This is a genomic window from Aquabacterium sp., assembly GCF_050725395.1.
Taxonomy (GTDB): Bacteria; Pseudomonadota; Gammaproteobacteria; order Burkholderiales; family Burkholderiaceae_C; genus Aquabacterium.
In genome coordinates, this window is record NZ_JBOHHL010000018.1 from 1 (window position 1) to 56,582 (window position 56,582).

The 56,582-nt window shown below is 64.2% G+C and carries 52 protein-coding genes (1 of these 52 running past the window's edge); 42 read left to right on the plus strand and 10 right to left on the minus strand.

Annotated features, from left to right (window positions below):
- Positions 1 to 21: 21 nt before the first annotated feature.
- The 9 genes from lepA to nagZ all read left to right on the plus strand — a co-directional run bounded on the left by lepA (position 22) and on the right by nagZ (position 8,216).
- On the plus strand, positions 22 to 1,830 hold the full coding sequence (lepA, locus tag ACREB4_RS12380; protein WP_431588531.1) for a translation elongation factor 4: 1,809 nt from the start codon (positions 22 to 24) through the stop codon (positions 1,828 to 1,830).
- Positions 1,830 to 2,801: a signal peptidase I gene (lepB, locus tag ACREB4_RS12385; RefSeq protein ID WP_431588532.1), complete on the plus strand. Its 972-nt coding sequence runs from the start codon at positions 1,830 to 1,832 to the stop codon at positions 2,799 to 2,801. Before lepA ends, lepB begins: the two co-directional genes overlap by 1 nt.
- A gap of 17 nt (positions 2,802 to 2,818) precedes the next feature.
- Positions 2,819 to 3,166 (plus strand): DUF4845 domain-containing protein, encoded by a 348-nt coding sequence (locus tag ACREB4_RS12390; RefSeq protein WP_431588533.1) that lies wholly within the window; start codon positions 2,819 to 2,821, stop codon positions 3,164 to 3,166.
- 31 nt (positions 3,167 to 3,197) lie between these two features.
- On the plus strand, positions 3,198 to 3,989 hold the full coding sequence (gene rnc, locus ACREB4_RS12395) for a ribonuclease III (RefSeq protein ID WP_431588534.1): 792 nt from the start codon (positions 3,198 to 3,200) through the stop codon (positions 3,987 to 3,989).
- Positions 3,990 to 4,128: 139 nt separating this feature from the next.
- On the plus strand, positions 4,129 to 5,088 hold the full coding sequence (gene era, locus ACREB4_RS12400; protein ID WP_431588601.1) for a GTPase Era: 960 nt from the start codon (positions 4,129 to 4,131) through the stop codon (positions 5,086 to 5,088).
- 41 nt (positions 5,089 to 5,129) lie between these two features.
- The gene (gene recO / locus ACREB4_RS12405) at positions 5,130 to 5,879 is read left to right on the plus strand and encodes a DNA repair protein RecO (protein ID WP_431588535.1); all 750 of its coding nucleotides are present in this window, start codon (positions 5,130 to 5,132) and stop codon (positions 5,877 to 5,879) included.
- Positions 5,876 to 6,703, plus strand: coding sequence for a pyridoxine 5'-phosphate synthase (locus tag ACREB4_RS12410; RefSeq protein ID WP_431588536.1), 828 nt, complete (start codon positions 5,876 to 5,878; stop codon positions 6,701 to 6,703). The genes recO and ACREB4_RS12410 overlap by 4 nt, the downstream gene beginning before the upstream one ends.
- A complete protein-coding gene (gene acpS / locus ACREB4_RS12415; RefSeq protein WP_431588537.1) occupies positions 6,700 to 7,104 on the plus strand; it encodes a holo-ACP synthase in 405 nt (134 codons plus the stop codon). The genes ACREB4_RS12410 and acpS overlap by 4 nt, the downstream gene beginning before the upstream one ends.
- The gene (nagZ, locus tag ACREB4_RS12420) at positions 7,101 to 8,216 is read left to right on the plus strand and encodes a beta-N-acetylhexosaminidase (RefSeq protein WP_431588538.1); all 1,116 of its coding nucleotides are present in this window, start codon (positions 7,101 to 7,103) and stop codon (positions 8,214 to 8,216) included. Before acpS ends, nagZ begins: the two co-directional genes overlap by 4 nt.
- Positions 8,217 to 8,307: 91 nt before the next feature.
- Here nagZ and ACREB4_RS12425 read toward each other — a convergent pair whose 3' ends face one another.
- Positions 8,308 to 11,358 carry an Rne/Rng family ribonuclease gene (locus ACREB4_RS12425; protein ID WP_431588539.1) on the minus strand — a complete coding sequence of 1,017 codons (3,051 nt, stop codon included), beginning with the start codon at positions 11,356 to 11,358 and terminating at the stop codon, positions 8,308 to 8,310.
- Between the two features lie 746 nt (positions 11,359 to 12,104).
- On the opposite strand from ACREB4_RS12425, the gene ACREB4_RS12430 reads away from it, so the two are divergent.
- The 4 genes from ACREB4_RS12430 to ACREB4_RS12445 are packed head-to-tail and all read left to right on the plus strand — an operon-like array spanning position 12,105 to position 15,094.
- A complete protein-coding gene (locus tag ACREB4_RS12430; protein WP_431588602.1) occupies positions 12,105 to 13,058 on the plus strand; it encodes an RluA family pseudouridine synthase in 954 nt (317 codons plus the stop codon).
- 10 nt (positions 13,059 to 13,068) lie between these two features.
- The gene (locus ACREB4_RS12435) at positions 13,069 to 13,752 is read left to right on the plus strand and encodes an HAD-IA family hydrolase (protein WP_431588540.1); all 684 of its coding nucleotides are present in this window, start codon (positions 13,069 to 13,071) and stop codon (positions 13,750 to 13,752) included.
- Complete coding sequence (locus ACREB4_RS12440) at positions 13,745 to 14,122, plus strand: Rieske (2Fe-2S) protein (RefSeq protein WP_431588541.1); 378 nt, start codon at positions 13,745 to 13,747, stop codon at positions 14,120 to 14,122. Before ACREB4_RS12435 ends, ACREB4_RS12440 begins: the two co-directional genes overlap by 8 nt.
- A gap of 15 nt (positions 14,123 to 14,137) precedes the next feature.
- A complete protein-coding gene (locus ACREB4_RS12445) occupies positions 14,138 to 15,094 on the plus strand; it encodes a S49 family peptidase (protein WP_431588542.1) in 957 nt (318 codons plus the stop codon).
- Between the two features lie 16 nt (positions 15,095 to 15,110).
- Here the strand turns inward: ACREB4_RS12445 and ACREB4_RS12450 are convergent, their stop codons facing one another.
- Both ACREB4_RS12450 and ACREB4_RS12455 read right to left on the minus strand, forming a co-directional pair.
- A complete protein-coding gene (locus ACREB4_RS12450; RefSeq protein WP_431588543.1) occupies positions 15,111 to 15,953 on the minus strand; it encodes an HDOD domain-containing protein in 843 nt (280 codons plus the stop codon).
- A 71-nt stretch (positions 15,954 to 16,024) separates the two neighbouring features.
- Positions 16,025 to 16,606, minus strand: a complete 582-nt coding sequence (locus tag ACREB4_RS12455; protein WP_431588544.1) for a chalcone isomerase family protein — start codon at positions 16,604 to 16,606, stop codon at positions 16,025 to 16,027.
- 204 nt (positions 16,607 to 16,810) lie between these two features.
- Here ACREB4_RS12455 and ACREB4_RS12460 point away from each other — a divergent pair, with 204 nt between their 5' ends.
- Complete coding sequence (locus ACREB4_RS12460; protein WP_431588545.1) at positions 16,811 to 17,575, plus strand: type III pantothenate kinase; 765 nt, start codon at positions 16,811 to 16,813, stop codon at positions 17,573 to 17,575.
- A gap of 20 nt (positions 17,576 to 17,595) precedes the next feature.
- On the opposite strand, the gene hslU is transcribed toward ACREB4_RS12460, so the two are convergent.
- From hslU to ACREB4_RS12485, 5 genes are all read right to left on the minus strand, one after another.
- Positions 17,596 to 18,927 (minus strand): ATP-dependent protease ATPase subunit HslU, encoded by a 1,332-nt coding sequence (hslU, locus tag ACREB4_RS12465; RefSeq protein WP_431588546.1) that lies wholly within the window; start codon positions 18,925 to 18,927, stop codon positions 17,596 to 17,598.
- 4 nt (positions 18,928 to 18,931) lie between these two features.
- Positions 18,932 to 19,480 carry an ATP-dependent protease subunit HslV gene (hslV, locus tag ACREB4_RS12470; protein ID WP_431588547.1) on the minus strand — a complete coding sequence of 183 codons (549 nt, stop codon included), beginning with the start codon at positions 19,478 to 19,480 and terminating at the stop codon, positions 18,932 to 18,934.
- Positions 19,481 to 19,524: 44 nt separating this feature from the next.
- Entirely contained in the window at positions 19,525 to 21,333 is a 1,809-nt protein-coding gene (locus tag ACREB4_RS12475) for an STAS domain-containing protein (RefSeq protein WP_431588548.1), read from the minus strand.
- 48 nt (positions 21,334 to 21,381) lie between these two features.
- A complete protein-coding gene (gene dksA / locus ACREB4_RS12480; RefSeq protein WP_431588549.1) occupies positions 21,382 to 21,855 on the minus strand; it encodes an RNA polymerase-binding protein DksA in 474 nt (157 codons plus the stop codon).
- Between the two features lie 435 nt (positions 21,856 to 22,290).
- Positions 22,291 to 23,328: a CobW family GTP-binding protein gene (locus tag ACREB4_RS12485; RefSeq protein ID WP_431588550.1), complete on the minus strand. Its 1,038-nt coding sequence runs from the start codon at positions 23,326 to 23,328 to the stop codon at positions 22,291 to 22,293.
- Positions 23,329 to 23,432: 104 nt separating this feature from the next.
- Between ACREB4_RS12485 and ACREB4_RS12490 the strand changes: the two genes are divergently transcribed.
- The 7 genes from ACREB4_RS12490 (at position 23,433) to ACREB4_RS12520 (ending at position 31,972) form a co-directional block, all read left to right on the plus strand.
- On the plus strand, positions 23,433 to 24,335 hold the full coding sequence (locus ACREB4_RS12490; protein ID WP_431588551.1) for an HlyC/CorC family transporter: 903 nt from the start codon (positions 23,433 to 23,435) through the stop codon (positions 24,333 to 24,335).
- A 2-nt stretch (positions 24,336 to 24,337) separates the two neighbouring features.
- Positions 24,338 to 25,939 (plus strand): apolipoprotein N-acyltransferase, encoded by a 1,602-nt coding sequence (lnt, locus tag ACREB4_RS12495; protein WP_431588552.1) that lies wholly within the window; start codon positions 24,338 to 24,340, stop codon positions 25,937 to 25,939.
- 55 nt (positions 25,940 to 25,994) lie between these two features.
- Entirely contained in the window at positions 25,995 to 26,951 is a 957-nt protein-coding gene (gene glyQ, locus ACREB4_RS12500; protein ID WP_431588553.1) for a glycine--tRNA ligase subunit alpha, read from the plus strand.
- A gap of 2 nt (positions 26,952 to 26,953) precedes the next feature.
- Positions 26,954 to 29,086 (plus strand): glycine--tRNA ligase subunit beta, encoded by a 2,133-nt coding sequence (gene glyS, locus ACREB4_RS12505; RefSeq protein WP_431588554.1) that lies wholly within the window; start codon positions 26,954 to 26,956, stop codon positions 29,084 to 29,086.
- Positions 29,087 to 29,103: 17 nt separating this feature from the next.
- Entirely contained in the window at positions 29,104 to 29,712 is a 609-nt protein-coding gene (gene gmhB / locus ACREB4_RS12510) for a D-glycero-beta-D-manno-heptose 1,7-bisphosphate 7-phosphatase (protein ID WP_431588555.1), read from the plus strand.
- A gap of 21 nt (positions 29,713 to 29,733) precedes the next feature.
- Positions 29,734 to 30,645, plus strand: coding sequence for a M48 family metallopeptidase (locus ACREB4_RS12515; RefSeq protein WP_431588556.1), 912 nt, complete (start codon positions 29,734 to 29,736; stop codon positions 30,643 to 30,645).
- A gap of 79 nt (positions 30,646 to 30,724) precedes the next feature.
- Positions 30,725 to 31,972 (plus strand): PQQ-dependent sugar dehydrogenase, encoded by a 1,248-nt coding sequence (locus ACREB4_RS12520; RefSeq protein WP_431588557.1) that lies wholly within the window; start codon positions 30,725 to 30,727, stop codon positions 31,970 to 31,972.
- A gap of 17 nt (positions 31,973 to 31,989) precedes the next feature.
- On the opposite strand, the gene ACREB4_RS12525 is transcribed toward ACREB4_RS12520, so the two are convergent.
- A complete protein-coding gene (locus ACREB4_RS12525) occupies positions 31,990 to 33,060 on the minus strand; it encodes an MBL fold metallo-hydrolase (RefSeq protein WP_431588558.1) in 1,071 nt (356 codons plus the stop codon).
- 41 nt (positions 33,061 to 33,101) lie between these two features.
- On the opposite strand from ACREB4_RS12525, the gene can reads away from it, so the two are divergent.
- Positions 33,102 to 33,788: a carbonate dehydratase gene (gene can / locus ACREB4_RS12530; RefSeq protein ID WP_431588559.1), complete on the plus strand. Its 687-nt coding sequence runs from the start codon at positions 33,102 to 33,104 to the stop codon at positions 33,786 to 33,788.
- 15 nt (positions 33,789 to 33,803) lie between these two features.
- Positions 33,804 to 35,693 carry a bifunctional isocitrate dehydrogenase kinase/phosphatase gene (gene aceK / locus ACREB4_RS12535; RefSeq protein ID WP_431588560.1) on the plus strand — a complete coding sequence of 630 codons (1,890 nt, stop codon included), beginning with the start codon at positions 33,804 to 33,806 and terminating at the stop codon, positions 35,691 to 35,693.
- A 57-nt stretch (positions 35,694 to 35,750) separates the two neighbouring features.
- Here aceK and ACREB4_RS12540 read toward each other — a convergent pair whose 3' ends face one another.
- Positions 35,751 to 36,548, minus strand: coding sequence for an outer membrane protein assembly factor BamD (locus ACREB4_RS12540; RefSeq protein ID WP_431588603.1), 798 nt, complete (start codon positions 36,546 to 36,548; stop codon positions 35,751 to 35,753).
- Between the two features lie 155 nt (positions 36,549 to 36,703).
- Here ACREB4_RS12540 and ACREB4_RS12545 point away from each other — a divergent pair, with 155 nt between their 5' ends.
- The 19 genes from ACREB4_RS12545 to ACREB4_RS12635 all read left to right on the plus strand — a co-directional run.
- Positions 36,704 to 37,768, plus strand: a complete 1,065-nt coding sequence (locus ACREB4_RS12545) for an RluA family pseudouridine synthase (RefSeq protein WP_431588561.1) — start codon at positions 36,704 to 36,706, stop codon at positions 37,766 to 37,768.
- A 362-nt stretch (positions 37,769 to 38,130) separates the two neighbouring features.
- The gene (scpB, locus tag ACREB4_RS12550) at positions 38,131 to 38,766 is read left to right on the plus strand and encodes an SMC-Scp complex subunit ScpB (RefSeq protein WP_431588562.1); all 636 of its coding nucleotides are present in this window, start codon (positions 38,131 to 38,133) and stop codon (positions 38,764 to 38,766) included.
- Positions 38,763 to 40,898, plus strand: coding sequence for a 23S rRNA pseudouridine(2605) synthase RluB (rluB, locus tag ACREB4_RS12555; protein WP_431588563.1), 2,136 nt, complete (start codon positions 38,763 to 38,765; stop codon positions 40,896 to 40,898). The genes scpB and rluB overlap by 4 nt, the downstream gene beginning before the upstream one ends.
- 128 nt (positions 40,899 to 41,026) lie before the next feature.
- Positions 41,027 to 41,452 (plus strand): nucleoside-diphosphate kinase, encoded by a 426-nt coding sequence (ndk, locus tag ACREB4_RS12560; RefSeq protein ID WP_431588564.1) that lies wholly within the window; start codon positions 41,027 to 41,029, stop codon positions 41,450 to 41,452.
- Positions 41,453 to 41,460: 8 nt separating this feature from the next.
- A complete protein-coding gene (gene rlmN, locus ACREB4_RS12565) occupies positions 41,461 to 42,603 on the plus strand; it encodes a 23S rRNA (adenine(2503)-C(2))-methyltransferase RlmN (RefSeq protein WP_431588565.1) in 1,143 nt (380 codons plus the stop codon).
- Positions 42,604 to 42,641: 38 nt separating this feature from the next.
- Positions 42,642 to 43,508: a type IV pilus biogenesis/stability protein PilW gene (gene pilW / locus ACREB4_RS12570; protein ID WP_431588566.1), complete on the plus strand. Its 867-nt coding sequence runs from the start codon at positions 42,642 to 42,644 to the stop codon at positions 43,506 to 43,508.
- Positions 43,501 to 44,400: a helix-turn-helix domain-containing protein gene (locus ACREB4_RS12575; RefSeq protein ID WP_431588567.1), complete on the plus strand. Its 900-nt coding sequence runs from the start codon at positions 43,501 to 43,503 to the stop codon at positions 44,398 to 44,400. Before pilW ends, ACREB4_RS12575 begins: the two co-directional genes overlap by 8 nt.
- Positions 44,397 to 45,686, plus strand: a complete 1,290-nt coding sequence (gene ispG, locus ACREB4_RS12580) for a flavodoxin-dependent (E)-4-hydroxy-3-methylbut-2-enyl-diphosphate synthase (protein WP_431588568.1) — start codon at positions 44,397 to 44,399, stop codon at positions 45,684 to 45,686. The genes ACREB4_RS12575 and ispG overlap by 4 nt, the downstream gene beginning before the upstream one ends.
- Positions 45,687 to 45,753: 67 nt before the next feature.
- On the plus strand, positions 45,754 to 47,055 hold the full coding sequence (hisS, locus tag ACREB4_RS12585) for a histidine--tRNA ligase (RefSeq protein ID WP_431588569.1): 1,302 nt from the start codon (positions 45,754 to 45,756) through the stop codon (positions 47,053 to 47,055).
- Positions 47,056 to 47,089: 34 nt separating this feature from the next.
- On the plus strand, positions 47,090 to 47,806 hold the full coding sequence (locus ACREB4_RS12590; protein ID WP_431588570.1) for a YfgM family protein: 717 nt from the start codon (positions 47,090 to 47,092) through the stop codon (positions 47,804 to 47,806).
- A 40-nt stretch (positions 47,807 to 47,846) separates the two neighbouring features.
- Positions 47,847 to 48,971 (plus strand): outer membrane protein assembly factor BamB, encoded by a 1,125-nt coding sequence (gene bamB / locus ACREB4_RS12595; RefSeq protein WP_431588571.1) that lies wholly within the window; start codon positions 47,847 to 47,849, stop codon positions 48,969 to 48,971.
- An 18-nt stretch (positions 48,972 to 48,989) separates the two neighbouring features.
- The gene (gene der / locus ACREB4_RS12600; protein WP_431588572.1) at positions 48,990 to 50,330 is read left to right on the plus strand and encodes a ribosome biogenesis GTPase Der; all 1,341 of its coding nucleotides are present in this window, start codon (positions 48,990 to 48,992) and stop codon (positions 50,328 to 50,330) included.
- A gap of 96 nt (positions 50,331 to 50,426) precedes the next feature.
- Positions 50,427 to 50,672 carry an RNA chaperone Hfq gene (gene hfq, locus ACREB4_RS12605; RefSeq protein WP_230181491.1) on the plus strand — a complete coding sequence of 82 codons (246 nt, stop codon included), beginning with the start codon at positions 50,427 to 50,429 and terminating at the stop codon, positions 50,670 to 50,672.
- 63 nt (positions 50,673 to 50,735) lie between these two features.
- Positions 50,736 to 51,998: a GTPase HflX gene (gene hflX / locus ACREB4_RS12610; RefSeq protein WP_431588573.1), complete on the plus strand. Its 1,263-nt coding sequence runs from the start codon at positions 50,736 to 50,738 to the stop codon at positions 51,996 to 51,998.
- Positions 51,995 to 53,392 carry an FtsH protease activity modulator HflK gene (hflK, locus tag ACREB4_RS12615; protein ID WP_431588574.1) on the plus strand — a complete coding sequence of 466 codons (1,398 nt, stop codon included), beginning with the start codon at positions 51,995 to 51,997 and terminating at the stop codon, positions 53,390 to 53,392. Before hflX ends, hflK begins: the two co-directional genes overlap by 4 nt.
- A gap of 23 nt (positions 53,393 to 53,415) precedes the next feature.
- Complete coding sequence (gene hflC / locus ACREB4_RS12620) at positions 53,416 to 54,315, plus strand: protease modulator HflC (protein WP_431588575.1); 900 nt, start codon at positions 53,416 to 53,418, stop codon at positions 54,313 to 54,315.
- A gap of 33 nt (positions 54,316 to 54,348) precedes the next feature.
- Positions 54,349 to 54,534: a DUF2065 domain-containing protein gene (locus ACREB4_RS12625; RefSeq protein ID WP_431588576.1), complete on the plus strand. Its 186-nt coding sequence runs from the start codon at positions 54,349 to 54,351 to the stop codon at positions 54,532 to 54,534.
- A 129-nt stretch (positions 54,535 to 54,663) separates the two neighbouring features.
- Complete coding sequence (locus ACREB4_RS12630) at positions 54,664 to 55,848, plus strand: ATP phosphoribosyltransferase regulatory subunit (protein ID WP_431588577.1); 1,185 nt, start codon at positions 54,664 to 54,666, stop codon at positions 55,846 to 55,848.
- A 54-nt stretch (positions 55,849 to 55,902) separates the two neighbouring features.
- Positions 55,903 to 56,582, plus strand: the 5' end (the start) of a protein-coding gene (locus tag ACREB4_RS12635; protein WP_431588578.1) for an adenylosuccinate synthase. It continues 688 nt past the right edge of the window; 680 of the gene's 1,368 nt are visible here — the first part of the coding sequence; the start codon lies at positions 55,903 to 55,905; the stop codon falls past the right edge of the window.

The window sequence follows — 56,582 nt, forward strand, 5'->3', positions numbered from 1 at the left end:
ATTTCGACGTGCCTTTTTTTTATGAACCACATCCGTAATTTCTCCATCATTGCCCACATCGACCATGGCAAATCCACCCTGGCCGATCGCATCATTCAGCTGTGTGGAGGACTGAGCGACCGTGAGATGGAAGCCCAGGTGCTCGACTCGATGGACATCGAGAAAGAGCGTGGCATCACCATCAAGGCGCAGACCGCCGCCTTGTCTTACAAGGCCCGCGATGGCAAGGTCTACAACCTCAACCTGATCGACACGCCCGGCCATGTCGACTTCTCTTACGAGGTCAGCCGCTCGCTGTCGGCCTGCGAAGGCGCGCTGCTGGTGGTCGATGCCAGCCAGGGTGTCGAGGCGCAAACGGTGGCCAACTGCTACACCGCGCTCGACCTGGGCGTCACCGTCATCCCGGTCCTCAACAAGATGGACCTGCCGCAATCGGATCCCGACCGCGCCAAGGAAGAGATCGAGGACGTCATCGGCATCGATGCCACCGACGCCATCCCTTGCTCGGCCAAGACGGGCATGGGCGTTGAAGACATCCTCGAGTCCGTGGTCGCCCGCATGCCGCCGCCGCAAGGCAACGCCGATGGCCCGCTGCGCGCCATGATCGTCGACTCGTGGTTCGACAACTATGTGGGCGTGGTCATGCTGGTGCGCGTGGTCGACGGCGAGTTGCGCAAGAACGAACGCATTCGCCTGATGGCGGCCAATGCCGTGTACCCCGCCGAACACCTGGGCGTCTTCACGCCCAAGTCCGTTGACCGCGCCTCGCTCAAGGCCGGCGAAGTGGGCTTCGTGATCTGCGGCATCAAGGAACTGCAAAACGCCAAGGTGGGCGACACCATCACGGTGGAAAAGAAGCTGCCCAACAATGCGGGCCCGGCCACCGAAGCGCTGCCTGGCTTCAAAGAGATCCAGCCGCAGGTGTTCGCCGGGCTCTACCCGACCGAGGCCAGCGAGTACGACCAGTTGCGTGATGCGCTCGAAAAGCTCAAGCTCAACGATTCGTCGCTGCGCTACGAGCCCGAGGTGTCGCAAGCGCTGGGCTTTGGCTTCCGCTGCGGCTTCCTGGGCTTGCTGCACATGGAGATCGTGCAGGAGCGCCTGGAGCGCGAGTTCGACCAGGACCTGATCACGACCGCGCCCAGCGTGGTCTACGAGGTGGAGCTGAACGACGGCACCATCGTCGAGGTCGAGAACCCCTCCAAGATGCCCGAACTGGGCCGCATCAAGGAGATCCGCGAGCCCATCGTCACGATGCATCTGTACATGCCGCAAGACTACGTCGGCGTGGTGATGACCTTGGCCAACCAAAAACGCGGCGTGCAACTCAACATGGCCTACCACGGCCGCCAGGTCATGCTCACGTATGAGATGCCGCTGGCCGAGATCGTGCTCGACTTCTTCGACAAGCTCAAGAGCGTGTCGCGCGGCTATGCCTCGATGGACTACGACTTCAAGGAGTACCGCGCTTCCGACGTGGTCAAGGTCGACATCCTGATCAACGGCGACCGGGTCGATGCCCTGTCGATCATCGTGCACCGCGCGCAAAGCCAGTTCCGCGGACGCGGCGTGGCCGCCAAGATGCGCGAACAGATTCCCCGCCAGATGTACGACGTGGCCATCCAGGCGGCCATCGGCGCCAACATCATTGCGCGGGAGAACATCAAGGCATTGCGCAAGAACGTGCTGGCAAAATGCTACGGCGGCGACATCAGCCGCAAGCGCAAGCTGCTCGAAAAACAAAAGGCCGGTAAAAAACGCATGAAGCAGATCGGCTCCGTCGAAGTGCCTCAAGAAGCGTTCCTGGCCATCCTTCAAGTGGACGATTGATGAGTTTTCTCACCGGTATTCTCTATGGCGCCCTGGCCATCTACCTGGGCGGTTGGTACGTCGGGCAGTGGCAGGGCAATTTCTCCTTCCTGCTGTTCGTGATGTCGGTCGTGACCTTGCTGTACTGGCTGGCCGAACGCTTCAAGTTCCAGCCCGAGCGAGAAGCCGCCGCCGCCAACCTGGTCACGCAAGACGAAACCCGCCGGGCCGAACTGGCGCGGCAGGGCATTGCCCAGGTCGATGGCAACGTCACCGAGGCCAAGGAGCGCCTGTTGATGCAGCCCTGGTGGCTGGACTGGACGGCGGGCCTGTTCCCGGTGATCGTGGTCGTGTTCCTGATGCGCTCTTTCCTGTTCGAGCCCTTCAAGATCCCCTCGGGTTCCATGGTGCCGACTTTGCTGGTGGGCGACCTGATCCTGGTCAACAAGTTCCACTACGGCATCCGCCTGCCGGTGATCAACAAGAAGATCATCGCGAACCATGAGCCACAGCGTGGCGATGTCATGGTCTTCCGCTACCCCGTCAATCCGCGCCTGGACTACATCAAGCGCGTGGTGGGCCTGCCGGGTGACACCATCGCCTACGTCAACAAGCGCCTGACCATCAATGGCACGCCCATCGAGCAGACGCCCCTGGCCGAGTTCTATGACCAGGACAGCCTGCGGTATTCGCTGCAATACTCCGAGAACCTGAGTGGCGTGAGTCACCGGATCCTGGTGGACAAGGACCGTCCCCCCTATATTCCGCCACAGGCCATTGAAGACCATCCGTTCAAGGAAAACTGCAGCTACAGTGGCGAAGGCGTGGTCTGCAAGGTACCGCCCGGCCACTATTTCATGATGGGCGACAACCGCGACAATTCGCAGGATTCCCGCTTCTGGGGCTTCGTGCCCGACGAAAACATCGTCGGCAAGGCCTTCGTGGTGTGGATGAATTTCAGCAGTTTGAAGCGCATCGGCTTTTTCCAATGATTCGTGTGGGGGACAACATGAAACGTTCGCAGTCGGGCATCACGCTGATCGGCTTGCTGTTTTGGGCGGTGATTCTTTGCAGCATCGCCTTGGTCGTCATGAAGGTGGTTCCCGCTGTCATGGAGTACCAGACCATCCAGAAGATGGTGACCACGGCGGCAGGTGCGGGCACCACGGTCCCTGAAATCCGCGCGGCTTTCGACCGTGACAAGGCCGTTCAGTACAACGTCGAGTCCATCAGCTCCCGGGACCTTGAAATCACCAAGGAAAACGACAAGGTGGTGGTCAAGTTCGCCTACGACAAGGAAATCGAGCTGATCGAGCCTGTCTACCTGCTGATCAAGTTCAGCGGCCGATCCAAGTGATGGTGATCGGGTTCGATCGTTTGGAACGCTGATGTCCCGACCCACGATGCCCACGGCGGCGGCCGCGCCGCTGAAGGCTTTGCAGCAGCGCCTCGGGCATGAATTCAAGGATCCGGGACTGTTGGCGCGGGCCTTGACCCACAAAAGTCTCGGCCAGGATCATTACGAACGCCTTGAGTTCCTGGGCGATGCAGTCCTGAACCTGGCGGTCTCCAGCATGTTGTACGCCCGCTTCGACCGAAGCGATGAAGGCGACCTGACCCGCGTTCGCGCCCACCTGGTCCGCCAGGACATGCTGCACAAATTGGCCTTGGGCCTGGACTTGCCCGCCGTCATGCGGATGAGCGAAGGCGAGTCCCGGGGCGGCGGCGCCTTGAGGCCCTCTATCCTGGCCGACGCGCTCGAGGCCGTGATCGGGGCCGTCTACCTGGACGCTGGATTCGAAGCGGCCTGCGCCTGGGTGCTTCGCCTGTTCGAACCCGTGATGGCCGAGACCACCTTGGAAGTCTGGAGCAAGGACGCCAAAACGGCCTTGCAGGAATGGCTTCAAGGTCGCAAGATGGCCGTGCCTGTCTACCGTGTGGAGGCCACGCGGGGCAAGGCGCACGAGCAGGTGTTCGTGGTGGCCTGCGATCTGCAGGACCTGGGGCTGTCTGTGCAAGGTGAAGGCTTGTCCAAGCGTGCCGCCGAGCAGGTGGCCGCCCAGCTGGCCTTGTTGAAGGTGCAGCAGCTGCCCCAGGCCGCATCGCAGGGCGCTGAACCGCCATCTTCTCTGTCCAAAGTCCCATCGAAAAAGCGCACGGTGGGCGCCAAACGTTCTTGATTGATTGCTTCAAACCATGCCCGATACCCCTTCGTCACCAGATGACACCTCGCCTGAGGCACCCGCCCAGGCCCCAACAACCGCCCCCGTGGTGGATGCGTTGAACCCGTCACTGGACGACATGCTGGCTGGATTGGCCATGGCCAAGACCGGCGGCAGCAAGGCGGGCGTGTCCGCGGCCAACCAGCGCTGCGGCCTCATCGCCATCATCGGCCGGCCCAATGTGGGCAAGTCGACCTTGCTCAATGCACTCGTCGGGCAGAAGGTGTCGATCACTTCCCGCAAGGCGCAGACCACGCGCCACCGCATCACCGGCATCCACACGGACGACACCACCCAGTTCGTGTTCGTGGACACGCCGGGCTTTCAGACCCGCCACACCGTCAAGGGCACGGCCGCGCTGAACCGCAACCTGAACAAGACCGTGCAGGCCACCTTGGCCGACGTGGACGTGGTGCTGTTCCTGGTCGAGGCCGGCCGTTTCGGGCTGGACGATGCCAAGGTGCTGGCCTTGTGCCCGAAGGACAAGCCCGTCTTCCTGGTGGCCAACAAGCTCGACCTGGTGCACCGCCGCGCCGATGTCCTGCCCTGGCTGCAGACCATGCAAGAGCGCCACCCTTTTGCCGAGTTCGTGCCGCTGTCGGCGCAAAGCCAGGACGACACGCGTCGCTTGATGAACATCGTCAGGCCCTATTTGCCGCAACAACCCTGGTGGTACGACCAGGATGCCCTGACCGACCGCACCGACCGTTTCCTGGCCAGCGAGATCGTGCGCGAAAAGCTGTTCCGCCTGACCGGCGACGAGCTGCCGTACACCTCCACGGTGGTGATCGACACTTACACCGACGAACCGCCGCTGGCCAACCACCCCCGGGCCACCGGGATCATCCGGATCGCCGCCACCATCGTGGTCGAGCGCGAGACCCACAAGGGCATCGTCATCGGCGACAAGGGCGAGCGCCTCAAGCGCATCGGCATGGAAGCGCGCACCGAGCTGGAGCACCTGCTGGGCCGCAAGGTCTTCCTCGAGATTTGGGTGAAAGTCCGCTCTGGCTGGGCCGACGATGACGCCCGTTTGCGCACCTACGGCTACGAGTAAGTGTGGCCCGCGCGGCATCCCGACCACCCAGTGCGGCGTTCGTGCTGCACACCCACGACTGGAGCGAGTCCAGCCTGATCCTGGACTTGTTCACGCGCGACCAGGGGCGGGTGGTGGCCGTGGCCAAGGGGGCCAAGCGGCCTTATTCCCAGTTGCGCCCGGTGCTGATGCCTTTTCAGCGCCTGCATGTCAGCTTCGGGGCCAAGCGTTCCGAGGAAACCGAGGTCTGGCTTTTGCGCCAGGCGGAATGGGCGGGTGGTCCGGCTTGGCCGGGCGGCGCGGCCCTGCTGCCGGGCTTCTACCTGAACGAGTTGCTGATGCGGCTGCTGGCCCGCCACGACCCGCACCCCGGGGTGTTCGACGCCTATGCGCAGACACTCCTCGCGCTGGCCGATCCCCAGCTCTTGCAGGCCGCCTTGCGCGGTTTCGAGTTGGCGTTGTTGCGCCAGTTGGGGCACTTGCCCGACCTGGCTCAAGTGACGGTCGATGGGCGGCCCGTGGAGCCTGGCCAGGCGTATGAATTGCACCCGGAGTGGGGTGTGTCGCGCGCCCGGTCGCACGACGACGTCGTGGGGGTGGATGGTGGTGTCTTGCGTCAGCTGGAAGCGGCCTTGTCGGGCGAAGGCGAGGGCGGGCGTACGATCGGGGTGCCGGCCATGGCGCCCTTGATGGCCGCCTGCATCCCTGCCTTGAGTGAGCTCAAATCGGTGTTGCGCGCCGCGCTTCACTATCATCTCGGATCCCACCTGCTGCGCACCCGCCAGCTCATGATGGAGCTTCAACAGGCATGACTTTTTCCGCCTCGCACCTGACCACGCACGATGCGCCCTTGCTGGGCGTGAACATCGACCATGTCGCCACGGTTCGCAATGCCCGTGGCGGTCGTTTCCCGGACCCGGTGGCCGCGGCGCAATGGGCGGTCGAGGGCGGGGCCGACATCATCACCTTCCACCTTCGCGAAGACCGCCGCCACATCCGTGACGAAGACGTCGTGCGCCTGAAGGCCAGCATCGGGGCGCCCCTGAATTTCGAAGCGGCGGTGACTGAGGAGATGCTGGGCATCATCGAGCGCACCCGCCCCGAGCACGTTTGCCTCGTGCCTGAGCGGCGCCAGGAGGTCACCACGGAAGGCGGTCTGGACGTGCTGGGACAGCTGCCCCGTGTGACGGACGCCTGCGTCCGCCTGGCGGCCATTGGTGCGCGGGTGTCCCTGTTCATCGGCGCCGATCCCGCGCAAATCGAAGCGGTGGCGCAAGCGGGGGCGCCTTGCGTGGAACTTCACACCGGTGCCCTGGCCAACGCCTGGTGGGCGGGTGATCGGCTGGCCATGCAGGCCGAGTTGCAGCGCCTGCAAGCAGGCTTGAAGCTGGCACGCAGCCTGGGCTTGCGCACGCATGCGGGCCATGGCCTGGCCTTGAGCGAAAGCTGGGTGGCCATCCCCGACGTCATGCAGCCCGCGTCGAGCAGCACGGCCCTGGTGGCCGCCTTGCCCGACATCACCGAACTGCACATCGGCCATGCCTTGATCGGCCAGGCGGTCTTTGTCGGGTTGAAGCAGGCCATCGCCGATTTCAAGGCGGAGGCGGTGCGGGCACGCCAGGCGGTCGCGGCATGATCGTCGGCATTGGCACCGACCTGTGCGACATCCGCCGCATCCAGGAGGCGCTTCAGCGGCGCGGCGAACGCTTTGCCGAGAAAGTGCTGGGCCCGCAAGAAATCGTCGTCTACCGCCAGCGCCAGGCGCGCGTGGCGGTGCGCGGCCTGCGTTACCTGGCCACCCGCTTCGCCGCCAAAGAGGCCTTTTCCAAGGCCATTGGCCTGGGCATCCACTGGCCCATGACCTGGCGCTCCTGCGAGATCCTCAACCAGTCCAGCGGCCGCCCCCACATCGTGCTCAATGGCGAACTGGCCGACTGGTTCGCCCAGAAAAAATGGCAGGCCCATGTCACGGTCACCGATGAGGTGGACCATGCCTTGGCCTTCGTTGTCATCGAAACCCAACCCGACCACCCATGAGCCCAACGCCCCATTCCGTCCAGGCCAATGCCGACTCCGACATCATCCATGCACCCGTGGTGCTGGACATCGAAGGCCTGAGCCTCAATGCCGATGACCGGCGCCGCCTGCAGCATCCGCTCACTGGCGGCCTGATCCTGTTTGCCCGCAACTGGGCCAGCCGCGTGCAGCTCACGGCCTTGTGCGCCGAGATCAAGGAGTTGCGCCCCGACGTGCTGATCTGCGTGGACCACGAAGGCGGGCGCGTGCAGCGCTTCAAGACCGATGGCTTCACACATGTGCCGCCCATGCGCCGCCTGGGTGACCTGTGGCTGAACGATGGCAAGGGCGGCGAGGGCAGTGGCGCCATGGCCGCCACCGATGCAGCGACGGCCTGCGGCTATGTGCTGGCCAGCGAGTTGCGAGCTTGTGGCGTTGACCTGACCTTCACGCCCGTGCTGGACCTGGACTTCGGCGAAAGCAGCGTGATCGGCGACCGGGCTTTCCACCGCGACCCGCGCGTGGTGTCGGTGCTGGCCAAGAGTGTGATGCACGGCCTGCTGCTGGCGGGCATGGCCAACTGCGGCAAGCACTTCCCGGGGCACGGCTTTGTCAAGGCCGATTCGCACGTGGACGTGCCGGTGGATCGCCGCAGCCTCAAAGCCATCCTGGCCGACGATGCCAAGCCCTATGAGTGGCTGAGCACCTCGCTGACCAGCGTGATGCCGGCCCATGTGATCTACCCCAAGGTGGACGAGATGCCGGCTGGTTTTTCCCAACGCTGGTTGCAGGACATCCTGCGCGAGAAGCTGGGCTTCACGGGCGCGATTTTCAGCGATGACCTCAGCATGGAGGGCGCCACCGTGGCCGGCAACCACACCCAGGGTGCCGTGGCTGCGCTCAACGCCGGTTGCGATCTGGTGCTGCTGTGCAACCAGTCGCTCCAGGGCGGACGGGCCGTCGATGACCTGCTGGATGGCTTGCAACTGGCGCATGCGCACGAGCTCTGGCAGCCCAGCGCCGACAGTGAAGCCCGTCGTCTGGACCTCTTGCCCCAGACCGCGCCCTTGACCTGGGATGAATTGATGCACCACGCGCCATATCACCAGGCGCTGGCCCGTTTGCCGGGCTAGTCCCGGATCGTTGTTTCGCCGAGGCATGAAAAAGGCGCCATCCCCGTTCGGGGATGGCGCCTTTCAGTTGATGCCGGTGATCAGTGCTTGATCAGCGGGCCGCCGACTCGAAGGGCAGCTTGATCTGGCTGAGGTCCTTGCGGGTCTCGACCAGCACCAGCGGGCCTTCGTCGGCGATCACCACGGGGGGGCGCTCACGCGGCACATGCACGGGCTTGGGTTCGCGTGCAATGGCTTCGCGGATGGCGTTCACCTTGTCGACGTCCGAGTTCACCCACTGCAGACCGGCGCCTTGCGCGATCGCATTGAGGTCGCTCAGGGGCAAGACAAAGGCCTCGGCCACCGGGGCAGCGGTCGGCGCCACAAAGGCAACCTGGGCTGCCGCCACAGCGGGCGCTGCCGCAGGCTCAGGCGTGTGGATGGCCTCCACCGGGGCCACGGCCAGTGCCGTGGGAGGCGTTTCCTCCACAGGCTCGAAAGCGGTGACTTCGGGAGTTGCTGCCACATTGCTTGGCGCCAGGCTGAACGGCCCCACGTCGGCGGATGGCGAAGGCAGGCTCAAGGTCAAGCCCGGCTGAGGTGCGGGTTCGATGGCCGTGGTGGGGGCCTCGTCCTCACCGGCGGGGCGGTCACGACGTTCACCACGGCGACCGCGGTCACGGCCACGGCCACGGCGGCGGCCATCGGCGTTTTCACCCTCGGCACCTTCGCGTTCGCCCTCAGGGCTTTCTGCGCGGGCGGACTCGTCTTGTAGGCGAGGAGCTTCCGTGTCGCCGGCCTCGACGGCCTGTTCGGCGGTCTGGCCTTCGGTGTTCAGCGCGGCGTCGTCGCGCTCGCCACGGCCACGGCCTCCACGGCGACGGCGGCGTGCGCCTTCGCGCTCGCCCGTGCCTTCGGCCGGTGCGTCGGTACCGACGGGGATGGTGTCGACAAAGGCGTTCTCTGGCACATCGACCGCCACGGCGTCGCGGGCAGGGCGATCTTGACGATCACCGCGGCCACGGCCACCACGGCCTCCACGACCACCAGCACCTTCAGGACGGGCTTCGTCGGAAGGGCGGGCAGCTTCACCGCGGGCGTTCAGCTCGCTGGTGATTTCAGTGGCGGCGACGCGGTCTTCGCGTGAACCACGGCCACGGCCACCACGGCCACCTTCGCGAGGCTCGCGGCTTTCAGCCGCGGGACGGTCCTCACGCGGGGGGCGCTCGCCGCGGTCGGCGCGTTCACCACGGCCACCACGCTCGGCACGTTCGCCGGTGCGCTCACCGCCACGGCCTTGGCCATCGCGACGGCCGCCACGGCCCTTGTTGCCACCGCGGGCACCCTTGCCATCGTCCTTGGCGGTGTCCTTCGGGGCTTCCACGGTGGGCTTGACCTCGGGCGCAGGCGTGAAGGCCGGGGCGCTCGAGAACAGGCTCTTGAGCCAGCCGAAGAACCCACCCGTGGACGGCACAGGTGCCGCCACGGGCTTGGGCGCGGCCACCACGGGGGCGGCGGCTGCTTCCAGCGCGGGTTCGTTCTTGGGCGGGGCCACGGGCGCAGGCTGATCGGGCAACACGCCCTTGATGATCGGCTCCTGCTTGGGCTTGCTCTTTTCACGGCGAGTGATGCCGACTTCGTCCTCGGGCTCCTCGATCATCGAGTAGCTGGTCTGGATGTTTTCCAGGCGTGGGTCGTCGTGGCGCAGGCGCTCCAGCTTGTAGTTCGGCGTTTCGATGTGCTTGTTGGGGATCAACAGCACGGTCACGCGTTGCTTCAGCTCGATCTTGGTGATCTCGGTGCGCTTTTCGTTCAACAGGAACGAGGTCACTTCGACCGGCACTTGCACGTGCACGGCGGACGTGCCGTCCTTCATCGATTCTTCTTGGATGATGCGCAAGATCTGCAGCGCCGACGATTCGGTGTCGCGGATGTGGCCGGTGCCGTTGCAACGTGGGCAGGTGATGTGCGAGCCTTCGCTCAAGGCGGGGCGCAGGCGTTGGCGCGACATTTCCAGCAGGCCGAACTTGCTGATGGCGGCCAGCTGCACGCGGGCGCGGTCGAAGCGCAGGGCGTCGCGCAGTCGGGTCTCGACTTCGCGGCGGTTTTTCGACTCTTCCATGTCGATGAAGTCGACGACGATCAGGCCACCCAGGTCGCGCAAGCGCATCTGGCGGGCGATTTCATCGGCGGCTTCCAGGTTGGTGCGGAAGGCGGTTTCCTCGATGTCGCTGCCACGGGTGGCGCGCGCCGAGTTCACGTCCACCGACACCAGCGCTTCGGTGTGGTCGATCACGATGGCGCCGCCGGAAGGCAGGTTCACCGTGCGGCTGAAGGCCGTTTCGATCTGGTGTTCGATCTGGAAACGCGAGAACAGCGGGGCATCGTCACGGTAGCGCTTCACGCGGTTGGCCGTGTCGGGCATGACGTGCAGCATGAACTGCTTGGCCTGCTCGTAGATGTCGTCCGTGTCGATCAGGATTTCGCCGATGTCGGAGGTGAAGTAATCGCGGATGGCGCGGATCACCAGCGACGATTCCTGGTAAATCAGGAAGGCGCCCTTGCCCGTGCCGGAGGCCTCGTCGATGGCCGTCCACAGCTTGAGCATGTAGTTCAGGTCCCACTGCAGCTCGGCGGCTGAGCGGCCGATGCCGGCGGTGCGGGCGATCAGGCTCATACCCTTGGGGTATTCGAGCTGGTCCATCGCCTCTTTGAGCTCTTCGCGGTCATCGCCCTCGATGCGGCGGCTGACGCCACCACCACGCGGGTTGTTGGGCATCAGCACCAGGTAGCGGCCGGCCAGCGACACGAAAGTGGTCAGGGCCGCGCCCTTGTTGCCGCGTTCTTCTTTTTCGACCTGGACGAGCAACTCTTGCCCTTCCTTGATCGCGTCTTGAATTCGGGCGGAACGGACGTCGACGCCCTCGCGGAAATATTGGCGTGAGATTTCCTTGAAGGGCAGGAAACCGTGGCGCTCTTCGCCGTAATCGACGAAACAGGCTTCGAGCGAAGGCTCGACGCGGGTCACAACGGCCTTGTAGATGTTGCCCTTGCGCTGCTCGCGACCCTCGATTTCGGTTTCAAAGTCGAGGAGTTTTTGTCCGTCGACGATGGCCAGGCGGCGCTCTTCAGGCTGCGTGGCATTGATCAGCATGCGTTTCATGTGAACTCCAGTCCAAGCGAGGCCGGCCCTGGATGGCACCAGGCAGACCTCGATTCACCACCGACCAGGGTCGGCGGCAACCTTCATGCACGAGTCAACGCAGAAAGAACCGAGAAGGAATTGCCGTGGCTGGTGACCTGGAAAGGTCAGTGCAGCAGGGGCGCATGCGCGGGTGACATGGCACGAGCCCCTGGCGAACATCCCGGGTTGTCGGGACCGCTGTACAGCAAGTCCTCGTCAATCCAGGGCATCGGGCAGGGGGAGGGCGAATCGGGCCGTATTGTCCAAAGGCGCGCACAAACACCCGCGCCACATTCCGTTGTGCGGAACATGGCCAGGTGTGGGGCGGCAATGGAAACGTGCAGGATAGGCCGGGACATTCGTGCGGTCACTCGACGCGGACACCAGCGATGAGTCTGGCGTCCAAAAAAACCTTGAGTCGTGGTTCGTTCGACATTGGCTCTGACACACGCGGCGACCCGGCAAGACCACACCTTGGGTGGTTTTCTCCGGGACGCAGCACGAGTTGCATCACCATCAAATTGGCGGGACTCCCCGCCGGGCCACGTCTGGGTGAATGCAAAGCGGTCTCAAAAGGTAAACTCTCGCTTGGCTTCACCAAAGCGTGCGACTGCCAATTAACAATCACAACACTTCATCACGTGGCTCAGCCCATTATAGGTGCGAAATCCGCATCTCACAGTCCAAAAAAGCCAGTGAATTCAAGCACTTCGACCCCTGCTGCGGTGCAGCGCTTGACCATCGATGAAGGCGGCGCCGGGCAGCGCCTCGACAATTTCCTGATCAAGGTGCTCAAAGGTGCACCCAAAACCCTGGTGTACAGAATCATCCGCAGTGGCGAGGTGCGGGTGAACAAAGGCCGGGCCTCGGCCGACACGCGTCTGAACCTGGGCGACGAAGTGCGCGTCCCGCCGCTGCGCCTGTCCGAGAAATCAGAGGAAACGGCCGCGGCCATACCCGCCAAGGAATTCCCCATATTGTTTGAGGACGAGCACGTGCTGGCCATCAACAAACCCGCCGGCGTGGCCGTGCACGGGGGCAGCGGGGTGAGTTTCGGCGTGATTGAACAATTGCGCCGCGCACGCCCCCAATCCAAGTTTCTGGAATTGGTCCACCGGCTGGACAAGGAAACCTCCGGCATATTGCTGATCGCCAAAAAGCGCAGCGCTTTGACCACACTTCAAGACCATTTCCGGGAACGCAGGGTTCAAAAAACCTATGCAGCATTGGTGATCGGCGCCTGGCCGGATCAGAAAAAGGTCATCGACGTGGCCTTGCACAAATTCTTGACGGCCGACGGCGAGCGCCGTGTCAAGGCCGTGGCCGACGACAACGACGATGGTCGACGCTCCATTTCGCTGGTCAAGGTGGTGAAGCATTACGCCGCCTTCAGCCTGCTGGACGTCACCATCAAAACCGGGCGGACGCACCAGATCCGCGTTCACCTGCTCAGCGAAGGCCACCCCATCGTGGGCGACGACAAATACGGCGATTTCGCCCTGAACAAATCCATCGCCAGGGGATCTGCGGTGCAGGGCGTGCGTTTCGAGCGCATGTTCTTGCACGCCCGCTATCTGCGCTTGCCGCACCCGTCCACCGGCGAGGACCTGACCTTGCAGGCGCCTTTGCCGGACGACTGCGAATCCCTGTTGACCGCGTTGACGACAGCGCCCAAATAAAGTGCCACACATGGATTCATCCGACGCTTCTTCCTTCCGTCCACGCCAGTTCGACCTGATCGTTTTCGACTGGGATGGCACGCTCTACGATTCGACGGCGCTGATCGTCCGCTGCATCCAGGCGGCCTGCGCCGACCTGCAGCTGCCCATCCCGTCGCGGGTGGACGCGGCCTACGTGATCGGCCTCGGACTGCACGATGCCCTGGCACACGTGGCGCCCACCTTGCCCAAAGAGCGGGTGCCCGAATTGGGCATGCGTTATCGCCATCATTACTTCCAGCGCTCGCACGAGCTCAGCCTGTTCGAAGGTTCACTGGACTTGTTGTCGGCGCTCAAATCCCGCCACCACTGGTTGGCCGTGGCCACGGGCAAAACGCGCGCGGGCCTCAACGAAGCGCTGGAAAACGTCGCCCTTCGTGGCGTGTTCGATGCCACCCGCACCGCCGACGAGACCCAGTCCAAACCGCATCCCCTGATGCTGCAGGAGCTGATGGCCGAGTTCGGCATCAGCCCCGAGCGCACCTTGATGATCGGCGACACCACGCACGATCTGCAATTGGCGGTCAACGCGGGCACCCATTCCGTGGCCGTGAGCTATGGCGCGCATGAACCTGCCGCTTTCGCGAACTACCCGACCCGTTTCGTGGCCCACTCCGTGGCCGAGTTGCGGCAGTGGTTGACGCAACATGCCTGAGTTGACCAAAGAGCCCCAGTTCCTGTGCGGGTCATCAGCGCTTGAGGAAGTCGGCGATGCCGTGGTTTTCGAGGTGCTGGAGTGGGGGCGCAGCGCCTCGGCCTTCGCCGTGCGCTACGACAACGAGGTGGTGGCCTACCTGAACCAATGTGCCCACGTGCCCACGCAAATGGACTGGCAGCCCGGCAAGTTCTGGGACCAGGACAAGCGCTTCATCATCTGCGCCATCCATGGTGCCGTGTACCACCCGCCCAATGGCCTGTGCGTGGGGGGGCCCTGCACCGGTAAACGCCTGGTGAAGGTCGAGGTGCAGGAGCGTGACCAGCAGGTGTATTGGTATCCTAGCGACCGCATCCAGCCTATTTTCTAAGAGAGTGTCTTGCCCATGAGCGCAGCCGATCCGTCTTCGTCTTCCGTCGCTGCCGCCCAGCAGGGCATGCTGGAGGAGTTCGCCCGGGCCTATTTGCGGCAGCAACGCCGCGAGCAACGCTGGCGCTGGTTCTGGCGCACGGTGTGGGTCCTGATCGCGATCTGCGTGGTGTGGGGCACGGCGCACAACATGCCTTCGTCCTCGGCCCCATCGGCACCCCACACGGCCCTGGTCGAGGTGCGTGGCGAAATCGGTGGCGACACCGACGCCAACGCCGACAACCTGACCACCGCTTTGCGCAGCGCCTTCGAGGACTCTGGCGCCCAGGCCGTGGTCATCCGCCTCAATTCGCCCGGGGGCAGTCCGGTCCAGGCCGGTCTGGTCAACGACGAGATCCGCCGCCTGAAGGCCTTGCACAAGAAGAAGGTCTATGCCGTGTGCGAAGAGATGTGCGCCTCGGCCGCCTACTACATCGCCGTGGGGGCCGACGAGATCTACGTGGACAAGGCTTCCATGGTCGGCTCCATCGGCGTGTTGATGGATGGCTTCGGTTTCGTGGGCATCATGGACAAGGCGGGCGTGGAGCGCCGCCTGCTGACCGCGGGCGCCAACAAGGGCATGCTCGATCCTTATTCGGCGCGCAACCCGCAGCACGAGGCCTTTGCACAAGCCATGCTCGACCAGATCCACCAGCAGTTCATCGCGGTGGTGCGCCAGGGACGCGGCAAGCGCCTGCAGGAAACACCCGAGACTTTCTCGGGCTTGTTCTGGAACGGGCAAGAGGCCGTGAAGCTGGGCCTGGCCGATCACCTGGGCAGCCTGGACATCCTGGCCCGTGATGTCATCAAGGCCGAAGACATCATCGACTACACGCTGAAGGAAAACCTGGCGGAACGCCTGGCCAAGCGCTTTGGCGCGGCTTTGGGCGGTGGCGTGGTGCACGCCATGCGAAGCTCGGTGTCGATCCGCTGAGGCCCGTTGGGGCGGCTCAGGTGTCGATTTCCATGATCTTGCGGCGCGCTGATTCTTCCGACAACGTCAGCAACTGAGCGACGTCGGCGATGTCGTCGGGCAGGGCGGCCTGGGCGTGCGGGTCGTCCCAACCATACTGGGTGTGGCGCGCGATGCGAACGGCCAGCAGCACCGTCTTCACACGGGGGTGGTCCGCGTGGCGGTCGTCGGTGTTCTTGATGAGCAACTCGGGCAGTTGCCAGGCTTCCATCAAGGCGTGGGCCAGGTCGGCCAGTTCCACGCCGAGCACCTCCTGCTGAACATCGGCCGAGCGCAGCGTGTGGTCGGCTTTCTGGCGTTGAGCCATGGTCAAGGCCAGGGCGGGCGCGTGGCACCACAGCAGCATCTCGGCGAAATCGTGCAGCAGGGCTGCCTCCTGGATCATGTCGGCGTCTTCGTCCTGCCGGTGGCTGGCAAAGCTGATGGCCAGGTGGGCCGCCCGGCGGGCCCGCTTGATGACCTTGAGCAAGCCGCTGAGCGCGTCAGGATGGTCCTTCAGCCACTCCATGACCGAGATCACCGATTCATTGGCGCGGAAGAAAGGGCCGATGCCCTGCATCAGGATGGCCGAGGTGAGCGTTTCCGGCGAGTTGACATGACGCCGGTGGCAGTCCTGCGACACCTGCATCAGCACCTTGAGCGTCATCAGGGGATCGCCGCCGAGGTTCTGCGACAGCATGTGCGCATCGACATTGCCCCGGGTTTCTTCCATCAGGCGCATCTCGGCCAACTCGGCGACGGAGGCCGGCAAGATGGGGATCGCAGCGTTGGTGAACACCGCAACCCAGTCATCGAGCGTGGGCAAGGGTTGGTCGATCATGATGGGTCTGCCTGTTGGATGCAGATGTCAGCTTATCGACATTCCGCCTGAATGTTTCAAGACGTATCAACTCATTTGCCGCCCAGCAACGCGTGTTTCAGGTCATTGTCCACGGGTTTGTTGCCCAGCCAGATGCGCAGGACGGCCTGTTGGAAGTCGTCGCCGGTGATCTCGGGACCCTTCTTTTTGCCATCGACGAGCACATGGGTGCCTTCTCCTGGCACAAAGTCGATGTGGATGACCGTGCCTTTTTTCACCTCGCCGAAGTTCACCATCATGGCCTTGATCTCGTCGAGCTTGGCTTGGAACTTGGCCTGGTCGGCGGCACTGTTGTTGGCCTTGAAACCCTTGACCGTGGCCTCGGCGAAGTCCTCGCCGGTCAAGTCGCGCAACAAGACGATTTCCATGCTTTTGGGGCCTGCCTGGCCCACCAGCGTCGTGGCATTGGCATCGGGCTTGACCACGTAGAGGCCGGCCGCGTAGACATCAACGATCACCTTGACGCGGACCCCGGCACCATTGAGTTGCAGCGTCTGGCTGCCGATCTGGTAGGTGTCGGGGAACTTGACCCCCTTGACCTCGGTGGCGGCCAGGGCCGGAAGGGCGAGGGTGGCGGCTGCGGCCAGCAGCCATGCGCGTGCAAATTGCTTCATTGGTTTCTCCTGATGCTGCTTGAAGGGCATTTGGCGTGCCTGCCCCATTGAAGGTGCCCTTGTAGCAAGACTATGACTTCGAATGTGTGTCTGCCATGCATTTGGTGATGCGGTGCTGCGTTGCAGCAACGGTCGAGGCCGCATCCTGCAGGCAGAATCGGGCCTCACCTCATCGTTCGGTTGGTTTGTTCGCGAGATAGATGCATGTCGTTTCTGGTCATCGATATTGGCAACACCCGGCTCAAGTGGGGTTTGTATTCGCAAGGCACGTCCGGCGCTGACCTTCAGGCGCATGGCGCAGTGGTCCTCGAAGACATCGACCACCTCTGGGTGCAGGAGTGGCAGAGCTTCGCCGCCCCCGAGGCGATGCTGGGCTGCGTGGTGGCCGGCGACGCGATCAAGCGGCGTGTCGAGGAGCAACTGGCCAATTGGGGCGTGAAACCCCGGTGGGTGGTGTCTTCCACGCGTGCTTCGGGCGTGGTCAATGGCTACGAGCACCCTGCGCGCCTGGGGGCTGACCGCTGGGCGGCCATCATCGGGGCGCGGCAGCGTGCCTTGAGCGCCTCGTCAACTGCGCCGCCACCCGTTCTTGCGGTGATGGTGGGCACGGCGGTCACGGTGGACGCCGTGGACGTGCAGGGGCGCTTTCTGGGTGGCCTGATCCTGCCAGGCTTCGGCTTGATGTACCGCGCGCTTGAAAGCGGCACGGCGGGCTTGAAAGTGCCCACGGGTGAGGTCCACGACTTCCCGACCAACACCAGCGATGCCCTGATGAGCGGCGGCACTGATGCCATCGCCGGGGCCATCGAGCGCAGCCTGCGGCGCCTGCGCCAGCACACCGGGCAGGCGCCCTTGCTGGTCATGTCGGGCGGAGCCGTGTCCCGCCTGTCGCACGTGACCGAGTTGCCCGCCCAGGTGGTGGAAAACCTGATCTTCGAAGGCCTGCTGGCCTTGGCCGCCCAGGCCTGACGATCAGGCTTTGACGCGGCTCACAGGATGAACCGCGACAGGTCTTCGTTGCGCGACAGCTCGCCAAGGCGGGCATCGACCTGGGCCGCGTCGATGGTTCGGGTCTGGCCGGCCAGGGCCGGCGCATCGAAAGAGATCTCGTCCAGCAGGCGCTCCATCACCGTGGCCAGGCGGCGCGCGCCGATGTTCTCGGTGCGCTCATTCACGTCGTGGGCAATCTGCGCCAGCCGGCGGATGCTGTCCGGCGTGAATTCCAGCGTGAGGTCCTCGGCCGCCAGCAGGGCTTGATACTGCTTGATCAGGCTGGCACTGGGTTGGGTGAGGATGGCCTCGAAGTCATCGACCGACAGGGACGACAACTCCACGCGGATCGGAAAACGGCCCTGCAGTTCCGGGATCAGGTCGCTGGGTTTGCTCAGGTGGAAGGCACCCGACGCGATGAACAGGATGTGGTCGGTCTTGACCATGCCGTACTTGGTGTTGACGGTGGTGCCTTCGACCAGGGGCAGCAGGTCGCGCTGCACACCCTGCCGCGACACCTCGGCGCCATGGCCCTCCGAGCGGCTGGCCACCTTGTCGATCTCATCGATGAAGACGATGCCGTTTTGTTCGGCCCGTTCGAGTGCGCGCGTCTTGATGTCATCGTCGTTGACCAGTTTGGCCGCTTCTTCCTCGATCAACTGAACGCGGGCCTCGGCCACGGTCACCTTGCGCGATTTCTTGCGTTGGCCACCGGCCTGCGCGAACATGCCGCGCAGCTGCTCGGCCATCTCTTCCATGCCGGCCGGTCCCATGATCTCGAGCGCGGGTGTTTTCTGGTCGACCAGTTCGACCTCGATCTCGCGGTCGTCGAGCGAGCCTTCGCGCAGGCGCTTGCGCATGACCTGGCGGGCGGTGTTGTCCGGCGGCGGTGCGGAAATGCCGAACTCGGAGCGGGGTGGTGGCACCAGCACGTCCAGGATGCGGTCTTCGGCGGCGTCTTCGGCGCGCACCCGCTGCGACTGCATCTGCAGCGCGCGTTCCTGCTTGACGGCGAACTCCACGAGGTCGCGGATGATGGTGTCGACGTCCTTGCCCACGTAACCCACCTCGGTGAACTTGGTGGCTTCGACCTTGATGAATGGCGCATCGGCCAGCTTGGCCAGGCGGCGCGCGATCTCGGTCTTGCCCACGCCGGTCGGGCCGATCATGAGGATGTTCTTGGGCGTGATCTCGGCGCGCATGCCGCCTTCCACCTGCTGGCGGCGCCAGCGGTTGCGAAGCGCGATGGCCACGGCACGCTTGGCCTCTTTCTGGCCGACGATGTGGCGGTCGAGTTCGTGGACGATGTCTTGTGGGGTCATGGCGCTCATGGCGTCATCCAAGGGTTTCAATGGTGTGGCTCTGGTTGGTGTAGATGCAGATGTCGCCCGCGATTTCCAGGGATTTCTTGACCACGTCGGAGGCGCTCAACTCGGTGTGGGCGACCAGGGCGCGGGCCGCCGCCTGGGCATAGGCGCCACCTGAGCCAATGGCCACGATGCCGTGTTCGGGCTCGAGCACGTCGCCGTTGCCGGTGATGATCAGCGATGACTCTCGGTCGGCCACGGCCAGCATGGCTTCCAGGCGGCGCAGCACGCGGTCGGTGCGCCAGTCGCGGGTCAGCTCCACGGCCGCGCGTGCCAGGTGACCTTGGTGCTTTTCCAGCTTGGATTCGAAGCGCTCGAACAAGGTGAAGGCGTCGGCCGTGGCGCCCGCGAAACCTGCGAGCACCTGGTCGCGGTAGAGCTTGCGCACCTTGCGTGCCGAGGCCTTGACGATGATGTGTCCCAGCGTGACTTGGCCGTCGCCCCCGATGGCGACTTGCCAACCAGACGGGGTTTGACGGCGCACGCTGACGATGGTGGTGCCGTGATAGGAGTCCATGGAATTCTTCAAGTAAGCGTCCGGGCCCTGGAGGGGCTGGGGCATTAGATCAGCTGCAGCTTGACCTTGGCGTGCTCATTGATTCCCATGGCGCCAAAGAACAGCGCCACGAGCCGGTGAGGCTTGACGAAGGTGACCTCACGGTCTTCAGCTCGGCGTGCGAGCACCCAGTTCAGCAGGTCGCCAGCCGCGATGAAATCCACCCGCAGCAGGTGTTCGCAATCGATGTCGAGCGTGATGCTCGCGCCTAGCTGGTTGTCCAGCTTGCGCAGGGTCTCGCTGATGTCGCCGATCAATTGCCCGGACAGGTTCAAGGCGGCCACCTGCACGAACTCGATGTCGTCGTGCAGCTGGGATTCGACAAAGCTGGTGGTCACGTCGCTGACGTGCGACAGCGTCATGGTGTGGGGCGTGAGGCCATCGCGCATGTGGCGAACCTGGCAGGCCGAGGGCTCCCAGGACGGTGGCGACAGCTCGTAGGTCACGCAATACTCGATCGCGACCTCGTCGAACTGGTCAGGCCGGTTGCACAGGCGCAAGGTGTCCAGGCGCAGCATCCAGTAGGCGGGGTCCACGTCGCGGGCGCCGGATGGGGCGTTCTCCGAGAGGATGGTGAGCAACTGATCGACACCGATCCACGCCATGCCGATGGGCTCTTTCGCCCAGGACTTCATCAACTGGCTGAGTTGGGCGGCGCCTTCGGGGGCCACTTTTTCGACGCTGCTCCAGTCCATGGTCCATGGCCGGGGTAACTGCAGGATTTCATAGCGCAGTTGTGCCACGGCTTCGGAGTCGATCACCGCGGGCGACACCCAGCCTGCCAGGGCGCTGGCCTGTTGCGGCGTGCTTTCTTGACCGGGCTCGGTGGCTGGGCCGTCTTCCTCAGGGGCTTCTTCCCGCGCGGCCTGGGCGGCTTGCTGCTCGCTGATCAGCACAAAGGCTTTCACACGTTGCGGGAGCGAATACCAATGGGGGGCTGACAGCCCGAACTGGTGGGCAAACGCGGTGGCCAATTGGTCGAACTTCTGGGGCAGGTCCAACGCCCGGTACAGGTCGAACACCGCCATCCACGTTTCGGATTGCTGGTGGCGTGATCCGCCTGGTGCAATGAGGGCCAGCAAGGCGCGTTCGCACTCGTCGAAATCGGCGTTCGCAAAGGCGATCACAGCTTCGTCGAGCTCGGGGTCGTGCTCCATTTCAGTGATGTCGACGCCACCGTCCGTGGAAAAACCAGCGGGTGACAGCGAATCGTGGAGCATGGGCGGCGGCGGGGAGCCACTCATGCGCGGCTGGTTCGCCCGGGCGGAATCGAAGACCGCTTGCGAAATTTCAGGGGGATCGAAATCCAGCGCGCTCAACTCGGGGCGGGCATGCGCCGCCTTAGTTTCCGGTTTGCCCAGGGGATTGGGTGCCGTGGGCGCATAAGCTGCCGCCGCATCCAACGGCAAGGGTGGTGGGCGCTGTGCCACGGGCGCTGCCTGGGCCGCTTGCCGGGCGGCGTTCTGGTCGCCGACCATTTGCTGCTCGATGGCATCGATCTTGGCTTTGACCGCGATGTCCGATTTGGGGCCACTGTGCGGGCGCGATTCGGAGTCGAGGTTGGAGGCGCCGGACAGGGCGAGGGCATTGTCCTGGCTGAGGCCCTCACGGCGGATCTTGCGCAGCATGTCGAGTTCGCGCTTGCGCACGAAGTCGTTGCGCCGCTTGCGCTCGATCATCGCCTTGATTTCGGTCTTGGCGTATTCACTTTCAGGGGACCCGGCCGTCGGGGCGTCCAGCTGCGTCCAATCCGTGGTTGGATTGGCGACGAAGCGGGCCACCTTGCGCAAAAAACCGCCGGAGTCCTTGCTCATGATCGCAGGCCGTGATGAGGCATAGAGGGTAGGGTGCGCAACAGCAGCTCAGTCCCCGAACATCTTTTGCTTGAGTTCCCGGCGCTGCTGGGCCTCCAGCGACAGGGTGGCGGTGGGGCGGGCGATCAGCCGACCCAGGCCGATGGGCTCGCCGGTTTCGTCGCAGTAGCCGTATTCGCCGGAATCCAGGCGGGTCAGGGCCTGGGAAATCTTCTTGAGCAGCTTGCGTTCGCGGTCGCGGGTGCGCAATTCAAGGGCGTGCTCTTCCTCGATCGTGGCGCGGTCGGCCGGATCGGGGACGATGGAGGTGTCTTCACGCAGGTGCTCGGTGGTCTCGCCGGCGTTGGACAGCAGGTCGTCCTTCAGCACGGTCAGGCGACCGCGGAAGAAGTCCAACTGCTTTTCATTCATGTACTCGCTCTCGGGCATGGCCATCAGCTCGGGCTCGGAGAGGTCCCGGCCGGCTTTGGTTTTCCACGCGTTGGCGAGTTTGGCGTCAACCTTGGTTGCGGTAGTAGGCATGTGATCTGGGGTACTGATTTTGGACGGTGATCTTGCCGGGGCCGGAATTTTGGCCGATACGGCAGCTTCGGCTGCTTTGGGAGAAGCTTGAGCGGTGGTAGACGGTGGGGCCGATGGGGCAGTGGCCGCCGTGCTGGTCTTCTTGGGGGCTGAAGGTTCTTTCTTGGCGGCGACGGGCTTGCTGGCGGCGGCGGTTTTGACCGGCGTGTCCTTGACCGCCTTGGCCGTTTTGGCGGGGGCGGCAGCGCTCGATTTGGTCGAGGGCTTGTCAGTTGCTTTCGTCACGGGATCCTCCTAAGAGACGCATGGCCAGCTGTGAGCTCCATCGCCTTGGTTGTGCTGCTTTTGGCAATCAGGGCAAGAATGAAGGCGCGCGGATTGTAACGAGGCTCCTAGCTCAACTTCACCAGACTATCCCTCGGCCCTGCCCACCCTTCATGCCAGACACTGTTCGAGGCCTGTGCGGAACAGGTCTTGGGGCAGGTCGATGCCGATGAAGACCATTTTGCTGGTTTTGTCTTCTCCGGGTGACCATTTCGGGCCGACGTCGCTGCCCATCAACTGGTGAACACCCTGGAAAATCACCTTGCGGTCCATGCCCACGACATTCAAGACGCCTTTATAGCGCAGCATGCGCGGCCCATAAATCTGCACCATGGACCCGAGGAAATCTTCCAGCTTGCTGGGGTTGAACGGGCGGGTGGACTTGAAGACGAAGGATTTCACATCGTCGTCGTGCTTGTGGTGGTGCGGGTGGTTGCAGTGCTCGTCGTGCACGTGGTCATGATCATGGTGGTGATCGTGGTCGTGGGCGTCGTTCGTCAGGAAGCTGGGGTCGATTTCCAGCTTGGCGTTCAGGTTGAAGCCGCGCAGGTCGAACACATTGCCCAGGGGGACCTCGCCGAAATGCACCCGTTGCTGGGGTGCGCGGGGGTTGATGTGCTTGAGGCGGTGGGCCAGGTCATCGGCCTCGGGGGCGGAGACGAGGTCGGTCTTGCTGATGAAGATCTGGTCGGCGAAACCCACCTGTCGCTGGGCTTCCTGGCGCTGGTCGAGCTGGGTCTGGCCATGTTTGGCGTCCACGAGGGTGACGATGGCGTCCAGCAGGTAAATCTCGGCGATCTCGTCGTCCATGAAGAAGGTCTGGGCGACGGGGCCTGGGTCGGCCAGGCCGGTGGTCTCGATGACCACACGGTCGAACTTCAGGCTGCCGTCGCGCTTCTTGGCGGCGAGGTCGGTCAGGGTGGCGCGCAGGTCTTCCCGGATGGTGCAGCAGATGCAGCCATTGTTCATCTGGATGATCTGCTCCTTGGTGTCGGCCACCAGGATGTCGTTGTCGATGTTTTCTTCACCGAATTCGTTTTCGATGACGGCGATCTTCTGGCCGTGTGCTTCGGTCAGGACGCGCTTGAGCAGGGTGGTTTTACCGCTGCCCAAGAAACCCGTAAGGATGGTGACTGGTATCAAGCTCATCCAGAGAGTGTAGCCCCGGCCGCCCAGGCTTTGAAGGTGTGGGGTTGCACAATCGCCATCTTCATCGGGTATTCTTGCAACATCGCCACCAAGACACCCCTGCCGTGTCCGAACCTTCCCAGAGCCGGTCTTCCAAGGCCGACAAATCTTCCCTCGTGCCCCATGACCACGACAGAGAGCGCCGCAGCCTCTTCGAGCGTCTGGTCGAATTCATCGCGCCCGGGCCCGACTCCACCGACGAATTGATCGAATCCCTGGCCACGGCGGAGCAGCGCGAGCTGATCGAGCCCGAATCTCGGGTGATGCTGGAGGGTGTGATCCGCATGGCGGGCATGTCCGCCGGCGACGTGATGGTGGCGGTCAAGCGCATGGATCTGTTGGACATCAACGCGCCTTACGAAGAATTGCTGCACCAGGTCATCGACGCCGGGCATTCGCGTTTCCCGGTGTTCGACGACAGCCGGGAAAACATCATTGGCATTCTGATGACCAAGGACCTGCTGAAACTGCAGCGCGCCCCCGAACTCAATCTGCGCACCTTGCTGCGCCCGCCGGTGTTCGTGCCGGAGTCCAAGGGGCTCAACGAACTGTTGCGGGATTTCCGCGCCAACCGCAGCCACATGGCCATCGTGATCGACGAGTTCGGCAAAACCGCTGGCCTGATCACCATCGAGGACGTGCTGGAAGAAATCGTCGGCGAGATCGAAGATGAATTCGACGTGGGCGAAAGCGACAACGGCATCTTCACCCTGGCCGATGGCAGCCAGCGCGTGGCCGGGGACGCCGACATCGAGGCCGTGAACGAGGCCTTCGGCATCCACCTGCCCATGGACGATTTCGACACCATCGGGGGCTTCGTGGCCCATGAACTGGGTCGGGTTCCCCGTCGCGGCGAGGCGGTCGAGGTGGCGGGCCTGAGGTTTTCGGTCATGCTGGCGCGAGGCGGTGCGGTGCGCTGGTTCAAGGTCACGCGTGCGCCCGATTCGCTTGAGATGAGCGCGTCCTGAGGATGGAGGCGACCTTGGGTGGTGCCCGGTCCTCCGAGCCGGGCGGTTTGCCCATGGGGTGGGCCTGGCTGGCGTCGATGCTGGCAGGGGCTTTGCTGGCCGGGGCGTTTTCGCCATGGGTCGCTGACCTGGGGCGTGGCTGGCCGGCCGTGCTGCTGTCATTGGCCGTGGCCGGCTTCGTGGGCCTTCTTCGTCGGCTGCGGTCGGCTTCCGTGGCCGCCCAGTGTGGCGTTCTGTTCGGCACGGTCTGGCTGGTGAGCGGCACGGGCTGGATGTTCGTCAGCCTGCACCGCTTTGGCGGCTTGCCAGCCTGGCTCGCCGGCCTGGCGGTGTTGCTGCTGTGCGCGGCCCTGTCGGGTTTCATGGCGTTGGTGGCTGCGGGCTGGGTACGGTGGCGGCGGGGTACTCCCCTGGCCGACAGTGTGCTGTTGGCGGCCTTGTGGTTCCTGGCCGAATGGGCCCGGGGTTTCATCTTCACCGGATTTCCTTGGGCCGCCAGTGGCTACGCGCTGGTGGATTCACCGCTGGCGGCGCTGGCGCCCTGGATTGGCGTCTATGCCTTGGGGGCGGTTCTGACGCTGGCCGTGTCCTGGCTGGTGTTGTCGTGCTTCCAGCCGCGGTCCTGGCGCACCGCGTTGGCTGCGGCGGCGGGCCTCGTGGCCGGCGCCACCTGGTTGTCAGGATCCCCGAACAATGTCTTCACGCGGACGCATGGCGCGCCTTTGTCGGTGACCTTGCTGCAGGGCAACATTCCCCAGGACGAAAAATTTGCCCAGTCGCATTTGCGCGACCAGTTGATCTGGCACGCCAGGCAATTGGCGGCCGCCCGAACCGACCTCGTGGTGGCGCCCGAAACGGCGATTCCCTTGTTGCCCCTGCAGTTGCCCGAAGGCTATTGGGCCGATCTGACCAGCCCCTTCCAGTCGGGTTCCCGGGCTGCCCTGATCGGTGTGCCTCTGGGCGATTTTGATGCTGGTTACACCAACTCCGTGGTGGGCCTGTCCTCGGCCACCAAGGCCTTGCCGGATGGCTTCTACCGCTACAACAAGCACCACCTGGTCCCTTTCGGAGAGTTCATCCCCTTGGGCTTCCACTGGTTCGTGCAGATGATGAACATGCCCCTGGGTGACTTCACCCGCGGACCACGCGCGGCGCCTTCCTTCGGTGTCAAGGACCAATGGGTGGCGCCCACCATCTGCTACGAAGACTTGTTCGGTGAAGAGCTGGCCCGGCGGTTCGTTCAGCCTGGGCAGCCCGCGCCGACGCTGTTCGCCAACGTCAGCAACCTGGCCTGGTTCGGCGACACGGTGGCGATCTACCAGCATTTGCAGATCGCGCGGATGCGCTCGCTGGAGTTCCAGTTGCCCACCATCCGGGCCACCAACACCGGGGCCACGGTCGTGATCGATCACCAAGGCAAGGTGGTCGCGTCGCAGCCCACCAACACGCGCGGCGCCTTGGTGACATCGGTGCAGGGCCGCGTCGGCAACACGCCATATGCCGAGTGGGCAGGGCGCTTTGACCTGTGGCCGCTGGTGGCCTTGGCGGTCATCGCGGTGATGACCTTGAAGCGTCGTTCGCGGGGTTCTTCCGCGAGTCTTTAGAATCGGGCCTTCGCGTCATTGCTTGACGCTCATCCCACCCACCCTGAAATTAGCCATGCTGACCTTCCAGCAACTGATCTTGCGCCTTCAAAGCTACTGGGACGCCCAGGGCTGCGCCTTGCTGCAACCTTATGACATGGAAGTGGGCGCGGGCACCAGCCACACCGCGACCTTCCTGCGCGCGCTGGGCCCGGAGCCCTGGCGTGCCGCCTATGTGCAGCCCAGCCGCCGGCCCAAGGATGGCCGTTTCGGCGAGAACCCCAACCGCCTGCAGCATTACTACCAATTCCAGGTGGTGCTCAAGCCCGCGCCAAGCAACATCCTCGAGCTGTATCTGGGCTCGCTGGAAGCCGTGGGCTTCGACCTCAAGAAAAACGACGTCCGCTTCGTCGAAGACGATTGGGAAAATCCGACCTTGGGCGCCTGGGGCCTGGGCTGGGAGGTCTGGCTCAATGGCATGGAGGTGACGCAGTTCACCTACTTCCAGCAAGTGGGCGGCATCGATTGCAAGCCCCTGACCGGTGAGATCACCTATGGCCTGGAACGCCTGGCCATGTACCTGCAAGGCGTCGAAAATGTCTATGACCTGGTCTGGACGAGTTGGGAAGAGACCGGTGCCGATGGTCAGAAGGTGCAGCGCACCTTGAAGTATGGCGACGTGTTCCACCAGAACGAGGTCGAGCAGTCCACCTACAACTTCGAACACAGCAACGTCGAGTTCCTGTTGGGCGCCTTCACCAACTACGAGACGCAAGCCAAGTACCTGATCGAACAACACCTGGCCTTGCCGGCCTATGAGCAGGTGCTCAAGGCTGCGCACAGCTTCAACCTGCTGGATGCGCGTGGCGCCATCTCGGTGACCGAACGTGCCGCCTACATCGGCCGCATCCGCAACCTCGCCCGCAGCGTGGCCCAGGCCTACCTGGACAGCCGCGCCCGACTGGGCTTCCCCATGGCGCCGCGCGCCTGGGCTGAAGAGGTTCTCGCACAACTCGAAAAGAAAGCCGCCTGAGCATGAGCGCTTCCAACCTGCTCGTTGAATTGTTCGTTGAAGAGCTGCCGCCCAAGGCGCTCAAGAAGCTGGGAGAGTCCTTTGCCCAGGTGCTGGTCGACAGCCTGACATCGCAAGGCTTGGCAGGCAACGATTCGGTGGCCACGGCCTTCGCCTCGCCACGTCGTCTGGCGGTGCATGTGACCAAGGTGCTGTCCAAGGCTGCCGACCAGGCCGTGCAGCAGAAGCTGATGCCCGTCAGCGTGGGCTTGAACGCGGAAGGCCAGGCCACGCCAGCCTTGCTGAAGCGGCTCTCGGCGCTCGGCGCTGGCCCCGACGCCGTGGCTGGCTTGAAGCGGCTGCCCGATGGCAAGGCCGAAGCCTTGTTCTTCGACAGCGTCAAAGCTGGCGCCACCTTGAGCGAAGGCCTTCAAAAAGCCCTGGACGAGACCCTGGCCAAGCTGCCCATCCCCAAAGTCATGAATTACCAGTTGGAACAAGGCCCCGGTGCCGACTTCCAGCCCGGCTGGACCAGCGTCAACTTCGTGCGACCGGCCCATGGCCTGGTGGCCTTGCATGGCGACCAGATCGTCCCTGTCAGCGCGCTGGGCCTGGTCTCCGGCCAGCAAACCCAGGGGCATCGCTTCGAAGCCAAGGTCAGCCCGATCGTGCTGCGCCATGCCGACAGCTATGCCGAGCAATTGGCGCAGGATGGTGCCGTGATCGCGAGTTTCGAGGCCCGCCGCGACGAGATCTCGCGTCAACTGAAGCTGGCCGCCAGCAAGGCCGGCACCCACCTCAGCCCCATCGACGACGAGGCCCTGCTGGACGAAGTGACCGCCTTGGTCGAGCGCCCCAATGTGCTGATCGGCCGCTTCGAAGAAGCCTTCCTGGAGGTGCCCCAGGAGTGCCTCATCCTCACGATGAAGGCCAACCAGAAGTACTTCCCTTTGCTGGACGCGTCAGGCAAGTTGACGAACCAGTTCCTCATCGTCAGCAACATCAGCCCCGATGACGCCAGCGCCGTGGTCGGCGGCAACGAGCGCGTGGTGCGCCCACGCCTGGCCGACGCCAAGTTCTTCTTCGACCAGGACCGCAAGAAGACTTTGGAGTCCCGCCTGCCAGGCCTGTCCAAGGTGGTCTACCACGGCAAGCTGGGGACCCAAGGCGAGCGGGTCGAGCGTGTGCGTGCGATCGCCAAGGGCCTGGTCGAGACTCTGGGCCAAGCCTCGCTGACCGCCAACGTGGACACGGCGGCCCGCTTGGCCAAGGTCGATCTGCTGACCGACATGGTGGGCGAGTTCCCCGAGTTGCAGGGCATCATGGGCGGCTACTACGCCCGCCACGATGGCCTGGGTGACCAGGTGGCGCAGGCCATCGAAGACCACTACAAGCCGCGTTTCGCTGGCGACGAACTGCCCCGCGACCTGGTCGGCGTGGTCGTGGCCCTGGCCGACAAGCTCGAAACCCTGGTGGGCCTGTTCGGCATCGGCCAATTGCCCACCGGTGACAAGGACCCCTTTGCCCTGCGCCGCCACGCGCTGGGCGTGATCCGCATGTTGATCGAGCGCGACCTGCCTCTGGCGCTGGAGCCCACGCTCCGCCAGGCGGCCGCCGCGTTCGGCGACAAGATCGCGGACGCCACCCCGGCCCTGACCGACTTCATCTATGACCGGCTGGCCGGCAGCCTGCGCGAGCAAGGCTACACCGCACAAGAGGTCGATGCCGTGCTGGCCTTGCGTCCGCAGCGCCTGGCCGACATTGGCCAGCGCCTGGCCGCGGTGCGCGCCTTCGCCGCCTTGCCGGAAGCCGCCTCGCTGGCGGCCGCCAACAAGCGCGTCGGCAACATCCTGAAGAAGGTCGATGGCACCGTCGAAGCCAAGGTCGATCCCGCTTTGCTGAAAGAAGTCGCTGAAGTTGCGCTGTTCGAAACCCTTGCCAGGGTGCAAGCCGAGGCTAGGTTGAAGTTCGAAGAGTCAGACTACACCGCCTCGCTGCAGGCCTTGGCCGTGCTCAAGACCCCGGTGGATGCCTTTTTTGACGGCGTCATGGTCAACGCCGAAGATGCCGCATTGCGCACCAACCGCCTCGGTTTGCTGGCATCCTTGCACCTGGCCATGAATCGCGTGGCCGACCTGTCCCGGTTGGCTGCATGACCCCTTTCGGAGTGGGCATGAAACTCGTCATCCTCGATCGCGACGGAACCATCAATCACGAGCGGGACGACTACATCAAGTCGGCGGACGAGTGGGTGCCCCTGCCCGGTGCGCTGGAAGCCATCGCCCGGCTCAATCACGCGGGCTGGCACGTCGTGGTGGCCACCAACCAGTCCGGCATCGGACGCGGCCTGTTCGACATGGTGGCGCTCAACGCCATGCATGCGCGCATGAACCAGTTGCTGGCCCGCCATGGCGGCCGGGTCGAAGCGGTGTTCTTCTGCCCCCACACCCCCGAGGATCAATGCACCTGCCGCAAGCCCCTGCCGGGACTCTTCAAGATGATCGGGCAGCGCTTTGGCGTGTCGCTGGCGGGGGTGCCCATGGTGGGAGACCTGCCGCGCGACGTGCTGGCCGCCCAGTCCGTCGGCTGCGAGCCGCACCTGGTCCGCACGGGCCAGGCCGCCGCCATGACCGAACCCGAATTGATCGACCTGCGCCAGCAGGTGTCCGATCTGACGATCCATCCCGATCTCTCGTCCTTTGCCGACTTCCTGATCTTGCGGGACCGGCGCGCACATGGCGAAGACAGCCCCGTGGCCACGCACATGGGCGAGCTGACCTGATGAAAGACAAGTTTGACTGAGATGAGTGACCGAACGCCTGAGACAGAGACACCGACGTCCTCGGGTGGTGAACAGATGGGCTTGCCCTGGGTGGATGGCGCGACGGGCAAGGAGCCGCATTCGGCGGCCCTCGTCCAATCGCCTGCCTTGCTTGCGCCCGCCCAGCCCGAGATCCCCGTATTCCGCCATCCCCAGGCCGAGCGAGAAGTGCGCCTGGGCGATGTGATCGTGGCCTATGAATTCCAGCGCGTGCGCCGCCGCAGCATCGGCATGGTGGTCAGTTCCGAAGGGCTGAGCGTGCGCGCGCCGAAATGGGTGTCGTCCGGCGACATCGAAACCGCCTTGCACGCCAAATCCCGCTGGATCTGCAACAAGCTGGTCGAGCAGCGCGAGCGCGCCTTGAAGCAGAAGGCCTCGCGCATCGAGTGGGGGCACGGTGCCGTGCTGCCTTACCTGGGCGAAACGCTGACCCTGGTGCTGGATCCTCGCATCAAGGGCCTCAGCCTCAGCGAGGCGATGCCGGGCGTGCCCGGCGCGCTCAAGCGCACCCTGGTGCTGGGCCTGGCCCACGACGCCGCACCTGAATTGATCGGCGAGGCATTCCAGTCCTGGCTGAAAAAGCAGGCCAAGCAGCGCTTCGAGGCCCGGGTGAAGCACTTCGCGCCTTTGATGGGGGTGGCTGTGACGCGCATCAGCCTGTCGTCTGCGCGAACGCGCTGGGGCAGCGCCAGTGTGGACGGCTCCATCCGCCTGCATTGGCGCCTGATGCACTTCGCCGACCCTGTGATCGACTACGTGGTCGTGCACGAACTGGCCCACCTGCGCGAAATGAACCACAGCCCGCGTTTCTGGGAAGTCGTCATGTCGGCCATGCCCGACTACGAAATCGCCCGCGAGCAGTTGCGCCACGCGGTCATCCCCGACTGGGCTTGAAAAACCCTGTTCTTGATAAGTCCTATTTTCTTGCTTAATCTCCGAGGCCGACCAGCTGGGGTCGATCAGGAGAAAATTCATGAGAGGACACTTTGTTTGGGCAAAGGTGGGCGCAGCCGCGGCCCTGGTGCTCGCCATGTCGGGGGCGCACGCCCTCAGTGGCAAGGTGGTGGTCAATGACATCAGCCAGCCGGTCTACCTGACGGCACCCACCGGCGACAGCCGCCTTTTCGCCCTTGAAAAGGGCGGGGTGGTCCGGATCATTGCCAACGGGCAGACCCTGGCAACCCCGTTCCTGGACCTGTCGAGCAAGGTCGACATCGAGAGTGAAAGGGGCTTGCTGGGCCTGGCGTTCGACCCCAACTACGCCAGCAATGGCCGCTTCTACGTCAACTACATCGACAAGACGACGCTGAACACGGTGGTCGAGCGCTACACGGTGGCCACGCCGTCCTCGAATGTCGCCAGCGTGAGTTCGGTGCAGAACATCATCACCGTCACCCAAGAGCCTTACGGCAACCACAAGGCAGGCTGGATCGCGTTCCGCCCCGGCGACAACCAGAACCTCTACATCGCGACAGGCGACGGGGGCGATGCCAATGATCCCAACGGCAATGCGCAGAACGGAAGCAGTTTGCTGGGCAAGGTGCTGCGCCTTGATGTGAGTGGCAGCAGCGCGGGCTACTCCGTGCCCACGACCAATCCTTTCGTCGGCAGCTCGACCACCCGCGCCGAGATCTGGGCCCTCGGGGTGCGCAACCCATGGCGCAACAGCTTTGACCGGCAGAACGGCAATTTCTGGATCGCCGACGTGGGACAGGGTGTCCGCGAAGAAATCAACCTCGAACTCGCGGGCGACCCGGGTGGCCACAACTATGGCTGGCGCCTGCGGGAAGGCACCGTCGAGACGCCCGGTGTGGGCGGCGACGCGCCAGGCCTGACCGACCCGGTCTTTGACTACGAGCACTTGGATGTGGCAGGGGGCTTGGGCAACTCGATCACCGGCGGGTATGTCTACCGCGGCCCCAGCATCGAAGGCGCGGACGGCCGGTATTTTTTCGCCGATTTCGTGTCCAGCCGCGTGTTCTCGTTCCTGATGGGCGCCGATGGCAAGCCCTTTGATCTGCGGGACGACACCGCGGCCTTGCTGGGTGGCACGGGCTTGAGTGGCCCGACGACATTCGGCGAGGACAGCTTGGGCCGCCTCTACATCGCGGGCATCAACGGCACCGTGGTTGTCATGGTGCCGGAACCCGAGACCTGGGTCAGCATGCTGGCGGGTCTGGCGGTGCTGGTCACCGTGCGCCGCCGTGCCAGCAGGGCTTGATCGCCAGAACGCTCGCGTCAGACGCTGAAACGGTAGATGCCGTCGGTCCCCAGGGTGCGCGTGAGCGTGCCCTGGTACCACAGGGCGTGGAGGTGCGCCACCGCCTCGCCCATGGCGAAGGTGGTCTGGTGCAGGTCGAGCTGGCGCTTGAACAGCACGGGCAGCAGGTCGGCAGCGGTGGTCGGCCGTTGCTGGCAGGCCGTGATGACATCGGCCAGCCGGTCCCGGTGGTGTTCGTGCAATTGATCGATGCGGGTGTGCAAGCCCTTGAACGGCTTGCCATGCGAGGGCAGCACCAGGGTGTCCTCGGGCAAGCGCCGCATGCGGTCCAGCGAGGCCAGGAACAGGGTCAGCGAGTTCGCCTCGGGCTCGGCGTCGTACACGCTGACGTTGGTCGAGATGCGGGGCAGCACCATGTCGCCTGAAATCAGCACGCCCAGTTCCGGACAGTGCAGGGCGATGTGTTCCGGGGCGTGGCCATGCCCCACGTGGCAGCTCCAAGGGTGTCCGCCAATGGTCACCGTCATGCCGTCCTGCAGGCGGTGGAAGGCCGAAGGCATGTCCGGCACCATGGCGCTGAAGTAGTTGGTCCTCGCCCTGATCTTTGCCACCGACTCCGGGTCGGTCAGGCCATGGCTGGCGAAAAAATCAGCCGCCTTCGCGCCGCCAAAATTGTTGGCGTGCTTGCTGGCGAGGTGGGTCGCGTGAAAATCCGTGGCGCTCATCCACAGTCGGCAGGGACGCCCAGGGGTGCTCCAGTGCTCGGTCAGCCAGTGCGCGTTGCCGACGTGGTCCGGGTGCATGTGGGTCACGATGACCCGGAGCACCGGCAAGCCCTCCAGTTGCGTGGCGAACACGTCCGTCCAGGCGGCCTGCGTCTCGGGGTTGGCGATGCCGCAGTCGATGATCGTCCAGCCAGGCTGGCCATCCAGCTCATCGCGCAGCAGCCACAGGTTGATGTGGTCCAGCGCGAAAGGCAGTTTCATCCTGATCCAGCGCACGCCGGGCGCCACTGCCATGGCCTGGCCGGTGGCGGGCAGGGTCTCGCCCAGGGGATAGTCGATCGTCGGGGCTGAAGTCTCTTGCATCGGCCCATTGTGACCCATCAAGCCTGACTACACTGTGGGCCATGACACTTGAATCCCTGTTCGACAAAAACCGGGCCTGGGCCCGTGACATCGAGAACCGCACGCCCGGTTTCTTCACCCGTCTGCAGCAGCAGCAATCACCCCAATACCTTTGGATCGGTTGCAGTGACAGCCGAGTTCCAGCCAATGAAATCGTGGGCCTCTTGCCCGGCGAATTGTTCGTGCACCGAAATGTGGCGAATGTCGTGGTGCATTCCGACTTGAACTGCCTGTCGGTGATGCAGTTCGCCATCGATTCGCTCAAGGTCAAGCACATCATCGTGGTGGGCCACTATGGCTGCAGTGGTGTCAAGGCCGCGATGGACAACCTGCGCGTCGGCATCGCCGACAACTGGTTGCGCCATGTGCAGGACGTGCGCAACCAGCACCGCGAATGGCTCTACCAATTGCCCGAAAATGGCCCGACGCGGCTGAACGCCCTGTGCGAGCTCAATGTGCTGGAGCAAAGCCTGAACGTGTGCCAGACCACGGTCGTGCAGGACGCCTGGGCGCGCGGCCAGGCGGTCGTGGTGCACGGGTGGGTCTACGGCTTGCATGATGGCCACATCAAGGACATGCGCATGAGCGTGGAAAACGCCGAAGCCCTGGCGGCGGCCTATGCCGAAGCTTTGTCCGAACTGAAAAAGCGCTACACCGCCCCACAACCCGCCGCCGACTCCGCGGTTTAAATCTCAGGCAGACCCATGCTTCCAACGCAATTGACCGATTCGCGTGCCTTTGAAATCGCCAAGGCCATGCTCGATGGGTTCGACCGCCATTACAAGATCTTCCGCGAGACCAGCGCCGACGCCAAGGTGCGCTTCGAGCAGGCCGACTGGCACGGCCAGCAACTGGCGCAGCGGGTGCGCATCGAGTTCTACGACCTGCGCGTGAACGAGGCCGTGGCCCGCCTGGAAAACGACTACCTGGCCAGCGAGCTGCCCATGGAGGTCTGGCACCAGATCAAGCTGTTCTACATTGGCCTGCTGACCAACCACAAGCAGCCCGAACTGGCCGAGACCTTCTTCAACTCGGTCACGATCCGGATGCTGCACCGGCGCTATTTCCGCAACGATTTCATCTTCGTGCGGCCGGCGGTGTCCACCGAATACATCGAAGACGAAGACCCCAAGGCCAAGCCCACCTTCCGCGCCTATTACCCCACGCGGGAGAACCTGCGCGCCATGCTCAAGACGGTGATCCAGAGCTACGAGCTGGACGAGCCTTTCGAAGACCTGAACCGCGACGTCGGCTTTGTGTTCGAGGCCCTGCAGGAGCAGGTCGGCAATGTGCGCCTGCGCACCAATTTCCAGATCCAGGTGTTGTCGTCGCTCTTCTTCCGGAACAAGGGCGCCTACATCGTCGGCAAGGTGATCAACGGCTTCCGCAGTTTGCCGTTCGCCATCCCCATCCTGCACAACTCCAAGAAGCGCCTGTACATTGACGCGGCCCTGTTTGGCGAGGACGACCTGCTGGCCCTGTTCAGCTTTGCGCGCGCCTATTTCATGGTCGACATGGAGGTGCCCTCGGCCTACGTGCAGTTCCTGCGCACGCTGATGCCTCGCAAGCCGCGCGCCGAGATCTACAGCGCCCTGGGCCTGCAGAAGCACGGCAAGAACCTGTTCTACCGCGACTTTTTATTCCACCTGCGCCATTCCAGCGACAAGTTCCGCATCGCGCCCGGCATCAAGGGCATGGTCATGCTGGTGTTCGACCTGCCGTCGTATCCCTTCGTGTTCAAGGTGATCAAGGATTTCTTCCCGCCGCAGAAGGAAACCACGCGCGACCTGATCATGTCGAAATACCTGTTGGTGAAGCAGCATGACCGGGTGGGCCGCATGGCCGACTCGCTCGAGTTCACCAACGTGGCTTTCCCACGCGACCGCTTCGACGACGAGCTGATCGCCGAGTTGAAGCACTTCTCGCCCAGCGTGATGGAAGAGGAGGGCGACGTGCTCATCCTCAAGCACCTCTACATCGAGCGGCGGATGATCCCGCTCAACATCTACATCCAGGAGGCCGATGGCGATCAACTGGAGCACGCCGTCATCGAGTACGGCAACGCACTGAAGGACCTGGTCGCCGCCAACATCTTTCCCGGCGACATGCTGTGGAAGAACTTCGGCGTCACGCGCAACGGCAAGGTCGTGTTCTACGACTACGACGAGATCGAATACATCACCGACTGCAATTTCCGCACGGTGCCCTTGCCGCGCAACGAAGAAGAAGAAATGTCGGGCGAGGTTTGGTATTCAGTCGGCCCGCACGATGTTTTCCCCGAGACTTTCGGACCGTTCCTGCTGGGCGATCCGCGTGTGCGCGCGATTTTCATGAAGCACCACGCCGAGTTGCTGGAGGCCGATTTCTGGCAGCAGCACAAGGAGCGCATCAAGGCCGGCTATGTGCACGACGTGTTCCCCTACGACCGGGGGCGGCGTTTCGTGCACCAGTTGCACTTGGCGGCGGCCGAAGCCCATGGGTCTTCGGAAAGCGCGCCGGTGGAAGAGCCGGTGGATGTACCACCCGAAGGCCCTGCGGTTCACGACCAGGGGCGCTTGACAGGCTTCGCCGCGGGCGGCAGCACGGCCAATTGAGGATTACCGCGGCCCGCCTGCCTTGAGGTCCAGGCGAGGCCGCTGGTCGGTGTCACTTCACCAGAGCTGCCACCAGGGCTTGTCTTCGGCCTTGACGCCACCCACCAGGTAGGGACTGTTGGGGAAGCTCTGCTTCAACACCCGCTCGGCGTCATCCCTCAGCGGGATCAGGCCCAGGTGATCGTAGGCGCGCACCATGATGAACAGCGCTTCTTCGATGGCTGGCGAACTGCGGTAGTCGGTCAATGCCTGCTGTGCGCGGTTGGCCGCAGCCAGGTAAGCACCACGGCGCAGGTAGTAGCGCGCCACGTGAACCTCGCCGGAAGCCAGCGAGTTGACGATGTAATTCATGCGCAGCCGGGCATCGGCGGCGTACCTGGAGGTCGGGAAGCGCGTCGACAGTTGCTTGAAGGATTCGTAGGCGTCTCGGGCGGCTTGCTGATCGCGCTCGGCCAGATCCTGGCGCGCCACGCGGCCGAACAGTCCCAAGTCGTCGTTGAAATTGACCAGGCCTTGCAGGTACATGGCGTAGTCGACCGCCGGGCTGGTCGGGTGCAGGCGGATGAAGCGTTCGAGCTTGGCGAGGGCCTGGGCTTTTTCACCGGTCTTGTAGTAGGCGTAGGCCAAGTCGAGTTGAGCCTGCTGCGCCAGCATGGTGCCAGTGGCGCGGGCCTCGACTTTTTCCAGGCGCTTGATGGCGTTCTCGTAGTTGCCGTCAGCCGCTTCTTCCTTGGCGTCTGCGTACAATTTGTCGGGTGTCATGCCACCGAATTCGTCTTCGGGCGTGGATCCGCAACCGGCCAGGCCAGCCACCATCAGGGCGGCGAGCAGGCCGCCGGCCAAGCGCGTCTTCATGCCAGAGGACCGGCCCCACAAGGTGTTGTTCAGCAGTTTCACGTGTGTATATGGCGGGAGTTGCATCCGCATAGAGTCTCGCACGAGGGTGCGCAATACCCGGCAGTATAGAAGCATGGCACCGCCCCTTTCATTCACCCGTTTGCAAAGCTTTCATGTCCCGATCCCCCGTTTCACCTCAACCGCTTTTGGACGCCGATGCTTTGGACGAGGATTGGGGTGTGGAGGCCCTGGGGGCGCCCGCGCCGTCCGCCTCGGTGGCCACCCGGGAAGGGGTGGTCGCGGCGGCCCAGCAAGGGCAGCGCCTGGACGCCTGGCTGGTCAGCCTGGCCGATGAGTTCTCGCGCAGCCACCTCAAGGGCCTGATCGAGGCCGGCTGTGTTCGGGTGGATGGCAAATTGGCCGATTCGCCCTCGCGCAAGGTCAGTGCCGGCCAGCATGTCTGGGTCGAGTTGCGGCCCACGGCCCAGAGCCAGGCCTTCGTGGCCGAGCCCATGGACTTGCCCATCGTGTTCGAGGACGAGCACCTGCTGATCATCGACAAGGCCGCCGGCATGGTGGTCCATCCCGCCGCCGGGCATTGGAGTGGCACCTTGATGAATGGCCTGCTGGCCCACCACGCGGGTGCTGTGAACCTGCCGCGCGCGGGCATCGTGCACCGCCTGGACAAGGACACCAGTGGCTTGATGGTGGTGGGTAAAACGCTGGAGGCGGTCACGGCTTTGTCGCGGGCGATTGCCGACCGCGTGGTCAAGCGCCAGTACGTTGCCCTGGTGCATGGTGCCGTGGCCGATGCCTTCTCGGTCGAGGTCGCCATTGGCCGGGACCCGGCCTCGCGCATCAAGATGGCGGTGCTGGCCTCGGGCAAGCCCGCTCGCACCGATGTGCGCTGCCTGGGGCGCGTCGTGCTGGACGAAGACCATCCCGAGGGAGCCATCCGCCGGTCCTTCAGTGCCGTGGAGTGCACCTTGCACACCGGGCGGACGCACCAGATCCGGGTTCACATGGCCAGTCGCAAGCATCCCCTGGTGGCCGATGCCTTGTACGGCGGCGCGCCGGCGCTGGGCCTGACCCGCCAGGCCCTGCACGCCTACCGGCTGGCCTTTGACCATCCGATCAGTGGGGCGGCGCTTCGTTTCGAATCCTCGCTGCCCGGCGATCTGGCCCAGGCTTGGGGGCGCCTTCAAATGGTCCAACAAAAACCTGTAACTGGTGCATAATGGGTCACAAATCTGGTGGTTTCGCCAAGGCGAGCCAACCATCCGGCAAAGCTTGTTTGATCTGACAACTTTGCCCACAAGCGGATGCCCCTGCATGGGGCGCAAGATCAAACCCAAGGCGTCATACAGCCCCACCAGGCGGTCAACTCGGTCTTCGGGCATGTGCATTCGTTTGCCGGCCGATGCCACTTGGGTCCGTGTCGCGCAGCCCGATAACCCGGCGTGCGGCGTTTGAACCTCCACCTTGAACGGGTGGCGTGTGTTTACCGATTGAAGAGATGGAAGTCCTCAATCCTCAGGACGCTCAACGCGTACTAGAAGCGGCGCTTTTATGCGCCCATCAGCCCATGACGGTGCGAGACATGCGCGCCCTCTTCGACGACACCGTGTCGGTCGATGGGGTGCGCGCCTTGCTGGCCGACATCGCCCAGAGTTGGGATGGCCGCGGCGTGGAGTTGCGGGAGTCCGCCTCGGGCTGGCGCTTCCAGACCACCGCCGACGTGCAGGAATACCTCGACCGGCTGAACCCTGAAAAGCCGCCCAAGTATTCGCGGGCCACGATGGAAACCCTGGCCATCATTGCCTACAAACAGCCGGTCACCCGGGGCGACATTGAAGACATCCGCGGCGTGACCGTCAGCACCCAGATGGTCAAGCAGCTCGAAGACCGTGGCTGGATCGAGGTGATCGGTCACCGCGACGCCCCTGGGCGGCCCGGCTTGTACGCCACCACCCGTCATTTTCTGGACGACATGGGCCTGAAGTCCCTGGACCAGCTGCCGGCGCTGGACGGCATGTTGGGCGCGCAGGGCATGCTGCCCGGCCTGGACAACGATCCCGACGCGGTGCTCAACAACCCGCAAGACGACGAGGAACAAGGGCAAGGCACGCTGTTGGAAGCACAAGCCGATCTGCTCGAGTCCGACCATCCTTCCAACCCCGATGCTGATGCGGCTGATGAGTCAGCCGACCCCACCGAACCTTCCCCTGCTCCATGACCTCAGACAACGCGCCCATGCAAGACCCCACCGAACCGTCATCCCTGCCTGACGCCGCGTCCGAGGATGCGCCCAAGCCCAAGCGTGCGCCTCGCAAGAAGGCCGCCGCCGAGGTGCAGGCCGAGCCTGTCGCGGCGGCTGACGCCGAATCGCCAGCAGAAGACGCCAAGCCCGCGCCGCGCCGCCGCAAGGCCGCTGCCGCGGTGGCCGAAGAGGCTGCGCCCGTCGCCGCTGAAGAGTCTGCGGAGAGCAAGCCCAAGCGCGCGCCCCGCAAGAAGGTGGTGGCCGATGCTGCCGAGCCGGCTTCTGAGGCGGTGCCCGTGGTGCGCGAACGTGCCGGTGATGGCTTCCTGCAACTGGGGCCTGATGTGAGCGAGGCGGTGGCCGCGCAAGCCCCCGTGGCGCAAGAAGTCGGCGAGCAAGCCGTGCCCAACGACGGCGAGCCCCGCTTTGAAGAGCGCGGCGAGCGTGGCAATCGCCGTGACCGTGGTCCTCGCGGCCAGCGGGGCGACAGGCCAGCACGCCCCGTGGCCCAGGCTTCGGACGAGCAGGGTTCAGAAGCCGGTGGCGATGTTGCCGAAGGCGAGGGCGGTGAGCCCCAAGATGCGGATCAACCGCCTTCGCGCCGTGCCGCGATCGCCGCAGAACAAGCCAATGAAGTGTTCGCCGAACTGCTGTCGGGTGATTTCGACACCGTGCGGGATGAGCCCGCCGAAGAAGGCGCCGAAGGTGGCGAAGCCGATCCGCAGAAGCGTGTGCTGCGCCCCGAGCCCGATGCGCCCAAGCTGCAGAAGGTGCTGGCCCAATCCGGCATCGGTTCGCGCCGCGACATCGAGCAGATGATCGAAGACGGTCGCATCACGGTCAATGGCGAAGCGGCCCACATCGGCCAGCGCATCTCTTATGGCGACCAGGTCAAGGTGGGCGGCAAACCCATCCGCATCCGCATCGCCCCGCAGCCCGCGCGCATCCTGGCCTACCACAAGCCCGTGGGCGAAGTGGTCACGCACGACGATCCGCAAGGCCGCCCGACCGTGTTCCGCCGCCTGCCACGCCTGCAGAATGGCAAGTGGATGTCGGTGGGGCGCCTGGACATCAACACCGAAGGCCTGCTGCTGTTCACGACCTCGGGCGAGTTGGCCAACCAGCTGATGCACCCCCGGTTTGGCGTCGAGCGTGAGTACGCCGTGCGCGTGCTGGGCACGCTGCCGGAAAGCTCCAAGAACAAGCTGCTCGAAGGCGTGAACATCGAAGGCCAGATGGCCTCGTTCAAGTCCATCGAAAATGGGGGCGGCGAAGGTGTGAACCACTGGTACCGCGTCGTCATCACCGAAGGCCGCAACCGCGAAGTGCGCCGGCTGTTCGAGGCTGTGGGCCTGGCGGTCAGCCGCCTGATCCGCGTTCGCTATGGCGCGATCGTGCTGCCGCGTGGGCTCAAGCGCGGTGTCTGGATCGAACTGGGCGAATCCGATGTCCGCGCGGTGAAGTCTCTGGCTGGTTTCGACCGCCCCGACAACAATTTCCAGAAGGGCGGCCGCAACAACGGTAAGCCTCAGGGCCAAGGTCAGGGGCAGGGCGGCCAGCAAGGTCAAGGCAATTTCAAGGGCAAGCAAGGCGGCCACGGGCAGCAGCAAGGCAATGGGCGCGACCGTGACCGTGACCGCGACGGCCGTGGTCCTCAAGGCCCGGGGGGGCATGGCCCTCAAGGTGGTGGCAACCAAGGTGGCCGTCACCAAAACCAGAATCGCCCGCAAGGTCAACAGGCGCGTCCGCCCGTGGAGCGGCCCCAAGGCGATCACAACGACGATTTCGACCACATCGGCCCCATCCCCAATCCGCTCGAGCAGACTTTCGACAAGCGTTTTGTCAAGGGTTCCAAGCGCATCACCCAGGGTTTCGGTCGTCCCGACCACGACGCTGGCAACCGTCCGCCCGCTGAAAAGAAGGGCGCTCCCCGTCAGCCAGACCCCCTGCAAACCTCGGTGGGTTACATCGGCGCTGATGCCTACTTCAACAAGGTGGGCGGACGTTCCGGCCGCGGTGGTGGTGGTGGTGGTGGTGGTGGTGGTGGTGGTGGCGGCGGCGGTGGTGGGCATGGTGGCGGCGGTGGTGGTGGCCGCGGTCGCCGCTGAACCCTGAAAAAGCATCGGGTAAGCCTCATCTTGACGTTCGCGTTGGTGGCTTGCCCGGCAAAGCAAATGAAACATCCCGGCGATACAATGCTGGGTTTTGTCAAATCCAGACTTAGGAGAACTGAATAATGGCTATCGAACGCACCCTGTCGATCATCAAACCCGACGCTGTCGCCAAGAACGTGATCGGTCAGATCGTCGCCCGCTTTGAAGGCGCTGGCCTGAAGATCGCCGCCGCCAAGTTGGTGCAACTGTCGCGTCAAGAAGCCGAAACCTTCTACGGCGTGCACAAAGAGCGCGGCTTCTTCAAGGACCTCGTGGACTTCATGGTCTCCGGCCCCGTGTTCGTGCAAGTGCTCGAAGGCGAAGGCGCCATCGGCAAGAACCGCGACCTGATGGGCGCCACCGACCCGAAAAAGGCCGAGAAGGGCACCATCCGTGCCGATTTCGCTGACAGCATCGACGCCAACGCCGTGCACGGCTCCGACGCCGCTGAAACCGCCGCTCAAGAAATCGCTTTCTTCTTCCCCGGCCTGAACGTCTACAGCCGTTAAGCTGAAGCATGAGCGCTGCCAACCTTCTTGATTTCGACCTGGATGGCTTGGCCGCGTTCTGTGAACAACTGGGTGAAAAGCGTTTTCGCGCCACCCAGCTGTTCCGTTGGATCCATCAAAAAGGCGCTTCCGACTTCGACCAGATGTCGGACCTGGCCAAATCACTGCGTGGCAAGCTCCAGGGCATTGCCACCCTCAAGCCGCTGCCCATCATCAGCGAGCATGTGTCCGCCGACGGCACCATCAAATGGTTGTTCGATGTCGGTGCCGGCAATGCCGTTGAAAGCGTCTACATCCCCGAGGACGATCGAGCCACTCTGTGCATCTCGTCCCAAGCCGGTTGTGCCGTGGGCTGTCGTTTCTGCTCGACCGGCCACCAGGGCTTCAGCCGCAACCTGACCACTGGCGAGATCATCGCCCAGCTCTGGTATGCCGAGCATTCGCTGCGCAAGCGTTTTGGCAAGACGGAGCGCATCATCAGCAATGTGGTGATGATGGGCATGGGCGAGCCCCTTCAGAATTATTCGGCCGTCATGCCGGCCTTGCGCATGATGCTGGACGACCACGGCTATGGCCTGTCGCGTCGGCGTGTCACGGTCTCCACTTCGGGCGTGGTGCCGATGATCGAGCGCCTCAAGAACGACTGCCCCGTGGCGCTGGCGGTGTCGCTGCACGCGCCCAACGACCTGTTGCGCAACGAGCTGGTGCCCATCAACCGCAAGTACCCGATCGACGAGTTGCTGACGACCTGCTCCGACTACCTGTCGGCCGCGCCGCGCGATTTCATCACCTTCGAGTACTGCATGCTCGATGGTGTCAACGATACTGACGAGCATGCGCATCAGCTGATCGACCTGGTGCGTGGTCGCATTCCTTGCAAGTTCAACCTCATTCCATTCAACCCTTTCCCGGCTTCTGGCTTGCTGCGCTCCAACAACGCGCGGGTGCAGGCTTTTGCCCGGATCCTGGCCGATGCCGGCTTGGTCACGACCGTGCGCAAGACACGTGGCGACGACATCGACGCGGCGTGTGGTCAACTCGCCGGTGAGGTGCAGGACCGCACCAATGCCAAGGGGCGCATGACCCGGCAACCCGTTGTTGTCACCCTGATCCCGGGGGCCGCTGGCCGCGGCACCCCTCCCACGAATTGAGCGCCGGCGGCCCGTTCCCGGCGCAGGAGACCGACCGCATGACCATTTTCCGTTGTACGCAGCAGGCCTGCCTGGGTCTTGCCGTGGTCTTGAGTCTTGTGTCCTTGACCGGTTGTGTCAACGCCCCCCGTTCGGGAGACGCGTCGACCGAGAGCACCAGCAGGGCCATGTCCCGGGCCGCCGCCGCTTCCAAATCGGACGACGTGGTCACGGCCTCCGACGAGAGCGACGCGCGCAAGCGGGCCCGCATCCGGCTGGAATTGGCAACGGTTTATTTTTCGCAGAACCAGCTGACCACCGCGCTGGACGAGCTCAAGCACGTGTTGGCCATCGACGGGCAGATGTCCGAGGCGCACGAATTACGGGGCCTGATTTACAGCGCCATGGACGAGCCCAACCTGGCCGATGAAAGCTTCAAGCGGGCCATCCAGTTGGACGAGCGAAATGGCAGCGCCATTCACAACTACGCCTGGTGGTTGTGCGGCAAGCAGCGCTATCCCGAAGCCGATGCCCTGTTCGAGCGCGCGGCCAATCTGCCGCAAAGCATCGCCACCAGCAAGACCTTGCTGGCACGGGGGGTCTGCCAGATCCGCGCAGGGCTGCTGCCCGATGCCGAGAAGTCATTGGCGCGTTCTTACGAGCTGGACGTGGCCAATCCCGCCACCGCCTACAACCTCGCTTCGGTGCTGTACCGGCGAGGTGACTACGAGCGGGCCCGTTTTTACATCCGCCGGGTGAACAACGTGCCGGAGCAGATCACCGCCGAGTCCATCTGGCTGGGCGTGCGCATCGAGAACCGGCTGGGCAATTCGGGCGGGCGTGACGAACTCGCAGGCGTGTTGCGCAGCCGTTTCCCGACCTCGCGCGAGGCCACCGCCTTGGAACTGGGGCGTTTCGATGAGTGAATCGCCCGAGTCCGCAGGCCGGATGCTGCGCGAGGCGCGTCAGGCTCAAAATCTGGAGATCGATGACCTGGCGTCGATGATCAAGGTGACTCCGGCCAAGCTGGCGGCGCTTGAGAGCGGCCGCCATGACCAGTTGCCCGATGCCAATTTCACCCGCGCCCTGGCGATGACGGTGTGCCGCAGCCTGAAGATCGACCCGGCGCCCGTCCTGGCGGCCCTGCCGGCGGCCCAGGCCATCCCGCTCGCACCCAACAAACCAGCCTTGAACCAGCCGTTCAAGGAGTCGAGGGGCGCGAACCTGTCGTTCGATTCGGGGCAGTCTTTCGACCTCAAGGCCCTGCTGAAGCCGCAATGGCTGGCGCCCATATTCCTCTTGCTGGCCTCCTTGGCGGTGTATTTCCTGCCGGACTCCGTGCAATGGCCGCATTGGGCGCTTCCCAGCGCTGGCGAGAAGGCTTCGGCCCCGTCCCCGTCCGTGGTGGTGCCTGCTTCGGCGCCTGAATCGCCTGCGTCCATGGGCGATGCAGTCAGCGCCCCCGAGATCGTGCCCTCGCAGGCGGAGCCGGCCGCTTCGGCGGCGGTCGATCCAGCGGCGTCCCAGGCCGCGGTGGCCCCCGTGGCGTCCGCCCCTTCCGTGCCGACCAGCGCCGCGGCGTCCGAGGGACCTTTGGTGTTGAAAAGCACCCAGGCGGCCTGGGTCGAAATTCGCGATGCGAAGAGCGTGCTGCTGTCCAGGCACCTGAAAGAAGGCGAAACCGTGGCGCTGGAGGGCACCCCCCCATTCAAGCTGCGGCTGGGAAACTCTTCGGCCCTGGCGGTGATCTACCAAGGTCAGCCGGTTGAACTGGCCTCCTACACGCGCAACAATGTGGCGCGGCTCGAACTGAAATGAACGATTCCTCTTTTTCCACGGCTGATCCATCCACGCCGATCGATGTGGCCCGACCAGCGGCACGTCGTTCGCGGCAGGCGCGCGTCGTCTGGGACAAGCGTGTCGTGCTCATCGGCGGTGATGCGCCCGTGTGCGTGCAGTCCATGACCAACACCGACACGGTCGACGTCATCGGCACCGCCATCCAGGTCAAGGAACTGGCCATCGCCGGGTCCGAGATGGTGCGCATCACGGTCAATACCCCCGAGGCCGCCGCCGCCGTGCCGCACATTCGGGAGCAGCTCGACCGCATGGGCATCGACGTGCCCCTGGTGGGCGATTTCCACTACAACGGACACCGCCTGCTCACCGATTTCCCAGACTGCGCCAAGACCCTGTCCAAGTACCGGATCAACCCCGGCAACGTGGGCAAGGGCGACAAGCGAGACAAACAGTTCGCCCAGATGATCGAAGCCGCGCTGAAGTACGACAAGGTCGTGCGCATCGGTGTCAACTGGGGCAGTCTGGACCAGGAGTTGATGGCCACGCTGATGGACGACAACGCCAAGCGTGCCCAGCCCTGGACCACGCAACAGGTCATGTACCAGGCCCTGATCAATTCGGCGCTTGAATCCGCCCAGGCCGCGCGTGAACTGGGCATGGCGCCGGAGCAGATCATCCTGTCGTGCAAGGTCAGCGGGGTGCAGGATCTGATCAGTGTCTACCGTGGCTTGGCGCAGCGCTGTGATTACCCCCTGCACCTGGGCTTGACCGAAGCCGGCATGGGCACCAAGGGCACCGTGGCCTCGGCCGCCGCCTTGTCCGTCCTGATGCAAGAAGGCATCGGCGACACCATCCGTGTGTCGCTCACGCCGCAACCTGGCGAATCGCGCACGCAAGAGGTCGTGGTGGCGCTTGAGATCTTGCAGGCCCTGGGTTTGCGCACCTTCGTGCCCAGCGTCACCGCTTGTCCGGGCTGTGGCCGCACCACCAGCACCACCTTCCAGGAACTGGCCAAGCAGATCGACGATTTCCTGCGCGCCCAGATGCCCGTCTGGCGGGTCAAATACCCGGGTGTCGAGAACATGAAGGTGGCCGTGATGGGCTGCATCGTCAACGGCCCTGGCGAAAGCAAGCATGCCGACATCGGCATCAGCCTGCCTGGCACCGGCGAGGCCCCGGCCGCGCCCGTGTTCATCGATGGCGAGAAAGCCCTGACCCTGCGCGGCGACCGCATCGCCCACGATTTCCAGCAACTGGTGCAGGATTACATCGACCGCCGTTTCGGCGTGGCCTCGAAGGTCTGATCCTCATCCGCGGGCGCAGGTTCTGCGCCTTCCTTTTTGCACAAGACACCGTCTCGATCTCATCTCCATGGCCGACATCCTCCAAGCCATCAAAGGCATGAACGACATCCTGCCGCCGGACTCGGCGCGCTGGGAATGGCTCGAAGAAACCGTGCGCACGCTCATGCGCCGTTACGGTTATAGCAACATCCGCACGCCGATCGTCGAGCCCACGGCCCTGTTCGTGCGCGGCCTGGGCGAAGTCACCGACATCGTCGAGAAAGAGATGTACTCCTTCGCCGACAGCCTCAATGGCGACCGCCTCACGCTGCGCCCCGAAGGCACGGCCGGTGTGGTGCGCGCCATGAACGAGCACAGCTTTCTTTACGAAGGCGGCAAACGCCTGTTCTACATCGGCCCCATGTTCCGCCACGAGCGCCCTCAAAAAGGCCGCTACCGCCAGTTCCACCAAGTGGGTGCCGAAGCGCTGGGTTTTGCCGGTCCCGATGTCGATGCCGAGTTGATCCTGATGACCGTGGCCCTGTGGCGCGACCTGGGCCTGAACGTCGGCACCGATGTGCGCCTGGAGATCAACAGCCTGGGGCAGCCCGAAGAGCGCCGCGCCCACCGCGAAGCGCTGATCGCGCACCTGGAGGCTCATGCCCAACTGCTGGATGAAGACGCCCGCCGCCGCTTGCACAGCAACCCGCTGCGCATCCTCGACACCAAGAACCCGGCGATGCAGCCCGTGGTCGAGGCCGCGCCGCGCTTGATGGATTTTCTGGGCGAGGCGTCGCTCGCGCATTTCAACGCGATCAAGCAGGTGCTGGACGCCGCTGGCGTGGCCTACAAGGTCAACCCGCGCCTGGTGCGCGGCATGGATTACTACAACCTCACCGTGTTCGAGTGGGTGACCGACCGCCTGGGCGCCCAGGGCACCATCTGTGGCGGTGGCCGCTATGACGGCCTGATCGAGCAACTCGGCGGCAAGCCGGCGCCAGCCGTGGGCTGGGGATTGGGCATGGAGCGCTTGCTGCTGTTGCTGCAGGAACTCGGCATCGACTCGCCTTCCACTGCGCCCGATGCCATCGCCCTGGTCTTCGCGGGCACCCCTTTGTCATCGGTGATGAGCGCGGTCGAGGCGTTGCGCCAGGCTGGCGTTCGTGTGCAACTCAACCCCGCCGGCAAAGATGGGCCGGCCAGCCCCAAATCGCAGTTCAAGAAGGCCGACGCCAGTGGCGCCCGCTTCGCCTTGATCTTCGGCCCGGATGAGGTCGCGCAAGGCCAGGTGTCCGTCAAGCCCTTGCGCGATGGCGGCGAGCAGGTCGCCAGGCCGCTGGCCCAGCCTGGGGAATGGGCCGACACATTGCGGGCCCATCGCCAGTCATAATCCACCGCTTCCACTTACCCAAGAAAAACACGTCATGGCCACTTACGACCTTGAACAACAAGAACAGCTTGATCAGGTCAAGCACTTCTGGAAACAGTACGGCAACCTGATCACCTGGGTGCTGGTGCTGGCCCTGGGGGGATATGCCGCGTGGACGGGTTACCTGTACTGGCAGCAGAAGCTGTCCGTCGGTGCCGGCAGTCTTTACGAAGAACTGGACCGGGCCGCGGGCGCCGGCGAGGTCGACAAGGCCGCCAAGGTCTTTGCCGACCTGAAGGACAGCTATGGCGGTACCACCTTCGCCGAGCAGGGCGCCTTGCTGGTGGCCAAGGTGGAAGCCGGCCGTCAAAAACCCGAATTGGCCCGTGCCAGCCTGCAATGGCTGGTCGACAGCGGCAAGAACAAGGACCTGGTGGCCATTGGCCGCCTGCGCCTGGCGGGTTTGATGCTGGACGCCAAGCAGCACGATGAAGCGCTGAAGGTCCTGTCCGCCGACATGCCCGAGGCCTACGCCGCGCTGGTCGCCGACCGCCGTGGCGACATCCTGTTCGCCCAAGGCAAGAAAGACGAGGCCGTCAAGGCCTACCAGCAAGCCTGGAAAGCCTTGCCCGCCACGGTGGAATACCGCCGCTTCGTGGAAGGCAAGCTGACCGCCGCCGGACAGGCGCCCCAGCCCCTGCAAGTGCCCCCGGCGGCTGGTGCTGGCGCCGCGCCTTCCGGCATGCCGCCCGGCCTGGCCCCCACGAACTGATTCCCAACCCGACCCTCTGTCCATGGACCACCTCCCGACCATGACTTTCTTCAGACGCGCTCTGGGCGCCACGGCCTTGGCCACCGCCGCGGCATTGTTGTCGGCCTGCGGCTCCACCAAGCCGCAACCTGCCCCTCTTGAGTCCTTCAAGCCCAGCCAGGTCATCACCACGGTCTGGAGCAAGCGGGTCGGTTCCATCGACACGCCCATTTCCCTGGCCGTGACCAAGGACGCGGTGGCCTGGGCATCTGAAGATGGGCAAATCCTGTCGGTCGACATCAAGACCGGCCAGGAACGCTGGCGCGCCGACGCCAAGGCCAAGCTGAGCGCCTCGGTGGGCAGCGATGGCCGCTATGCCGCCGTTGTCACCACCGACAACGAACTCATCACCTTCGACCAAGGCAAGGTCTTGTGGCGCGAGCGCCTGCCTGGCCGCGTCATCACCTCGCCTCTGGTGGCCGGTGAGCGCGTGTTCGTGCAAAGCGTGGACCGAAGCGTGCGCGCCTACGATGTGCTCGATGGCCGTTGGCTCTGGAACTACCAGCGCCCCGGTGGTGATCCCTTGTCGCTGTCCACACCCGGCCTCTTGTCCGCCTTCCGCGACACCCTGGTCGTGGGGCAGGGGGCCCGCTTCGTGGGCCTGGACCCCTTGAAGGGCACGCCCCGTTTCGACTTCAGCGTGAGCACTCCCCGTGGCACCAACGAGGTCGAGCGCTTGGCCGACCTGGTGGGCCCTGGCGCCCGTGCCGACGATGAAATCTGCGTGCGCGCCTTCCAACTGTCGGTCGCCTGCGTCGAGATGAACCGTGGCAGCCTGCGCTGGACGCGTCCTCAAAGCGGCACGCAGGCCGTGGCCGCCGACGACACCACCGTGGTGGGCGCCGATGGTGCCGATCGCCTCAGCGCCTGGAAGACCGAAAACGGTGAAATCCGCTGGCGCGTCGACCGGTTCACGCACCGCAAGCTCAGCGCACCCGCCATCTGGGGCAAGCTGATCGCCGTGGGGGACTTTGATGGCGAGTTGCACATCCTGTCCCTCGACGACGGCCGCACCGTGGCCCGCGTTTCGCTGGACGATCCCTTGATCGCCGCCCCCGTGGTCTCCGACGGCTTGTTGCTGGTGGCCACCCGTTCCGGCACGCTTTACGCTTTGCGTGCCAATTAAAAGTTTCCCTGGAGTTTCATGAAACCTGTGATTGCCTTGGTCGGACGACCCAACGTCGGCAAATCGACGTTGTTCAACCGCCTGACCAAGAGCCGCGATGCGATCGTGGCCGATTTTGCCGGCCTGACCCGCGACCGTCACTACGGTGAAGGTCGCATGGGCTCGCGCGAGTACCTGGTCATCGACACCGGCGGCTTCGAACCCGACGCTACCTCCGGCATCTTCAAGGAGATGGCCAAGCAGACACGCCAGGCCGTCGCCGAAGCCGATGCCGTGGTGTTCGTCGTCGATGCGCGCAACGGCCTGTCTGCGCAGGACCACGACATCGCCCGTTACCTGCGCGCGGCCAACAAGAAAGTCCTGCTCGCCGCCAACAAGGCCGAAGGCATGAAGGAAGGCGTCCAGCTGGCCGAGTTCTTCGAACTGGGCATTGGCGAGCCCATCCCTGTGTCGGCCTCGCACGGGCAGGGCATCCGCAGCCTGCTCGACCTGGCGCTGGACGACTTCTTCGGCGACGAGGACGAAGACGATGAACCCGCCGAGATCGACGCCAACGCGCCCATCAAGCTGGCGGTGGCCGGTCGTCCCAATGTGGGCAAGTCCACCCTCATCAACACCTGGTTGGGTGAAGAGCGCCTGGTCGCCTTCGACATGCCCGGTACCACCCGCGATGCCATCAGCGTGCCTTTCGAGCGAGAAGGCCAGCGTTTCGAGTTGATCGACACCGCCGGCCTGCGCCGCAAGGGCAAGGTCTTCGAGGCCATCGAGAAGTTCTCGGTCGTCAAGACCCTGCAGGCCATCTCCGATGCCAACGTCGTCCTGCTGCTGCTGGACGCCACGCAGGGCGTCACCGACCAGGACGCCCACATCGCCGGCTTCATCCTCGAATCCGGCCGCGCCGTGGTCCTGGCCATCAACAAATGGGACGCGGTCGACAGCTACCAGCGGGAAATGCTGGCCCGCTCGATCGAAACCCGCCTGGCATTCCTGAAGTTCGCGCCGATCCTGCACATCTCGGCCATCAAGCGCCAGGGCCTGGGGCCGGTCTGGAAGTCGATCGCGGATGCCTGGTCTTCCGCCACCCGGAAGATGCCGACGCCCATCCTGACACGCCTGTTACTGGAGGCTGTGGAATTCCAGCAACCCAAGCGCGGTGGCATTTCCCGCCCCAAGCTGCGTTACGCGCACCAAGGTGGCCAGAATCCACCCATCATCGTCATCCATGGCAACTCGCTGGAACACCTCACGGATGCCTACAAGCGCTACCTGGAAACCCGTTTCAGGGCGCATTTCAAGCTGACGGGCACGCCATTGCGGATCCAGACCAAGTCGTCCAGCAACCCTTTCACCGACAAATAGCGGCGCTTTACGCCTCCTTCACAATCCCTTCATCCGTCAGGCGTAAGGGGCTGTGTTAAGGTGTCAAGTCCGAAACTTTTCAACACGGAGCATATCGTGAGCAACAAAGGGCAACTCCTACAAGACCCCTTCCTGAACCTCTTGCGCAGAGAACATGTGCCGGTGTCCATTTACCTGGTCAACGGCATCAAACTCCAGGGACACATCGAGTCGTTCGACCAATACGTGGTGCTGCTTCGCAACACGGTCACCCAAATGGTCTACAAGCACGCGATTTCGACCGTCGTGCCCGGCCGTGCGGTGAATTTCCACGCCAACGACTCGACCGAAGACGCGGCCTGATTTGTCAGCCATGTCTTCTCGCTCTTCCAGCCCCAACCCGTGTTGCACTGACGCACTGACGCCTTGACATCCTCATCGCCGTCTGTGCAAAAACCGTCCGATGCACCTCGGGTTGTGCTGGTGGGCGTCGATTTCGGGCCGGGCTCGTCTTTCGACCCGTCCCTCGATGAACTTGCCTTGCTGGCCGAGTCGGCCGGCGATGCGCCCGTCGAAAAGGTCACGGCCAAACGCAAGGCCCCTGACCCTGCCTTCTTCGTCGGTTCAGGCAAGGCCAACGAAATCAAGGACCTGGTCGTTCTGCACCAGGCCCAGGCCGTCATCTTCGACCAGGCCCTGTCACCCGCTCAGCAACGCAACCTCGAACGCCACCTGGGTGTCGAGGTGCTCGACCGCACCGGCCTGATCCTTGAAATCTTCGGCGCGCGTGCGCGCAGCCACGAGGGCAAGCTGCAGGTCGAACTGGCCCGGCTCAAGTACCTCTCGACGCGCCTCGTGCGCCGCTGGTCTCACCTGGAGCGCCAACGGGGCGGCGCCGGCATGCGCGGCGGCCCTGGCGAAACCCAGATCGAGCTCGACCGCCGCATGATCGACCAGCGCATCAAGTCGCTGAAAGAACAACTGGTCAAGGTCAAGCGCCAGCGCAACACGCAGCGGCGCTCGCGTGAGCGCACGGGCACCTTCCGCGTCTCATTGGTGGGCTACACCAACGCGGGCAAGTCGACGCTGTTCAACGCCTTCACCAAGGCCGGCACCTACGCGGCCGACCAACTCTTCGCCACGCTCGACACCACCACCCGCCAGTTCTACCTGGCGCAGGCCCAACGCAGCGTCACCCTGTCCGACACGGTGGGCTTCATCCGCGACCTGCCGCACACCTTGGTGGAATCCTTCGAGGCCACCTTGCAGGAGGCGGCCGAGGCCGATGTGCTCCTGCACGTGGTTGATGCGGCCAGTCCAGTGCTGATGGAGCAACTCACCGAAGTCATCCGCGTCCTGGGCGACATCGGCGCGGCCGACATTCCCCAGGTGCTGGTCTTCAACAAATGCGATTGCCTGCCCGAGCACCAGCAACCGCCCCACAGCCTCGACCTTTTCGAGCTGCCCTCGGGGCGCCGATGCCTGCGTGTGTTCGTCAGTGCTTTGCGCGGGCAGGGGCTGGATGCGTTGCGGCAGGTCATCGCGGAAGCCGCGTTGAATGGCCTGGGCGATGACCTCGGCGCGTTTCCAGGTTTGCAAAGCCCATTCACAATGCACAATCCCTTGAATTCACAGCAGGAGTCCGGCGCCGGGCTCCTGGAAACTCCTTCGACGACTGTCCAACCATGAACATGCAATCCCTGGAGCCAGGCCAAGTGCCTGAAAGACCTCGCCTGCCGGTGTTGAGCGCGCTGGCCGCGGCGGCTCAGCTGGCGCTGGGCGCAAGCCGGCGTCTTGGCTGGCTTGGCCTGCGCGCCCTCAGGTCCGCGCTGCCCCAAGCGGCGGGTGCGGAGGTGGTCTACAACAACGGCCGCAATGAAGGCCCGCCAGACCTCGATGAGCTGTGGCGCGACTTCAACCGCAAGCTCAGCGGCCTGTTCTCGGGCAAGGGCGGTGGCGACCATAACAACAACAGCTCGGGCGGTGGCGGCTTCTCGCCCGATGGTGGCAATGCCGGCATCGGCATCGGCCTGATCGCGGGCCTGGTGGCCTTGATCTGGCTGGGCAGTGGCTTCTTCATCGTCCAGGAAGGCCAGCAGGCCGTGGTGATGTCCTTCGGGCGCTTCAGCCACACGGCCGAAGCCGGCTTCCAATGGCGTGCGCCATACCCTTTCCAAAGCCATGAAATCGTCAACCTGACGCAGCTGCGCTCCATTGACGTGGGCACCAGCTCGGTCATGCAGGCCACCGGCTCACGCGAATCGTCCATGCTTACCCGCGACGAGAACATCGTCGACATCCGCTTCACGGTCCAGTACCGCCTGAGCGATGCACGCCAGTACCTGTTCGAGAACCGCAGCTCCGACGAGGCCGTGGCCCAGGCCGCCGAGTCGGCCGTGCGCGAGATCGTGGGCAACAGCACCATGGACTCGGTGCTTTACGAGCAGCGCGACGCCATTGCCGCCGAGCTGGTGAAGTCGATCCAGGCCCAGGTCAACAAGGTGAAGGCCGGGGTCATCATCGCCAACGTCAACGTCCAGAGCGTGCAGGCGCCCGAGCCGGTGCAAGCCGCTTTCGACGACGCGTTCAAGGCCGGTGCCGACCGCGAGCGCGCCAAGAACGAAGGCCAGGCTTACGCCAATGACGTGATCCCCAAAGCTCAGGGCACGGCGGCCCGTCTTCGTGAAGAGGCTGCGGCCTATTCCGCCAACGTCGTGGCGCACGCCGAAGGTGATGCGCAACGTTTCAAGTCGGTGTTGACCGAGTACCAGAAGGCGCCTGGCGTGACCCGCGACCGCCTGTACATCGACGCGATGCAGCAGGTCTATGGCAACGTGACCAAGGTGATGGTGGACTCCCGTTCGGGCTCCAACCTGCTGTACTTGCCGCTGGACAAGATCGTCCAGATGAGTGCGGCTTCGGCGGGCAACAGCGCAGGCTCGGCTTCTGCCGGTGCGCCCGTGGCCCCGGCCTCCGCGGGCACCGAGACGCCTGGCCCCGCTTCGGTGGCCAATGGCCCGACCACCGCTCCAGACCCCCGCTCACGTGACGGCCTCCGCAGCCGTGACCGTGACAGCCGCTGAATGTCGAAGGCAAGGAACCTGACATGAACCGCATTGGACTTTTCGTGGCCGGCGCACTGCTGGTCATCATCATCCTGGCCTCGACCTTGTTCGTGGTCGATCAACGCCAGTTCGCCGTGGTCTATGCCCTGGGCGAGATCAAGGACGTCAAGAGCGAACCCGGCCTCAAGTTCAAGCTGCCGGCGCCCTTGCAGAATGTGGTCTTCCTGGACCGCCGCATCCAGACCCTGGACAGCGTCGAGGCCCGTCCCATCTTCACCGCCGAGAAGAAAAGCCTGGTGATCGACTGGTTGGTCAAGTGGCGAATCGCCGATCCGCGCCAGTTCATCCGCAACAACGGCGTGGACATCCGCAACATCGAGAACCGCTTGAGCCCCATCGTGCAGGCCGCCCTCAATGAAGAAGTGACCAAGCGCACCGTCGGTGCCGTCTTGTCCACCGAACGCGAGAAGGTCATGCAAGGCGTGATCCAACGCCTCGCCGATGACGCCAAGGCTTTCGGCATCATCATCGTGGACGTGCGCATCAAGCGCGTGGATTTCTCGGCCAACATCACCGAGTCGGTCTACCGCCGCATGGAGTCCGAGCGCAAACGCGTGGCCAATGAACTGCGTTCCACTGGTTACGCCGAAAGCGAAAAGATCCGTGCCGACGCCGATCGCCAACGCGAGATCATCGTCGCCGAGGCTTACCGCGATGCCCAGAAGGTGAAGGGCGAGGGCGACGCCAAGGCCTCGACCATCTACGCCGAGGCCTTTGGCAAGGACCCCCAGTTCGCCCAGTTCTACCGCAGCCTGGAAGCGTACCGCGCCACGTTCCGCAGCAAGACGGACGTGATGGTTCTGGACCCCAGCAGCGATTTCTTCAGGGCCATGCGTGGCGCTGGCGGTGGTGCAGCCCCCGCACCTGCGGCCCGCAAATGAACGTCGGGCCTTCCAAGGCCCGCTTCCTGATCCATGTCCAATTCATGGTGGGCCGCCTTGGCCCTGGTGCTGGTGATCGAGGGGCTTTTGCCCTTGTTCAACCCTGCTGCTTGGCGGCGGGTGTTCGAGCAGGCCCTCAAACTCAGCGACGGCCAACTCCGTTTCGTCGGGCTGGCCAGCATCGTCATCGGCCTGACCCTGTTCTGCCTGCTGCCATGACCTGATCCCGGCCTTTGGGGCAAGAATTCCATTGGTTCAGGTAGCAGATTCGCGCTGGGGTGAAATTTGGCCGTCAATTTGGCGCCAGACCCCGGTAAAATCCTGTTTTTAACCCCCTCCCAATTTCTTATGTCGTCTGCTTGGCTGCTGCCAGAGCACATTGCCGATGTCTTGCCTGCGCAGGCTCGACGCCTCGAAGAGCTGCGCCGCACCTGGTTGGACGCGGCGCGTGGTTGCGGCTATGAACTCGTCATGCCTCCCTTGTTGGAGCACATCGAGTCTCTGCTCTCCGGAACGGGTCATGCGCTCGACCTCAAGACTTTCAAGCTGGTCGACCAGCTCAGCGGTCGCACGCTGGGTGTGCGCGCCGACAGCACGCCGCAGGTCGCCCGCATCGATGCGCACCTCCTCAACCGCGACAGCCTGACCCGGCTCTGCTATTGCGGCCCGGTGCTGCACACGCGTCCCGCCAGCCCTCACGCCAGCCGCGAGCCCTTGCAGTTCGGCGCCGAAATTTTCGGCCACGCCGGCCTTGAGGCCGACCTCGAAGTGCAAGAGTTGGCCCTCGAAGGCCTGAAGGCCATCGGCATCAAGGGCCTGGTGCTCGACTTGGCCGATGTCCGCCTGGTGCAGGGCGTGCTCGAAGGCCTGGGTGTGGCCGACCGCCTGGATGCCGACACCCGCCATCAACTGCTTCTGGCCCTGGCCGCCAAGGATTCCGCCACCCTGCGTACGCTGGCCACCCCTTGGTCTCCTGAAGCGGTCACTGCCCTGGTGGCCTTGACCCGCCTGTATGGCGACAGCGAGATCCTGGCCGAGGCCCGCCGCGTGCTGCCCAGCCATCCCCTGGTCCATGCCGCGCTTGACGACCTGACCTGGCTGGCCGGCCATTTGCGCCAGTCACATCCCGAAGTCCGCGTCGGATTCGACCTGGCCGACCTCAGCGGTTATGCCTATTACAGCGGATCTCGCTTTGCCGTCTATGGCGAAGGCCACGCCGACGCTTTGCTCCGCGGCGGCCGCTACGATGAAGTGGGTGCGATCTTTGGCCGTCGCCGTCCGGCGGTGGGCTTCAGCCTCGACCTCAAGATCGTGGCCGACTTGCTGTCCGGTCGCGACGGTTCAGTGGTGCGTTCTGCGGTGCGTGCCCCTTGGGGTGAAGACCCCGCCTTGCGCCAGGCTGTGCGTCAATTGCGTCAACAAGGGCACACCGTGGTGTGCGTGTTGCCCGGCCACGAACACGAAGTGCAGGAATTCGACTGCGACCGTGAACTGGCCATGGTCAACGGGCAGTGGTCGGTGCGTTCGCTCTGACCTTCAGTCACGCTCCGATACCCCCGGTTTTTTTTGGAATTACAGGATTCAGTCATGCAAAGCTCAACCGCGCCGGCTCGTCCCCGCACTGCATCAACCGGCCGCAATGTCGTCGTCGTCGGCACCCAATGGGGTGACGAAGGCAAGGGCAAGGTCGTCGACTGGCTCACCGACCATGCCGCGGGCGTGGTGCGTTTTCAAGGTGGCCACAATGCCGGCCACACCCTGGTCATCAACGGCAAGAAAACCGCCTTGCAACTGATTCCCTCGGGCATCATGCGCGACGGTGTGGCCTGCTACATCGGCAACGGCGTGGTGGTCGATCCGGCCCACTTGCTGCTTGAGATCGAGCGCCTGGAAGCCGCTGGCCTGAACGTGCGCTCGCGCCTGTTCATCAGCGAGTCCTGCCCATTGATCCTGCCTTTCCACGTGGCGGTCGACAAGGCCCGCGAGCTGCTGCGCGAATCCAGCGGCAACGGCAAGATCGGCACCACCGGCAAGGGCATCGGCCCGGCCTACGAAGACAAGGTGGCGCGACGTGCCTTGCGCGTGCAAGACCTCAAGCACCCCGAGCGTTTCGCCAAGAAGCTGCGCGAGCTGATCGAGTTGCACAACTTCGCGCTGACCGGCTACCTCAAGGGCGAAGCCCTCGAATTCCAGCCCATCTACGACAGCGCCATGAAGGCGGCCGAACAGATCGTGCCCATGCTGGCCGACGTCGGCGTGCGCCTGCA

Excerpts from the sequence above, each read along its gene's own strand:
- lepA (WP_431588531.1), top strand. The coding sequence starts at position 22 with ATGAACCACATCCGTAATTTCTCCATCATTGCCCACATCGACCATGGC.
- lepB (WP_431588532.1), top strand. The coding sequence starts at position 1,830 with ATGAGTTTTCTCACCGGTATTCTCTATGGCGCCCTGGCCATCTACCTG.
- ACREB4_RS12390 (WP_431588533.1), top strand. The coding sequence starts at position 2,819 with ATGAAACGTTCGCAGTCGGGCATCACGCTGATCGGCTTGCTGTTTTGG.
- rnc (WP_431588534.1), top strand. The coding sequence starts at position 3,198 with ATGTCCCGACCCACGATGCCCACGGCGGCGGCCGCGCCGCTGAAGGCT.
- era (WP_431588601.1), top strand. The coding sequence starts at position 4,129 with ATGGCCAAGACCGGCGGCAGCAAGGCGGGCGTGTCCGCGGCCAACCAG.
- ACREB4_RS12410 (WP_431588536.1), top strand. The coding sequence starts at position 5,876 with ATGACTTTTTCCGCCTCGCACCTGACCACGCACGATGCGCCCTTGCTG.
- acpS (WP_431588537.1), top strand. The coding sequence starts at position 6,700 with ATGATCGTCGGCATTGGCACCGACCTGTGCGACATCCGCCGCATCCAG.
- nagZ (WP_431588538.1), top strand. The coding sequence starts at position 7,101 with ATGAGCCCAACGCCCCATTCCGTCCAGGCCAATGCCGACTCCGACATC.
- ACREB4_RS12425 (WP_431588539.1), bottom strand. The coding sequence starts at position 11,358 with ATGAAACGCATGCTGATCAATGCCACGCAGCCTGAAGAGCGCCGCCTG.
- ACREB4_RS12435 (WP_431588540.1), top strand. The coding sequence starts at position 13,069 with ATGGATTCATCCGACGCTTCTTCCTTCCGTCCACGCCAGTTCGACCTG.
- ACREB4_RS12440 (WP_431588541.1), top strand. The coding sequence starts at position 13,745 with ATGCCTGAGTTGACCAAAGAGCCCCAGTTCCTGTGCGGGTCATCAGCG.
- ACREB4_RS12445 (WP_431588542.1), top strand. The coding sequence starts at position 14,138 with ATGAGCGCAGCCGATCCGTCTTCGTCTTCCGTCGCTGCCGCCCAGCAG.
- ACREB4_RS12450 (WP_431588543.1), bottom strand. The coding sequence starts at position 15,953 with ATGATCGACCAACCCTTGCCCACGCTCGATGACTGGGTTGCGGTGTTC.
- ACREB4_RS12455 (WP_431588544.1), bottom strand. The coding sequence starts at position 16,606 with ATGAAGCAATTTGCACGCGCATGGCTGCTGGCCGCAGCCGCCACCCTC.
- ACREB4_RS12460 (WP_431588545.1), top strand. The coding sequence starts at position 16,811 with ATGTCGTTTCTGGTCATCGATATTGGCAACACCCGGCTCAAGTGGGGT.
- hslU (WP_431588546.1), bottom strand. The coding sequence starts at position 18,927 with ATGAGCGCCATGACCCCACAAGACATCGTCCACGAACTCGACCGCCAC.
- hslV (WP_431588547.1), bottom strand. The coding sequence starts at position 19,480 with ATGGACTCCTATCACGGCACCACCATCGTCAGCGTGCGCCGTCAAACC.
- ACREB4_RS12475 (WP_431588548.1), bottom strand. The coding sequence starts at position 21,333 with ATGAGCAAGGACTCCGGCGGTTTTTTGCGCAAGGTGGCCCGCTTCGTC.
- dksA (WP_431588549.1), bottom strand. The coding sequence starts at position 21,855 with ATGCCTACTACCGCAACCAAGGTTGACGCCAAACTCGCCAACGCGTGG.
- ACREB4_RS12485 (WP_431588550.1), bottom strand. The coding sequence starts at position 23,328 with ATGAGCTTGATACCAGTCACCATCCTTACGGGTTTCTTGGGCAGCGGT.
- lnt (WP_431588552.1), top strand. The coding sequence starts at position 24,338 with ATGGAGGCGACCTTGGGTGGTGCCCGGTCCTCCGAGCCGGGCGGTTTG.
- glyQ (WP_431588553.1), top strand. The coding sequence starts at position 25,995 with ATGCTGACCTTCCAGCAACTGATCTTGCGCCTTCAAAGCTACTGGGAC.
- glyS (WP_431588554.1), top strand. The coding sequence starts at position 26,954 with ATGAGCGCTTCCAACCTGCTCGTTGAATTGTTCGTTGAAGAGCTGCCG.
- gmhB (WP_431588555.1), top strand. The coding sequence starts at position 29,104 with ATGAAACTCGTCATCCTCGATCGCGACGGAACCATCAATCACGAGCGG.
- ACREB4_RS12515 (WP_431588556.1), top strand. The coding sequence starts at position 29,734 with ATGAGTGACCGAACGCCTGAGACAGAGACACCGACGTCCTCGGGTGGT.
- ACREB4_RS12520 (WP_431588557.1), top strand. The coding sequence starts at position 30,725 with ATGAGAGGACACTTTGTTTGGGCAAAGGTGGGCGCAGCCGCGGCCCTG.
- ACREB4_RS12525 (WP_431588558.1), bottom strand. The coding sequence starts at position 33,060 with ATGCAAGAGACTTCAGCCCCGACGATCGACTATCCCCTGGGCGAGACC.
- can (WP_431588559.1), top strand. The coding sequence starts at position 33,102 with ATGACACTTGAATCCCTGTTCGACAAAAACCGGGCCTGGGCCCGTGAC.
- aceK (WP_431588560.1), top strand. The coding sequence starts at position 33,804 with ATGCTTCCAACGCAATTGACCGATTCGCGTGCCTTTGAAATCGCCAAG.
- ACREB4_RS12540 (WP_431588603.1), bottom strand. The coding sequence starts at position 36,548 with ATGAAGACGCGCTTGGCCGGCGGCCTGCTCGCCGCCCTGATGGTGGCT.
- ACREB4_RS12545 (WP_431588561.1), top strand. The coding sequence starts at position 36,704 with ATGTCCCGATCCCCCGTTTCACCTCAACCGCTTTTGGACGCCGATGCT.
- scpB (WP_431588562.1), top strand. The coding sequence starts at position 38,131 with ATGCGCGCCCTCTTCGACGACACCGTGTCGGTCGATGGGGTGCGCGCC.
- rluB (WP_431588563.1), top strand. The coding sequence starts at position 38,763 with ATGACCTCAGACAACGCGCCCATGCAAGACCCCACCGAACCGTCATCC.
- ndk (WP_431588564.1), top strand. The coding sequence starts at position 41,027 with ATGGCTATCGAACGCACCCTGTCGATCATCAAACCCGACGCTGTCGCC.
- rlmN (WP_431588565.1), top strand. The coding sequence starts at position 41,461 with ATGAGCGCTGCCAACCTTCTTGATTTCGACCTGGATGGCTTGGCCGCG.
- pilW (WP_431588566.1), top strand. The coding sequence starts at position 42,642 with ATGACCATTTTCCGTTGTACGCAGCAGGCCTGCCTGGGTCTTGCCGTG.
- ACREB4_RS12575 (WP_431588567.1), top strand. The coding sequence starts at position 43,501 with ATGAGTGAATCGCCCGAGTCCGCAGGCCGGATGCTGCGCGAGGCGCGT.
- ispG (WP_431588568.1), top strand. The coding sequence starts at position 44,397 with ATGAACGATTCCTCTTTTTCCACGGCTGATCCATCCACGCCGATCGAT.
- hisS (WP_431588569.1), top strand. The coding sequence starts at position 45,754 with ATGGCCGACATCCTCCAAGCCATCAAAGGCATGAACGACATCCTGCCG.
- ACREB4_RS12590 (WP_431588570.1), top strand. The coding sequence starts at position 47,090 with ATGGCCACTTACGACCTTGAACAACAAGAACAGCTTGATCAGGTCAAG.
- bamB (WP_431588571.1), top strand. The coding sequence starts at position 47,847 with ATGACTTTCTTCAGACGCGCTCTGGGCGCCACGGCCTTGGCCACCGCC.
- der (WP_431588572.1), top strand. The coding sequence starts at position 48,990 with ATGAAACCTGTGATTGCCTTGGTCGGACGACCCAACGTCGGCAAATCG.
- hflK (WP_431588574.1), top strand. The coding sequence starts at position 51,995 with ATGAACATGCAATCCCTGGAGCCAGGCCAAGTGCCTGAAAGACCTCGC.
- hflC (WP_431588575.1), top strand. The coding sequence starts at position 53,416 with ATGAACCGCATTGGACTTTTCGTGGCCGGCGCACTGCTGGTCATCATC.
- ACREB4_RS12625 (WP_431588576.1), top strand. The coding sequence starts at position 54,349 with ATGTCCAATTCATGGTGGGCCGCCTTGGCCCTGGTGCTGGTGATCGAG.
- ACREB4_RS12630 (WP_431588577.1), top strand. The coding sequence starts at position 54,664 with ATGTCGTCTGCTTGGCTGCTGCCAGAGCACATTGCCGATGTCTTGCCT.